Source organism: Bradyrhizobium liaoningense (genome assembly GCF_018130955.1).
Lineage (GTDB): Bacteria > Pseudomonadota > Alphaproteobacteria > Rhizobiales > Xanthobacteraceae > Bradyrhizobium > Bradyrhizobium liaoningense_C.
Window position 1 is genome coordinate 171,636 of the sequence record NZ_JAFCJM010000001.1, and the last position, 54,442, is coordinate 226,077.

General features: G+C 64.6%; 60 protein-coding genes (2 of these 60 only partly in view). 37 read left to right on the plus strand and 23 right to left on the minus strand.

Annotation, left to right across the window (positions count from 1 at the left end):
- Positions 1-304: the start of an HAD family hydrolase gene (locus JQ632_RS00785; RefSeq protein ID WP_212400514.1), read on the minus strand. The gene continues 383 nt to the left of window position 1, outside the view; only the first 304 of its 687 coding nucleotides appear in the window; the start codon lies at positions 302-304; its stop codon lies beyond the left edge, outside the window.
- Positions 305-450: 146 nt separating this feature from the next.
- Here JQ632_RS00785 and rpiA point away from each other — a divergent pair, with 146 nt between their 5' ends.
- From rpiA to JQ632_RS00820, 7 genes are all read left to right on the plus strand, one after another.
- Positions 451-1,164 (plus strand): ribose-5-phosphate isomerase RpiA, encoded by a 714-nt coding sequence (gene rpiA, locus JQ632_RS00790; RefSeq protein ID WP_212400315.1) that lies wholly within the window; start codon positions 451-453, stop codon positions 1,162-1,164.
- A 2-nt stretch (positions 1,165-1,166) separates the two neighbouring features.
- Positions 1,167-1,685 carry a DUF2059 domain-containing protein gene (locus tag JQ632_RS00795; protein WP_212400316.1) on the plus strand — a complete coding sequence of 173 codons (519 nt, stop codon included), beginning with the start codon at positions 1,167-1,169 and terminating at the stop codon, positions 1,683-1,685.
- Between the two features lie 60 nt (positions 1,686-1,745).
- On the plus strand, positions 1,746-3,134 hold the full coding sequence (gene gor, locus JQ632_RS00800; protein WP_212400317.1) for a glutathione-disulfide reductase: 1,389 nt from the start codon (positions 1,746-1,748) through the stop codon (positions 3,132-3,134).
- A gap of 272 nt (positions 3,135-3,406) precedes the next feature.
- The gene (locus JQ632_RS00805; protein WP_212400318.1) at positions 3,407-3,880 is read left to right on the plus strand and encodes a TerB family tellurite resistance protein; all 474 of its coding nucleotides are present in this window, start codon (positions 3,407-3,409) and stop codon (positions 3,878-3,880) included.
- Positions 3,877-4,239 (plus strand): hypothetical protein, encoded by a 363-nt coding sequence (locus tag JQ632_RS00810; protein WP_212400319.1) that lies wholly within the window; start codon positions 3,877-3,879, stop codon positions 4,237-4,239. Before JQ632_RS00805 ends, JQ632_RS00810 begins: the two co-directional genes overlap by 4 nt.
- Positions 4,236-4,880, plus strand: a complete 645-nt coding sequence (locus tag JQ632_RS00815) for a YjbE family putative metal transport protein (RefSeq protein ID WP_212400320.1) — start codon at positions 4,236-4,238, stop codon at positions 4,878-4,880. Before JQ632_RS00810 ends, JQ632_RS00815 begins: the two co-directional genes overlap by 4 nt.
- A 37-nt stretch (positions 4,881-4,917) precedes the next feature.
- Entirely contained in the window at positions 4,918-5,496 is a 579-nt protein-coding gene (locus tag JQ632_RS00820; protein WP_212400321.1) for a TIGR00645 family protein, read from the plus strand.
- A gap of 28 nt (positions 5,497-5,524) precedes the next feature.
- Here the strand turns inward: JQ632_RS00820 and JQ632_RS00825 are convergent, their stop codons facing one another.
- Together JQ632_RS00825 and JQ632_RS00830 are read right to left on the minus strand one after the other, a co-directional pair.
- A complete protein-coding gene (locus JQ632_RS00825; protein ID WP_212400322.1) occupies positions 5,525-6,472 on the minus strand; it encodes a helix-turn-helix domain-containing protein in 948 nt (315 codons plus the stop codon).
- A 49-nt stretch (positions 6,473-6,521) separates the two neighbouring features.
- Positions 6,522-7,052 carry a Spy/CpxP family protein refolding chaperone gene (locus JQ632_RS00830; RefSeq protein WP_212400323.1) on the minus strand — a complete coding sequence of 177 codons (531 nt, stop codon included), beginning with the start codon at positions 7,050-7,052 and terminating at the stop codon, positions 6,522-6,524.
- Positions 7,053-7,261: 209 nt separating this feature from the next.
- Between JQ632_RS00830 and JQ632_RS00835 the strand changes: the two genes are divergently transcribed.
- Complete coding sequence (locus tag JQ632_RS00835; protein WP_212400324.1) at positions 7,262-7,639, plus strand: hypothetical protein; 378 nt, start codon at positions 7,262-7,264, stop codon at positions 7,637-7,639.
- A gap of 55 nt (positions 7,640-7,694) precedes the next feature.
- The gene (locus JQ632_RS00840; protein ID WP_212400325.1) at positions 7,695-8,339 is read left to right on the plus strand and encodes a cation transporter; all 645 of its coding nucleotides are present in this window, start codon (positions 7,695-7,697) and stop codon (positions 8,337-8,339) included.
- Positions 8,340-8,347: 8 nt separating this feature from the next.
- On the opposite strand, the gene JQ632_RS00845 is transcribed toward JQ632_RS00840, so the two are convergent.
- The 7 genes from JQ632_RS00845 to JQ632_RS00875 all read right to left on the minus strand — a co-directional run bounded on the left by JQ632_RS00845 (position 8,348) and on the right by JQ632_RS00875 (position 13,472).
- The gene (locus tag JQ632_RS00845; protein ID WP_212400326.1) at positions 8,348-8,725 is read right to left on the minus strand and encodes a winged helix-turn-helix domain-containing protein; all 378 of its coding nucleotides are present in this window, start codon (positions 8,723-8,725) and stop codon (positions 8,348-8,350) included.
- Positions 8,726-8,814: 89 nt separating this feature from the next.
- A complete protein-coding gene (locus tag JQ632_RS00850) occupies positions 8,815-10,002 on the minus strand; it encodes an MFS transporter (RefSeq protein ID WP_212400327.1) in 1,188 nt (395 codons plus the stop codon).
- 81 nt (positions 10,003-10,083) lie between these two features.
- On the minus strand, positions 10,084-11,439 hold the full coding sequence (locus tag JQ632_RS00855) for an NAD(P)-binding domain-containing protein (RefSeq protein ID WP_212400328.1): 1,356 nt from the start codon (positions 11,437-11,439) through the stop codon (positions 10,084-10,086).
- A gap of 58 nt (positions 11,440-11,497) precedes the next feature.
- A complete protein-coding gene (locus tag JQ632_RS00860) occupies positions 11,498-11,821 on the minus strand; it encodes a helix-turn-helix transcriptional regulator (protein WP_212400329.1) in 324 nt (107 codons plus the stop codon).
- A 73-nt stretch (positions 11,822-11,894) separates the two neighbouring features.
- Positions 11,895-12,596 carry an MIP/aquaporin family protein gene (locus JQ632_RS00865; RefSeq protein WP_283817631.1) on the minus strand — a complete coding sequence of 234 codons (702 nt, stop codon included), beginning with the start codon at positions 12,594-12,596 and terminating at the stop codon, positions 11,895-11,897.
- A complete protein-coding gene (locus tag JQ632_RS00870) occupies positions 12,593-13,120 on the minus strand; it encodes an arsenate reductase ArsC (protein WP_212400330.1) in 528 nt (175 codons plus the stop codon). The genes JQ632_RS00865 and JQ632_RS00870 overlap by 4 nt, the downstream gene beginning before the upstream one ends.
- A complete protein-coding gene (locus tag JQ632_RS00875; RefSeq protein WP_212400331.1) occupies positions 13,101-13,472 on the minus strand; it encodes a helix-turn-helix transcriptional regulator in 372 nt (123 codons plus the stop codon). Before JQ632_RS00875 ends, JQ632_RS00870 begins: the two co-directional genes overlap by 20 nt.
- 174 nt (positions 13,473-13,646) lie before the next feature.
- On the opposite strand from JQ632_RS00875, the gene JQ632_RS00880 reads away from it, so the two are divergent.
- Together JQ632_RS00880 and JQ632_RS00885 are read left to right on the plus strand one after the other, a co-directional pair.
- Entirely contained in the window at positions 13,647-13,904 is a 258-nt protein-coding gene (locus tag JQ632_RS00880) for a hypothetical protein (RefSeq protein ID WP_212400332.1), read from the plus strand.
- Positions 13,905-14,034: 130 nt separating this feature from the next.
- Positions 14,035-14,328, plus strand: coding sequence for a hypothetical protein (locus tag JQ632_RS00885; RefSeq protein ID WP_409363460.1), 294 nt, complete (start codon positions 14,035-14,037; stop codon positions 14,326-14,328).
- A gap of 14 nt (positions 14,329-14,342) precedes the next feature.
- Here the strand turns inward: JQ632_RS00885 and JQ632_RS00890 are convergent, their stop codons facing one another.
- Entirely contained in the window at positions 14,343-15,239 is an 897-nt protein-coding gene (locus tag JQ632_RS00890; protein WP_212400333.1) for an alpha/beta fold hydrolase, read from the minus strand.
- Positions 15,240-15,419: 180 nt separating this feature from the next.
- Here JQ632_RS00890 and JQ632_RS00895 point away from each other — a divergent pair, with 180 nt between their 5' ends.
- The 3 genes from JQ632_RS00895 to JQ632_RS00905 are packed head-to-tail and all read left to right on the plus strand — an operon-like array spanning position 15,420 to position 18,928.
- Positions 15,420-16,808 (plus strand): class II 3-deoxy-7-phosphoheptulonate synthase, encoded by a 1,389-nt coding sequence (locus JQ632_RS00895; RefSeq protein WP_212400334.1) that lies wholly within the window; start codon positions 15,420-15,422, stop codon positions 16,806-16,808.
- A gap of 4 nt (positions 16,809-16,812) precedes the next feature.
- Positions 16,813-17,166: a diacylglycerol kinase gene (locus JQ632_RS00900; protein ID WP_212400335.1), complete on the plus strand. Its 354-nt coding sequence runs from the start codon at positions 16,813-16,815 to the stop codon at positions 17,164-17,166.
- Between the two features lie 4 nt (positions 17,167-17,170).
- Positions 17,171-18,928, plus strand: a complete 1,758-nt coding sequence (locus JQ632_RS00905) for an NAD+ synthase (RefSeq protein WP_212400336.1) — start codon at positions 17,171-17,173, stop codon at positions 18,926-18,928.
- Between the two features lie 24 nt (positions 18,929-18,952).
- Here the strand turns inward: JQ632_RS00905 and JQ632_RS00910 are convergent, their stop codons facing one another.
- The 5 genes from JQ632_RS00910 to JQ632_RS00930 form a co-directional block, all read right to left on the minus strand.
- Complete coding sequence (locus tag JQ632_RS00910; RefSeq protein ID WP_212400337.1) at positions 18,953-19,345, minus strand: cytochrome C oxidase subunit IV family protein; 393 nt, start codon at positions 19,343-19,345, stop codon at positions 18,953-18,955.
- A gap of 9 nt (positions 19,346-19,354) precedes the next feature.
- Positions 19,355-20,077 carry a heme-copper oxidase subunit III family protein gene (locus JQ632_RS00915; RefSeq protein WP_212400338.1) on the minus strand — a complete coding sequence of 241 codons (723 nt, stop codon included), beginning with the start codon at positions 20,075-20,077 and terminating at the stop codon, positions 19,355-19,357.
- A 15-nt stretch (positions 20,078-20,092) separates the two neighbouring features.
- Positions 20,093-20,800, minus strand: a complete 708-nt coding sequence (locus tag JQ632_RS00920; protein WP_212400339.1) for a cytochrome c oxidase subunit 3 — start codon at positions 20,798-20,800, stop codon at positions 20,093-20,095.
- Positions 20,797-22,572, minus strand: a complete 1,776-nt coding sequence (locus JQ632_RS00925; RefSeq protein WP_212400340.1) for a cbb3-type cytochrome c oxidase subunit I — start codon at positions 22,570-22,572, stop codon at positions 20,797-20,799. Before JQ632_RS00925 ends, JQ632_RS00920 begins: the two co-directional genes overlap by 4 nt.
- A gap of 79 nt (positions 22,573-22,651) precedes the next feature.
- Positions 22,652-23,485 carry a cytochrome c oxidase subunit II gene (locus tag JQ632_RS00930; RefSeq protein ID WP_212400341.1) on the minus strand — a complete coding sequence of 278 codons (834 nt, stop codon included), beginning with the start codon at positions 23,483-23,485 and terminating at the stop codon, positions 22,652-22,654.
- A gap of 531 nt (positions 23,486-24,016) precedes the next feature.
- Here JQ632_RS00930 and JQ632_RS00935 point away from each other — a divergent pair.
- Positions 24,017-24,922, plus strand: coding sequence for a DUF2189 domain-containing protein (locus tag JQ632_RS00935; protein WP_212400342.1), 906 nt, complete (start codon positions 24,017-24,019; stop codon positions 24,920-24,922).
- A 146-nt stretch (positions 24,923-25,068) separates the two neighbouring features.
- Here the strand turns inward: JQ632_RS00935 and JQ632_RS00940 are convergent, their stop codons facing one another.
- Complete coding sequence (locus JQ632_RS00940; protein ID WP_212400343.1) at positions 25,069-26,250, minus strand: DUF2865 domain-containing protein; 1,182 nt, start codon at positions 26,248-26,250, stop codon at positions 25,069-25,071.
- Positions 26,251-26,368: 118 nt separating this feature from the next.
- Positions 26,369-26,674 carry a hypothetical protein gene (locus tag JQ632_RS00945; RefSeq protein ID WP_212400344.1) on the minus strand — a complete coding sequence of 102 codons (306 nt, stop codon included), beginning with the start codon at positions 26,672-26,674 and terminating at the stop codon, positions 26,369-26,371.
- Between the two features lie 286 nt (positions 26,675-26,960).
- On the opposite strand from JQ632_RS00945, the gene cysS reads away from it, so the two are divergent.
- From cysS to JQ632_RS00965, 4 genes are all read left to right on the plus strand, one after another.
- Positions 26,961-28,349, plus strand: a complete 1,389-nt coding sequence (cysS, locus tag JQ632_RS00950) for a cysteine--tRNA ligase (protein WP_212400345.1) — start codon at positions 26,961-26,963, stop codon at positions 28,347-28,349.
- 115 nt (positions 28,350-28,464) lie between these two features.
- Positions 28,465-28,977 (plus strand): GNAT family N-acetyltransferase, encoded by a 513-nt coding sequence (locus JQ632_RS00955; RefSeq protein ID WP_212400517.1) that lies wholly within the window; start codon positions 28,465-28,467, stop codon positions 28,975-28,977.
- The gene (gene cimA / locus JQ632_RS00960; RefSeq protein ID WP_212400346.1) at positions 28,974-30,572 is read left to right on the plus strand and encodes a citramalate synthase; all 1,599 of its coding nucleotides are present in this window, start codon (positions 28,974-28,976) and stop codon (positions 30,570-30,572) included. Before JQ632_RS00955 ends, cimA begins: the two co-directional genes overlap by 4 nt.
- Before the next feature lie 179 nt (positions 30,573-30,751).
- Positions 30,752-31,786 carry an IS110 family transposase gene (locus JQ632_RS00965; RefSeq protein WP_212400347.1) on the plus strand — a complete coding sequence of 345 codons (1,035 nt, stop codon included), beginning with the start codon at positions 30,752-30,754 and terminating at the stop codon, positions 31,784-31,786.
- Positions 31,787-32,148: 362 nt separating this feature from the next.
- Here the strand turns inward: JQ632_RS00965 and JQ632_RS00970 are convergent, their stop codons facing one another.
- Positions 32,149-32,685, minus strand: coding sequence for a DUF3617 family protein (locus JQ632_RS00970; protein ID WP_212400349.1), 537 nt, complete (start codon positions 32,683-32,685; stop codon positions 32,149-32,151).
- Between the two features lie 35 nt (positions 32,686-32,720).
- Entirely contained in the window at positions 32,721-33,014 is a 294-nt protein-coding gene (locus tag JQ632_RS00975; protein ID WP_212400350.1) for a hypothetical protein, read from the minus strand.
- Positions 33,015-33,195: 181 nt separating this feature from the next.
- Between JQ632_RS00975 and JQ632_RS00980 the strand changes: the two genes are divergently transcribed.
- The 4 genes from JQ632_RS00980 (at position 33,196) to JQ632_RS00995 (ending at position 35,954) form a co-directional block, all read left to right on the plus strand.
- A complete protein-coding gene (locus JQ632_RS00980; protein WP_212400352.1) occupies positions 33,196-33,660 on the plus strand; it encodes a hypothetical protein in 465 nt (154 codons plus the stop codon).
- A 102-nt stretch (positions 33,661-33,762) separates the two neighbouring features.
- Positions 33,763-34,467 (plus strand): ribonuclease T2 family protein, encoded by a 705-nt coding sequence (locus tag JQ632_RS00985; RefSeq protein WP_212400354.1) that lies wholly within the window; start codon positions 33,763-33,765, stop codon positions 34,465-34,467.
- A gap of 157 nt (positions 34,468-34,624) precedes the next feature.
- Positions 34,625-35,485, plus strand: a complete 861-nt coding sequence (locus JQ632_RS00990) for a 23S rRNA (adenine(2030)-N(6))-methyltransferase RlmJ (protein ID WP_212400356.1) — start codon at positions 34,625-34,627, stop codon at positions 35,483-35,485.
- 253 nt (positions 35,486-35,738) lie between these two features.
- Complete coding sequence (locus JQ632_RS00995) at positions 35,739-35,954, plus strand: cold-shock protein (protein ID WP_027523068.1); 216 nt, start codon at positions 35,739-35,741, stop codon at positions 35,952-35,954.
- 72 nt (positions 35,955-36,026) lie between these two features.
- On the opposite strand, the gene JQ632_RS01000 is transcribed toward JQ632_RS00995, so the two are convergent.
- Positions 36,027-36,650, minus strand: coding sequence for an outer membrane protein (locus tag JQ632_RS01000; RefSeq protein WP_212400358.1), 624 nt, complete (start codon positions 36,648-36,650; stop codon positions 36,027-36,029).
- Positions 36,651-36,899: 249 nt separating this feature from the next.
- On the opposite strand from JQ632_RS01000, the gene uvrC reads away from it, so the two are divergent.
- From uvrC to JQ632_RS01035, 7 genes are all read left to right on the plus strand, one after another.
- Positions 36,900-38,975, plus strand: coding sequence for an excinuclease ABC subunit UvrC (gene uvrC / locus JQ632_RS01005; protein ID WP_212400360.1), 2,076 nt, complete (start codon positions 36,900-36,902; stop codon positions 38,973-38,975).
- 95 nt (positions 38,976-39,070) lie between these two features.
- Positions 39,071-39,688: a CDP-diacylglycerol--glycerol-3-phosphate 3-phosphatidyltransferase gene (pgsA, locus tag JQ632_RS01010; protein ID WP_212400361.1), complete on the plus strand. Its 618-nt coding sequence runs from the start codon at positions 39,071-39,073 to the stop codon at positions 39,686-39,688.
- Positions 39,685-39,936 (plus strand): molybdopterin converting factor subunit 1, encoded by a 252-nt coding sequence (moaD, locus tag JQ632_RS01015; RefSeq protein ID WP_212400363.1) that lies wholly within the window; start codon positions 39,685-39,687, stop codon positions 39,934-39,936. The genes pgsA and moaD overlap by 4 nt, the downstream gene beginning before the upstream one ends.
- Positions 39,937-39,942: 6 nt before the next feature.
- Positions 39,943-40,410 carry a molybdenum cofactor biosynthesis protein MoaE gene (locus tag JQ632_RS01020; RefSeq protein WP_212400365.1) on the plus strand — a complete coding sequence of 156 codons (468 nt, stop codon included), beginning with the start codon at positions 39,943-39,945 and terminating at the stop codon, positions 40,408-40,410.
- Entirely contained in the window at positions 40,410-41,369 is a 960-nt protein-coding gene (gene prmB / locus JQ632_RS01025) for a 50S ribosomal protein L3 N(5)-glutamine methyltransferase (protein WP_212400366.1), read from the plus strand. The genes JQ632_RS01020 and prmB overlap by 1 nt, the downstream gene beginning before the upstream one ends.
- 77 nt (positions 41,370-41,446) lie before the next feature.
- The gene (locus tag JQ632_RS01030; RefSeq protein WP_212400368.1) at positions 41,447-42,046 is read left to right on the plus strand and encodes a phage holin family protein; all 600 of its coding nucleotides are present in this window, start codon (positions 41,447-41,449) and stop codon (positions 42,044-42,046) included.
- On the plus strand, positions 42,046-43,176 hold the full coding sequence (locus JQ632_RS01035) for a YihY/virulence factor BrkB family protein (RefSeq protein ID WP_212400518.1): 1,131 nt from the start codon (positions 42,046-42,048) through the stop codon (positions 43,174-43,176). The genes JQ632_RS01030 and JQ632_RS01035 overlap by 1 nt, the downstream gene beginning before the upstream one ends.
- Positions 43,177-43,226: 50 nt before the next feature.
- Here JQ632_RS01035 and JQ632_RS01040 read toward each other — a convergent pair whose 3' ends face one another.
- Positions 43,227-44,069 (minus strand): class I SAM-dependent methyltransferase, encoded by an 843-nt coding sequence (locus JQ632_RS01040; protein WP_212400370.1) that lies wholly within the window; start codon positions 44,067-44,069, stop codon positions 43,227-43,229.
- Between the two features lie 119 nt (positions 44,070-44,188).
- On the opposite strand from JQ632_RS01040, the gene JQ632_RS01045 reads away from it, so the two are divergent.
- The 3 genes from JQ632_RS01045 (at position 44,189) to JQ632_RS01055 (ending at position 48,279) form a co-directional block, all read left to right on the plus strand.
- Positions 44,189-45,751 carry a winged helix-turn-helix domain-containing protein gene (locus JQ632_RS01045; protein WP_212400372.1) on the plus strand — a complete coding sequence of 521 codons (1,563 nt, stop codon included), beginning with the start codon at positions 44,189-44,191 and terminating at the stop codon, positions 45,749-45,751.
- 200 nt (positions 45,752-45,951) lie between these two features.
- Entirely contained in the window at positions 45,952-47,409 is a 1,458-nt protein-coding gene (locus tag JQ632_RS01050; protein ID WP_212400374.1) for an EAL domain-containing protein, read from the plus strand.
- A gap of 15 nt (positions 47,410-47,424) precedes the next feature.
- Positions 47,425-48,279, plus strand: coding sequence for a TIGR01459 family HAD-type hydrolase (locus tag JQ632_RS01055; RefSeq protein WP_212400376.1), 855 nt, complete (start codon positions 47,425-47,427; stop codon positions 48,277-48,279).
- Between the two features lie 206 nt (positions 48,280-48,485).
- Here the strand turns inward: JQ632_RS01055 and JQ632_RS01060 are convergent, their stop codons facing one another.
- Positions 48,486-48,881, minus strand: coding sequence for a response regulator (locus JQ632_RS01060; protein ID WP_027551917.1), 396 nt, complete (start codon positions 48,879-48,881; stop codon positions 48,486-48,488).
- A 227-nt stretch (positions 48,882-49,108) separates the two neighbouring features.
- On the opposite strand from JQ632_RS01060, the gene JQ632_RS01065 reads away from it, so the two are divergent.
- From JQ632_RS01065 to JQ632_RS01080, 4 genes are all read left to right on the plus strand, one after another.
- Positions 49,109-50,092 carry a bifunctional riboflavin kinase/FAD synthetase gene (locus JQ632_RS01065; RefSeq protein ID WP_212400377.1) on the plus strand — a complete coding sequence of 328 codons (984 nt, stop codon included), beginning with the start codon at positions 49,109-49,111 and terminating at the stop codon, positions 50,090-50,092.
- Between the two features lie 203 nt (positions 50,093-50,295).
- Positions 50,296-53,295, plus strand: a complete 3,000-nt coding sequence (gene ileS, locus JQ632_RS01070; protein WP_212400379.1) for an isoleucine--tRNA ligase — start codon at positions 50,296-50,298, stop codon at positions 53,293-53,295.
- 13 nt (positions 53,296-53,308) lie between these two features.
- Positions 53,309-53,803: a signal peptidase II gene (gene lspA, locus JQ632_RS01075; RefSeq protein WP_212400381.1), complete on the plus strand. Its 495-nt coding sequence runs from the start codon at positions 53,309-53,311 to the stop codon at positions 53,801-53,803.
- A 96-nt stretch (positions 53,804-53,899) separates the two neighbouring features.
- Positions 53,900-54,442, plus strand: partial view of a hypothetical protein gene (locus JQ632_RS01080; protein WP_212400519.1) — the 5' portion only. 198 nt of this gene lie beyond the right edge of the window; 543 of the gene's 741 nt are visible here — the first part of the coding sequence; the start codon lies at positions 53,900-53,902; its stop codon lies beyond the right edge, outside the window.

Consider the following 54,442-nt stretch of genomic DNA (forward strand, 5'->3'; position numbering starts at 1 on the left):
CGTCGAGCGCCGCCTCCAGCCCCTCGAACGGGCGCGATTCCACCGCGATGTGGTCGGCGTAATAGGCGATGAAATCCGCCGTCATGCGGTCCATGTCCTCAAGGCTCACCATCCGGCCCTCGGCTTCGAGTCCGCGCTCGATCAGCTTGCGCGCACCGGCGCCAATCATGGTGCGGGCTGACTGCATCGGCACCGGCGGCAGACCTTCGCGGTCGAGCACGTGATTGAGCGCGGCGATCAGGTCGGGGGCCGTATCGACGAGCGTGCCGTCGAGATCGAAGACGATGGTGTGGGGAGAGGTCATATGCATGCGCTACCGGTCCGGCGGCGCCGGCGCAAGCGGAGCAGCCATAAGATCCCCTTATAGCCCTGTTCCCGGGCGCAAAACGAGGCTAGACAGGCCACCGAAAAGGACCTGTTTCGGCGGGGTCCAAAAAAGGCAGGCGTGACGTGAACATGGATCAATTGAAACGGCAGGCGGCGGCACGCGCCCTGGAAGAGGTGCGCGACGGCATGCAGCTCGGCCTCGGCACGGGTTCAACCGCAAAACATTTCGTCGAGCTGCTCGGCGAGCGCGTGCGCGCCGGCCTCAAGGTCATCGGCGTGCCGACGTCGGAAGTCACCCGCATGGATGCGGAACGCTGCGGCGTACCGCTGACCACGCTCGACGACATCGACCATCTCGACCTGACCATCGACGGCGCCGATGAGATCGACCCCGCGCTCAACCTGATCAAGGGCGGCGGTGGGGCGCTCCTGCGGGAGAAGATCGTGGCGGCGGCCTCGGATCGCATGATCGTGATCGCCGACGACACCAAATGGGTCCCAACGCTCGGCCGCTTTCCGCTGCCGGTGGAAGTGATCCCGTTCGGGCTGGGCGCGACGCGGCGGGCGATCGAGAAGGCATTTGCAGATTGCGGCGTTTCCGGGCAAATGGCGGTCCGCAATGCCAGGGACGGCCACGTTTTCGTCACCGATGGTGGCCACTGGATCGTCGACGCCCATCTCGGCCGGATCGAGGACCCCGCGCGGCTCGCCAAAGCATTGAGCGCGATCCCCGGCGTGGTCGAGCATGGACTGTTCATTGACCTGGCCAGCTCTGCCGTTCTGGCGGGCGGCGAGGGAATCCGCGTGATTGAACGGCGAAAGCCGAAAGGAGACTAGGAATGAAGAGCGTTTTGAAGATGCTGCCCGTGGCCGGAATCGCCTTGGGACTGGTTTTTGGCGGCGTCCCGGCGGCGGCACAGCAGGCGGCGGCGCCCAAGGCCTCGCCTGCGGCGATCGCGGCTGCCAAGGAAATCCTGACCATGAAGAGCGCCGACAAGATGTATGCGAACGCCGTTCCCGGCACGGTCGAGCAGGTCAAGGGCAGGCTGATCGCGCAGAACCTCAACTACCAGAAGGACCTCAACGAGCTGGCACCGGTGGTGGCGCAGCAACTCGCCGGCCGCGAGAAGGAGATCGGCGAAGGCATGGCGCAGGCCTATGCCGGCCAGTTCACCGAGCAGGAGCTCAAGGATCTTTTGGCGTTCTACAAGTCTCCGCTGGGGCAGAAGCTGATCGCCGCCGAGCCGCGCGCGATCGAACAGGGCATGGCCTTCACGAATTCATGGGCGCAGAATTTCTCCGAGATCGTCGCGAGCGCTTTCCGCGCCGAGATGAAGAAGCGCGGCAAGGACATCTAGCAAGAGTCTGACAGGACCGGCCAACGACGGCCGGTCGAGCGAGAGAGGTCGAGGAATAGAATGGCTGAATTCGACGTCGACCTCTTCGTCATCGGCGGTGGCTCGGGCGGCGTCCGCGCCGCGCGCATCGCCGCCGGCTATGGCGCCCGTGTCGTGGTCGCGGAAGAATATCGCATGGGCGGCACCTGCGTGATCCGCGGCTGCGTGCCGAAAAAGCTGTTCGTGATCGGCTCGCATGTCCGTCACGAGATGGAGGACGCCGCCGGTTTCGGCTGGACCATTCCGCCTGCAACCTTCGACTGGCCGACGCTGATCGCCAACAAGGACAAGGAGATCGCGCGGCTCGAAGCGGCCTACACCGCCAATGTCGAAAAGTCCGGCGCGCGCATCGTCAAGAGCCGGGCGGTGCTTGAAGACGCCCACACCGTGCGCCTTCTCGAGAACGACAAGAAGATCACGGCAAAATACATCCTGATCGCCACGGGTGGCGCACCGAACCACGGTGCCGCAATCCCGGGCATCGAGCACGTCATCTCCTCCAACGAAGCCTTTCATCTCAAGAAGCTGCCGAAGCACATCGTGATTCAGGGCGGCGGCTACATCGCGCTGGAGTTCGCCGGCATCTTCGCTGGCTACGGCTCCGACGTGACCGTGATCTATCGTGGCGACAACATTTTGCGCGGTTTCGACGACGACGTCCGCGCCCATGTCCGCGGCGAGATGGAGAAGAACGGCATCACCATCCTCACGGGCTGCACGGTGAGCCATGTCGAGAAGCACGGCGAGGACTTCACCACGCATCTTTCGAACGGATCGAGCATTGCCTCCGACCAGGTGATGTTCGCGATCGGCCGCCACCCGGCGGTGGCCAATCTCGGCCTGGAGAAGGCCGGCGTCGCCATCAACCCGAAGAACGGCGGCATCGCGGTCGACGGCTTCTCGAAGAGCTCGGCCGACAGCATCTATGCCATCGGCGACGTCACCCACCGTCACAATCTCACTCCGGTCGCGATCCGCGAGGGCCACGCCTTCGCCGATACCGTGTTCGGCAAGCGCGAGGTGAGGGTGGACCACGCCGACATCCCGACCGCCGTGTTCTCGCAGCCCGAAGTCGGCACCGTCGGCCTGACCGAGACCGAGGCGCGCGCCAAATTCGACCGGGTCGATATCTACAAGGCAACGTTCCGCCCCATCAAGGCGACGATGTCCGGTCGCGATACGCGCGTTCTGATGAAGCTCGTCGTGGACGGCTCATCCGACAGGGTGCTCGGCTGTCACATCGTTGGCGATGCCGCCGCCGAGATCGTCCAGGCGGTCGCGATCGCCGTGAAGATGAAGGCGACCAAGGCCGATTTCGACGCCACCATCGCGCTGCATCCGACCGCGGCCGAAGAGCTCGTCACAATGCGAACGCCGACTGCGCGCCACGTGCGGCAGGCGGCGGAGTAGGGCGTCGCGGTTCCCGCGGCGGCTGGTCGCAGCCCGGCTTGCTTGAATCCGGCCGCCAGAACTTTATCTGTCATAGCAACAGAATCCGGGCCCCTCTGGCGAGGACGTCGAACCTGTTCGGCCAACCTCGCGATGTCGGATGACCTGTTCCGCGCCAAGTTGCGTGGGATTGGCTGTCCGAAGGGCTCCTGCAACGTGTCTTTGCAATGCCGTCCGGTCGTCCATCCCAAGTCTCCCAAGCGCGGTAAGTCGCAAGTTTGAGGAGCAACACGATGTCCGACCGAGACCTCGGCCCGATGCAGGGCGAGATCACCGAACCTTCCAGCCTTCACGAACAAGCCGCTGCGGCGCTGGTGATTGCCGGCGCGCTGGTGGCCGTGGCCGACCGCCGCGTCGCATCCGTCGAGCGCGACGAAGTGATCCGCTTCATCAGGGATCGCGCGCTTGCGCCGCATCTCGACGAACAGCGCCTCGAGGCGATGTTCGACGAGCTCGCCGAGCGGCTCGACCGGCCGGATTTTGCCAATGTCGTGATCGACACGTTGCGTCCGGTCTCCGATCTCGCCATCGCCCCGCACCTGATCGATCTTTCGGAACGTGTCGCGGCCGCCGATGACGACGTGCATCCGCACGAGGTGCAGGCGATCAAGCTCCTGCGCCTGCTCACATTGGTGCTGCCGCGTGCGAAACCAGTGACGGCGCGCGGCGTTTTCGACAAGCAGCCCGTCTCCGGAGATACGACATGACCTCAGTTTCCGACGACCATACGCAATCGCGCGCGAGCGCCGCCAGCGAACCCGCCGGCGGCGATCAGCGCCTTGACGCGCTCGTCGGACGGCTGCCGCCGCGTGTCAGCGGCACCGTGAACTATCTGCTCAAGCCGTCCAACCGCTGGGTCAGGATTCCTTCGGGCGCGCTGCTGGTTGCCGGCGGCGTGCTGTCGTTCCTCCCCGTGCTCGGCGTCTGGATGCTTCCCCTTGGCCTCGCGCTGCTGGCCGAAGACGTGCCGGCGCTGCGCGCATCGCGCTCGAAGGCGCTCGACTGGATCGAGCGTCGCAAGCCGGAATGGCTCGCGCCTTCGTCGCCTCCCAATGACAAGTCATGATCGAATTCCTCACCGCCGATGCGCTGACCGCGCTGCTTCAGGTCATTCTGATCGATCTCGTGCTCGCCGGCGATAATGCCGTCGTCATCGGCCTTGCCGCCGCGGGCCTTCCGGCCGACCAGCGCCGCCGTGCCATCATCGTCGGCATCGCGGCCGCGACGGTGCTGCGCATCGTCTTTGCGGGTGTCGCAACCCAGCTGCTCCAGGTGCTCGGCCTGCTGCTCGCCGGCGGCGTGCTGCTGCTCTGGGTGTGCTGGAAGATGTGGCGCGAGCTGCGCGAGCAGGCGGCTTCCGGCGGTGGGCTGGCTCTCGGCCATGCCGGTGGCGGTTCGTCGTCCTCGGTGGCAGCGCAGCGCAAGACATTCCGCCAGGCTGCGATACAGATCGTCGCCGCCGATGTCTCGATGTCGCTCGACAACGTGCTCGCGGTTGCGGGGGCTGCGCGCGAGCATCCCTTCATCTTGGCGTTCGGCCTGTTGCTGTCGGTCGCGCTGATGGGCGTCGCCGCCGATTTCCTCGGTCGTCTGCTGCAGAAGCAGCGATGGATCGCCTATGTCGGCCTCGCCATCATCCTCTATGTCGCCTGTGACATGATCTATCGCGGTTCGCTCGAGCTCGCACCGGTCATCGCGAGCCTGTAATCCCGCCTTCCTACTCGTCCGCAATCTGGAGTGATCAATGAAGCTCGAACCGCCAGCGAAACTGGCGCGCCCAAAACTCGGCCTGTTTCCGAGCCTGATCTTCGGCTCCCGCTGGTTGCAATTGCCGCTCTATGTCGGCCTGATCATCGCGCAGGCCGTCTATGTATTGCTGTTTACCAAGGAACTCTGGCATCTCACGGCGCACTGGTACGACGTCACCGAACAGCAGCTGATGCTGACCGTGCTGGGCCTGATCGACGTCGTCATGATTTCCAACCTCCTGGTGATGGTGATCGTCGGCGGCTACGAGACCTTCGTCTCACGCCTTAACCTGCGCGGCCATCCGGACGAGCCTGAATGGCTGAGCCACGTCAATGCCAGCGTGCTGAAGATCAAGCTCGCGATGGCGATCGTCGGCATCTCCTCGATCTCGCTGCTGCGCACCTTCATCGAGGCCGGCAATCTCGGCACGGCGCGCAGCAACTTCACCGAATCGGGCGTGATGTGGCAGGTGCTGATCCACCTGACCTTCATCGTCTCTGCGATCGGGATCGCCTGGGTCGATCGCCTCGGTGAGCGGCCGCAGCACAAGGACGGCGGGCACTCGTCCAAATGATGACGATTCAACCGAAACTCATTGCGCTTTAGCGCGAGCGGCTCTGCGTCAGCGTTTCCGAGGGCATCTCGCCGAACGTCGCCTTGTAGCCCTTGGCGAAGTCGCCCATGTGCCAGAAGCCGTTGGCCAGTGCTGCCGCCTTGACGCTGAGGCCGGCATTTGCCGTCAGCAGCAGCTTGCGCGTTGCCCACAGCCGCTTCAGGCGGAGATATTGATGCAGGCTCAAACCGTGCACCGCCTGCGTTGCCGTTTGCAGCGTGCGTACGGAAACGTCGAGCGCGGCTGCGAGATCGTCGCTGTAGAGCGGGACGCTGCCAAGCAGATCGACCTGCTCGTCGAGCCGCGCCACGAGCTCGCGGTGCTTGTCGAACGAGCCGGGCCGGGCGCGTCGCACGCTGTCCGGAACGAGGACGGTGTCGAGACCGCCGAGCAGCGTTTCCTGGATCGGACGATTGAGGGCTTCGAACTGCCTGACATCGCCGCAACCGGATGCCACGCAGAACATGTCCAGGAATGCGTGGCGCAGGCGCTGCATCGGCTCGGCTTTCATGCGGTAGAACGCAAGGCCCATGTCGAAATCCGCCCAGCCGCGATGGCGCATGTCGGAGTTGAAGCGCAGCATCAGATAGGTGTTCGGATGTTGCTCTCGCCCCTGCGTCGGGATCTTGCCGCGCGTGACCCCGATCATGGAATTGTCCATCTCGCAGCCGTTGACGATGGCGTGAAAGGCGATCGGAATGACCATGCCGATGCCGTGCGCGGCGCCCATGTTGGCGTCCACGCACCGGGCGAAGGAGCGCTGCATCACGAACAGCCCGTCCTGAAGCGGAAGGATGGCGCGCGAAAAGGAGAAGTTGCGCTCATCGAGCGGCGTGCTCTTGCCGCCGCCGAGCACGTCGTTGGGGCGAAACTCCTCGAAATCGTTGAAGCGTTCGATCGACAGGATTCGCGATGGCTTCAGCCAGCGGACGGGCATCTCGGGGTCCCAAAGGGGGGCGCGCGGTGGCGACAGGCCGCGCGCCGGACTATTTCTGATGGTGATGGTACTGCATCGGGGCAGCGCCTGTGTAACCGCGCAGCTCGGCGTATTGTGCAAGCTGCGTCGCATCGAGCACGGCGGACGTCAGCAGATGGTACTTCAGATGTGCCTCGCGAAGCTCGCCTTGCGTTTTGGCAATCGCAGCGGTGGCTGATCTCAGACTGTCCGGGCTTATCGTCTTGCTGGCGAACTGCTCATCGAGCGCGGTTTCCTCGTCGATGAGCTTGTTCCCAATCTGCGTTGTCTCGGACTTCATCGCCGCGAACATGTCCTGCATCTTGGAGCGCTGATCGGGTGTCAGCCTCAGTTGATCCGCCAACTCCAGCACATGCGAAGGACCCGGATAACCGTTGAGCTCCGCCGCCAGCGCCAGCCCCATTCCGCGCCCCGCGCGGAGATCGGCGATCTGCTGGTCCGACAGGGCTTTGACCTGCCGGGTCTGCATGCCTGCATACGGCGTCTCGGCCCGGCAAACACCAGGGATCAGCAGGACAATCGCGAGGAGGATCAATCTCATTTGCCGTCCCCATGTCGGATCTTCGGGAGAGTGAGTGTAGCCCATGCCATCGGCGCTGCGCTGCGCTGATCGGTCACGATCCCGTCATGAGACCGCGCGCGCCGGGGGATTTGAGGGCTTCCAAACAAAGACGACTGGACCTCGCATTCGACCTTGAATAGTCTCGTGTCGCTATATTTATGAAGATATAGCGAAGGGAGCGTTGGCAAATGGAAATCACGGTCAAGGCCCTCACCACATGCGAGGTGGCTCCCGACGGCGGCGCGATCTCGCTGGGTTTCGAGGATGTCACGGGCAATCCGGCCGCTGTGCAGGTCTCGCTCAACCAGGTCGGCGCGCTGATCATGACGCTGCCGGGTCTGCTGGAGAGGGCGCTCAAGGCGCGCTACGGCGACCAGAGCCTGCGCTACGCCTATCCGCTGGCCTCCTGGGTGCTGGAGCAGTCGACCGACACCGCCCAGCGCATCATCACGCTGGAGACCGAGGACGGCTTCAAGGTTCGTTTCTCGATTCCGGCCGCAGAGCAGAGCCTGCTCGCCGAGGCGCTGGTCCTGCCGGTGGTTGAGGCGAGGGGGCGTCCAAACTAGGCCGCGACCGGGAACGCATCTGGCTGTTCCAGCCGGTCACGGTTATCATGACCGCATGAACGACTGCTGTTGCGACCCGCCACCCCTCAAATTCGGCGGCGATGACAAGCGAAACGAAGCCTTTCGGCGCGTCCTCTGGACGGTGCTGCTGGTGAACGCTTCGATGTTCGCGGTCGAGATAGGTGCAGGACTTGCTGCCGGTTCGGCGTCTCTCCAGGCCGACTCTCTCGACTTTCTGGGAGATGCTGCCAACTACGCCATAAGCTTGCTGGTCGTGGGGATGGCGCTTCGTTATCGCGCTGGCGCGGCCCTGGCGAAGGGCGCCACGATGGTCGCCTTTGGAATGTGGGTTATGGGCACTGTCATTTGGCATGCGGTGCACGGAACGCTGCCGAGCGCGTTCACGATGGGGGGCGTCGGCGTTGCGGCCCTGGCGGCTAATGCTGCGTCTTTTGGACTGCTCTGGGCTTATCGAGATGGCGATGCCAACATGCGCTCGGCCTGGATATGCACGCGCAATGATGTCCTGGGGAACATTGCGGTATTGCTGGCGGCGATTGGCGTCTTCGAGACCGGGACAGGCTGGCCGGACGTTTTCGTAGCCGCGATCATGGCCGTACTGGCGATACAGGGTGCGTCGCTGGTGATCAGGCAGGCAGTTGGCGAGTTGCGCGCAGTTCGGCTCGCAACGGTGAAATAGCCGCTTGGTCAAGACGCCTTACGTGACCGCGCGATATCGGTCTTCAGCGCCATCAATTCCTTGCGGACCGCGCGCGCGGCGTCGCGCTCGATCTTGCGGTAGCGCGCGACGAGGCCGGCGCCGAACGGGGTCAGCAACGCGCCGCCGCCATTCTTGCCGCCGGCCTGCGGCTCGACCACCGGATGCCCGCAGATCCGGTTGATCTCGTCCACGAGATCCCAGGCGCGCTTGTAGGACATGTCCATGGCGCGCCCGGCGGCCGAGATCGAGCCATGCTCGCGGATCTGCTCCAGGAGCTGGATTTTTCCCGGTCCGATCCGGTCCTCGGCATCGAGGTCGATCCGGACGCTCAATTGGGGAAGCGGTTTGGCGTTCGCGCGCGGCATGACGGGTCTCGCGGATTGTCTCGCGGATTCTTGGCCGCGAGCTTGCCACTCTTGCCCAGAGCGAACAAGCAGAGCGGGCGGTTGTCCCGTCAGACGCCAGCCGGCGTCGGTTCCTTGGTTCGCGCCGCGCGTGACCATCGGAGCGTGAGCGGTCCCAGCGCAATGCCCATCGCAAGGATCACGAACGCCGACAGCCAGCCAAGCGCACTTTGCGGACCGCCTGCGAGATCGAGCGCGAGGCCCGTACCCCATGCGCCGGCGGCCGACAGACCAAATCCGACCGTCGAGTGCAGGGCGAGCGTGGCGCCGCGATGCTGCGGCGAGGCCGCGCCCGACATGCCGGCGGTAAGGGCGCCGGAATCGGCGGGCACGGTGAGGCCGTAGAGCAGCAACAGAACGGCCAGCACCCATCCCGGTGCCGTCGCATTCAGTCCGATCAGCAGGGCAATGCAGGCGGACGCGATCATCACGATGGTGATGGCGCGGTGTCGCCCGAAGCGGAGCGCGGCCTCGTTGCCGAGAATGCTCGCGGGCATCGAGATCACGGCGAAGACGAAGCTCACAAGCACTGGCGTCAGCCAGGATGGCGCGCCCTGATGCGCGATGACGAAGGTCCAGAAGCCGACCAGCCAGGTGCGGATGCCGTAGAGCTCGAAGCAATGCGCGCCGTAGCCCAGGATGTAGCCGAGCGCCTCGCGGTTGGCGAACACGGGCCGGAAGTCGAGCAGGCTTCCGGCTTTCGGCGGCGGCTTGCGCGCCTCCATCGAGAGGCAGGCGATTGCCATGGCGACGGGCCCGATCCCGGTGACGATGAAGGCCGCACGCCAGCCCCATCGATCCGCAATGACCTGGGCTACGAGGAAGGAGAGTCCGACGCCGAGCGAGAAGCTCGACGTGTAGAGCGTGACCGCACGCGAGGCATCGCCCACGGGCAGCCGGTCGGTCAGCGCTTTCAGGCCCGGCATGTAGGCGCCGGCGAATCCGAGGCCCGCCAGCGACCAGATCGCGGTTGCAGACCAGAAGCCGTCTGCGAACAGCCCGAACGCGATCGTTGCAAGGCCGCTCGCAATCGATCCGATCAGGAGAACGATGCGCGCATCGATACGGTCGGTCAGCGTGGTCAGCACCGGCACGGCCAGCATGTAGCCGAAGGCATAGCCACTCGCCATCAGCCCGCCTTCGGCGGCGCTCAGATGCCATTGTGGCATCAGATGCTGGGCGAGGTTTGCCGACAGCGTCACGTGCGGCAGCAGGTTGCCGACCTGTCCGAGGCACATGACGGCGATCAGCGACGGACCGTGCAGGTTACGAATGCTCTCTCTCCGTCAGCGATTTCTTTTGCCCGGCGGTAACATCGGTCACGAGCATCCGCAACCCGACGCACCCTTGCTCTTTGCCGTCTCGTCGGCTGCGCAGCACGCCGACGCGTCCACCTTGGCGGGACCGCCGCAACATCCTGCGGCGGTTGACGCAGACTCCACGCCGCCGCGCGTGCAGACGCCGGTCTCGGGAAGCTTCAGCTCGACGCGCGCTGCGGCCGCCTTGTCACCGGCGATGTCGGCCGCAATTGAGCGGACCTGCTCATATCCGGTCATCATCAGGAAGGTGGGCGCGCGGCCATAGCTCTTCATGCCCGCAACATAGAAATCCGGTTCATCGGGCGCCAGCTCGCGCGCACCATGCGGGCGCACGGTGCCGCAGCTATGGATGTTGGGATCGATCAACGGTGCGAGCGCGACCGGCGCTTCGATCGCAGGATCGAGTCGCAGGCGAAGCTCGCCAAGGAAGGAGAGGTCGGGCCGGAAACCGGTGGCGACCACCAATTCGTCCGCAACGACGTTTCGAGTATCGGCTGCGGCGATGCGCAGGCGGCCCTGGTCTTGCGAGATGCGGGTGACGCCAAAACTGGTCTCGACCTTGATCCTGCCGCCTTGCACCAGCCTGGCGAAGGCGGAACCGAGCTCGCCCCGCGCCGCAAGCTTGTCGTTTCGGCCGCCGCCGAACGCCTTGGCGGGGTTGGCGCCGCGCAGCAGCCAGATCGCCGTCGTGCCCGGTGCCTCCTCGGCAAGGCGGGCGAGGTCGATCAGGGTGCCGATCGCCGAGTGGCCGGCGCCGAGCACCGCGACCGTTTTGCCGGCGTAGCGTGCGCGTGCCGTGCCGAGCACGTCGGGCATCCCATAGGCGATCAGCGTCTGAAACGCCTGCTCGCCGATGGCGGGCAGGCCATTGGCGCCGGCCGGATTGGGCGAGAACCAGGTGCCGGAAGCATCGATCACCGCGTCGGCCTGCAGCATCTCGTCGCCCTTGCCGTTGCGGTAGCGGATCTCGAACGGCGCGCGCTCGCGACCCTTGCTCATGGCCTTGTCGAAGCCGAGCCGGCTGATCGCGGTGACGCGGGCCGAGGTGCGGATGACGTCGCGCAGCGCCGTCCTGGTCGCAAGTGGTTCAATGTAGTGCTCGATCAATTCGCCGCCGGTCGGGTAGTGGTCCGGATCGGGAGAATTCCAGCCGCTTGATGCGAGCAGGCGCCGGGCCGCTTTGTCGACATTGTATTCCCAGGGGGAGAAGAGCTGCACATGCTGCCAATGGCGCACCGCATGGGCGGCCTGAGGTCCCGCTTCAAGGACGATCGGGGTGAGGCCGCGCACCAGGAGATGGGCGGCGGCGGCAAGACCGACGGGGCCCGCACCGATGATCGCAACTGACTTTCTCATAAAACACTCCTTCTAGAAAGATAGAAATACGAGATGGACGGAATGACGTTCGAAATCCTCATGCGGCGCGCGTCGGCTTGGCCTGAGCTCCGCAGGCGTCCTCGGTGCAGCACTCCGCCACCAGGAAGGCGACGATGCCGCGCATCACCTCGTAGTTGGCGCGGCAGATCAGCGTTGTGGCCTGCCGTTCCTGCGCGATCAGGCCGACCGTGATCATAGTCTTGAGATGATGGGAGAGGGTGGAGGCGGCGAGCTCCAGCTTGGCCTGCAGCTTGCCGACGCTGATACCGCCATCGCCGGCACGTACCAGCGCGCGGTAGATGCGGAGTCGGGTCGGGTTGCCGAGGGCTTCGAGCCGGGCGGCGGCATCATCGATCTTCATGGGTTCAAGCTAGCCATCGACAGAACGCGTGTCAACGATATTTCCAGAAATATCGAAATAGTCATCCGGAGGCTTATTCGCCCGGCTGCAACGATGGCTTCTGCTCGACGGGCGCGTTGCGATAGAACCACGCCATCAGCGAGAGGCCGATCAGCGCGCCGACGCATTCGGCTGCGATGAAGCCGGGGAGGTCGACCGGGCGTATCCCCGAAAAGGTATTGGTGAACGAGCGCGCAATCGCGACCGCCGGATTGGCAAAGGAGGTCGAGGCGGTGAACCAGTAGGCGGCAGTGATGTAGAGGCCGACGAGCCACGGGATCGCGGCCTTGGCCGCGCGAACTCCGCCGAGGATCGTGACCACGAGTCCGAAGGCCGCCACGGCTTCCGCAAACCATTGCGCGCTTCCGGTGCGGACCTTCAACGACGCTGCAACGAGCGGCAGGTCGAACATCGCATGCGCGATCATGGTGCCGATAATGCCGCCGGCGATCTGCGCGGCGACGTAGAGCGCGAGCTCGCGCGCGGGTAGTTCGCCGCGAAGCGCAAAGACCAGCGAGACCGCCGGATTGAAATGCGCGCCGGAGATCGGGCCCAGCACAGTGATGAGCACAACCAGGATGGCGCCGGTCGGCAGCGTGTTGCCGAGCAGCGCGAGCGCAACGTCGCGGGTCAGCGTTTCCGCCATGATGCCGGAGCCGACGACGGTCGCAACCAGCATCGCCGTTCCCAGGGCTTCGGCTGCGAGGCGACGCGACAGATCGAAGCCCACGGTCAGCTCGCCCGGTCGTGCGGGTTGGTCGCGCCGCTCATGCGGCCGATCTCGCGCAGCTTCGATCCGAGCGTCATCTTGTCGATGCTCTCGAGCGGCAGGCTCGCGAAGGCGCCGATGCGGTTCTTCAGGTGACGGAGGGCTTCGATGAACGCCGTCTCCTTCTCGATCTCGGTGCCCTCGACCGCCGCGGGATCCTCGATGCCCCAATGTGCGCTCACCGGCTGGCCCGGCCAGATCGGGCAGGCTTCGCCGGCCGCGTTGTCGCAGACGGTGAAGATGAAATCCATTTTGGGCGCGCCCGGCTTCGCGAACTCCGTCCAGTTCTTCGAGCGCAGTCCGGCGGTCGGGTAGTCGAAGCGCTCCAGGATGCGGAGTGCGACGGGATTGACCGTGCCCTTGGGCTGGCTTCCGGCCGAGAAGGCGCGGAAGCGTCCCGCGCCGTCCTTGTTCAGGATCGTCTCAGCGAGGACGGAGCGCGCGGTGTTGCCGGTGCAGAGGAACAGGACGCTATACACGCGATCGGACACGGCGTTTCTCCTTTGCTGGCGGGCAACAGGGGGTGAGACTGTCGATGACGGGCGCGCAAACCTCCGGCCGCCCGCCGCAGCAATCCTTCAGCAGGAACAGCGTCATCTGCTGCAGGACGGCGAGGTCCGCCCGGTAGATGATGGAGCGGCTCTCGCGCCGTGAGCGCACGAGGCCCGCCCGGGCCAGCACCGCTAGATGCGCCGACATCGTGTTGTGCGGCACGGCGAGCGCAGCGGCGATCTCGCCCGCCGGCAGGCCGTCCGGTTCGTGCTTCACAAGCAGGCGGAAGCAATCGAGTCGGGTCGGCTGGGCCAGCGCCGCAAGCGCAAGGATGATCCGCTCGGATTCCATATGTCCAGACTTATCGACATATTGGAAGGAGTCAAGCCGGCCCGGAGGCGGGCGCGTTCATTAGAATTTTAGATAATTCCCTGACCTGCGGCCAACCCTCCGGACAAGTCGGCCGCGACCTTAAACCCGGCTTTTGCGGTCGCCGTGCATGCTTCTCGAAAGAAGGGCGTCGGCATGTCTGTTCTCAGGGAGATCGTGGTTGCTGTGGCGGGCGTGTATGCGCTCGTGTGCGTTTGCGACGCATTGTTCATTCCCGGTCGTTTCGACGAGGCCTATTTCGACCGCTCGTTCTACGCGTCGCGACCGACGGAGGTTCGCCTTGCCGGCTACACGCCGCCCGCGGTGCGCGTCCGCGACGTCTTCGCGCAATTCCCGCCCCAGACCTCAAGGCCCGCCCGACGCTATTCCTCTCTGACGACGATCGTTCGCTAACTGGCATTGAGCCGGCCGGGTTTCAGCCACACGCAGCGTTCGCTAAAGTTTTAGACAATCCGCTGACCAGCGGCCAACCCTCCGGACAAATGGCCCGCGGCTTTAAACCCGGAATTTGCGGCCGCTGGGCATGCTTCCCCAAAAGGCTGGGGGGCATTCAATGCCTGATTATCGGGAAGCCGCCATAGCTCTGGTGGCGATGTTGGGGCTGCTGTTCGTGTCCGACGCATTCTTCGGCGACGGCGATCCGCGCTTCGACAACGCGTTCTATGACAGTGCCTTCTATGCGCCGCGTTCGAAGGAATTTCGCTTTGCGAGCGATATTACGCCAGCGGCCCGTGTCGACGACATGTTTTCGCAGTTCTTTCCGAGCGAAGGCAAACGCAACAAGCGCTATTCGTCGTTGACGACGATCATCCGCTAGGCAAGTCCATCTCGCTACTCCCCCTGAATCCACTCCGCGACACCGCGCCAGAGCGTGTCGCGGTGCTCGGGGCGGAAGAAGCCGAAATGGCCGATCTTCTTCACGCCGACATCGGCGGGCCGCACCGACAGCACCTCGGGCTTGACCGCGGTGAAGCCGGAGCAGAGCAGCTCGACCGCGGAGCGCGTCGCCCAGGGATCATCGGTGAACGACAGCGCGCGCAGCTCGCCCTTGTACTTGGCGAAATTCGCGAGCGCCGGCAGCTTGGAATCGAACAGGTAGCGCGGATGGCTCACCCATTCGGCCCATTGCAGGAAGACGCCTCGCGGCAAATCCTCGCCGATGCCGAGCCAGCCCGGGGCATAGCCGAGCAGGCGGCTCATCGGCACGCCGACGAGATTCATCAGTGCGAAAACGCGGTAGTTCTCCGGTGGCGACATCAGTTTCCAGGTCGCGGCCTGCGAGGCCACGAACGCCGCGCGCGCGATCTCGCTGTTGTTCTCGATCAGTCCGAGCGCCTGGCCGCCGAAGGAGTGGCCGACATAGGCGAGCGGCAGCGTGTTGTACCGCTCGCGCATCCAGCGCACCGCGGCCGCAACGTCGAGCGCGGCCCAGTCCGACATCGAGGCCTTGAAGCCGATCAGCGATTTCGGTTGGTTGTAGCCGACCATCGCCTGCTGCCGCGAGCCGCCGATGCCGCGGTAGTCGTAGGTGAGCACGGCGCAGCCGCGATGGGCGAGGTAGGAGGCAAAACCGCGATAGACCTTGCGCGGCACGGCGGTGGCCGAGTTGATCAGCACGGCATGACGCTTGGTCCCGCGCGGCAGGAACAGGCTGCCGGCCAGCGCATAGCCGTCCGTGCCGGGGAAGGTAATATCGTCAACAAAAACGTCGTCGAGTGCCGCGTCCATGGGCAGCGGATATCCCAAACAAATGTCGCGGGTCCTAGCAAATGCGAATTTGGCTTTCCCCGCAAGGGTTTGGACCGGCAAACGGATTTACAACTGGCGGTCGGTTCACAGCCTGTGTATAAGGCGGCCCTCCGCAAGCTCTGGATCGAGTTGCGGTTTTTGCCCTACGGAGAGGATGCGATGTCCGAGCGGTGGACGCCCGAAAGCTGGCGCAGCAAGCCGGTGCTGCAGGTACCCGACTATCCCGACGCCAAGGCGTTGGCCGACGTCGAGGCGCAGCTTGCGACCTTCCCGCCGCTGGTGTTCGCGGGCGAGGCGCGCAACCTGAAGAAGGCCTTAGCGCGCGTGGCGGCCGGCGAGGCCTTCCTGCTCCAGGGCGGCGACTGCGCCGAGAGCTTTGCCGAGCACGGCGCCAACAACATCCGCGACTTCTTCCGCGTCCTGCTGCAGATGGCGGTCGTCTTGACCTATGCCGGCGCGGTGCCCGTGGTGAAGGTCGGCCGCATCGCCGGCCAGTTCGCAAAACCGCGCTCCTCGCCGACCGAGAAGGTTGATGGTGTCGAGCTGCCGAGCTATCGCGGCGACATCGTCAACGACATCGCCTTCACGCCGGAGGCGCGGGTGCCCGATCCGCAGCGCCAGTTGATGGCCTATCGGCAGTCGGCGGCGACGCTGAACCTGCTCCGCGCGTTTGCCACCGGCGGCTTTGCCAATCTCGGCAGCGTGCATCAGTGGATGCTCGGCTTCCTGAAGGACTCTCCGCAGTCCCGCCGCTACAAGGAATTGGCCGACCGCATCTCGGACGCGCTCAACTTCATGCGTGCCTGCGGCCTCGATCTCGAGAGCCACCCGGAACTGCGCGCCACCGACTTCTACACCAGCCACGAGGCGCTGCTGCTTGGCTACGAGCAGGCCATGACCCGCGTCGATTCCACGACCGGCGACTGGTACGCGACCTCGGGCCACATGATCTGGATCGGCGACCGCACCCGCCAGCTCGACCACGGCCATATCGAATATTTCCGTGGCATCAAGAATCCGATCGGTCTGAAGTGCGGCCCGTCGCTGAAGGCCGACGAGCTGTTGAAGCTGATCGACGTGCTCAACCCCGACAACGAGCCCGGCCGTCTCACGCTCATCGGCCGCTTCGGCGCCGACAAGGTCGGCGATCATCTGCCCGGCATGATCCGCGCCGTGCAGCGCGAGGGACGCGTGGTGGTCTGGTCCTGCGATCCTATGCACGGCAACACCATCACCTCCACGACCGGCTACAAGACGCGGCCGTTCGACCGCATCCTGTCCGAGGTGAAATCGTTCTTCGCGATCCATGCCGCCGAAGGCACCCATGCCGGCGGCGTGCATCTGGAGATGACCGGCCAGGACGTCACCGAATGTCTCGGCGGCGCGCGCGCCATCACGGACGAGGACCTCAACGATCGCTATCACACGGTCTGCGATCCCCGTCTCAACGCCGAGCAATCGATCGACATGGCTTTCCTGGTCGCCGAACTCCTGAAGCAGGAACGCGCCGGCAAGGCCAAGCCGATGCCGGTCGCAGCGGGCCTTTAAGACCTTGCTGCGGCTCTGGAAGGCCACGCTCAATTCCCGGAACGGTCTGGCCTTTGCGATCCGCTCGGAGCAGGCCATCCGCGAGGAGATCTTTGCGCTTCTCGTCTCGGTGCCGCTGGCGTGGTTGATCGGCGCGACCACGATGCGCGCGGTGGAGCTCGTCTGCGCGGTTGCGTTCGTGCTGGTGGTGGAGCTGCTCAACACGTCCGTGGAGAAGCTTGCCGATCGCCTTACCATGGAGCACGACAAGCAGATCGGACAGGTCAAGGACATGGGCTCGGCCGCCGTCGGCGTGGCGCTGTTGATGGCCGGCGCGTTCTGGATCTTTGCCCTCGTCGAGCGGCTGGGGATGATCTAGAGCCATGAGCGAACGCGCCTCAAATTTCTCGGTCGCTCTCGCTCAACTCAATCCGACTGTGGGCGACATCGCAGGCAATGCGGCAAAGGTGCGCGAGGCCCGCGCGCAGGCTATGCGCGACGGCGCCGATCTCGTGCTCTTCCCGGAATTGTTCATCTCCGGCTATCCGCCGGAAGACCTCGTGCTCAAGCCCGCCTTCCAGGCGGCCTGTCGCGCCGCGATCGAGGAGCTTGCGCGCGAGACCGCCGATGGTGGACCGGCGCTGTTGATCGGCACGCCCTGGGTCGAGGACGGAAAACTCTACAATGCCTGCGCGCTGCTCGACGGCGGCGGCATCGCCTCGCTGCGCTTCAAATGCAATCTGCCGAATTACGGCGTGTTCGACGAGAAGCGTCTGTTCGTCCGCGGGCCCGCGGCGGGCCCGGTGACCGTCCGTGGCGTGCGGATCGGCGTACCGATCTGCGAGGACATCTGGCTGGAAGAGTCTGAGGACTACGAGAACGTCGTCGAGACGCTGGCCGAGACCGGTGCCGAGATCATCCTGGTGCCCAACGCCTCGCCCTATGCACGCGACAAGGGCGACGTCCGCCTGTCGGTCGCAGTCGCACGCGTGACCGAGAGCGGCCTGCCGCTGGTCTATCTGAACCAGATCTGCGGCCAGGACGAGCTCGTGTTCGACGGCGCCTCGTTCGCGCTCAACGGCGATCTTACGCTCGCAGCGCAACTGCCGGCGTTTGCGGAGACCGTGACCACGCTGCGTTTCACCAAACACGGCGACGACTGGCGCTGTGCCGGTCCGATCGCGCAACTGCCCGAGGGCGACAAGGCGGACTATTCGGCCTGCGTGCTCGGCTTGCGCGACTATGTCGGCAAGAACGCTTTTCCGGGCGTGCTGCTCGGCATCTCCGGCGGCATCGACTCCGCGCTGTGTGCGGCCATCGCCGTCGACGCGCTCGGCGCCGATCAGGTCCATGGCGTGATGCTACCGTATCGCTACACCGCGCATAGTTCGATCGCCGATGCTGGCGAGCTCGCGGGCCATCTCGGGCTGCGCTACGAGGTGCTGCCGATCGCCGACGCCGTAAACGGTTTTGAGACCATCCTCTCCGACATCTTCAAGAACCTGCCGCCCGATATCACCGAGGAGAATCTCCAGGCCCGCACCCGCGGCACGCTCTTGATGGCGATCTCCAACAAGACCGGGCTGATGGTGGTCACGACCGGCAACAAGTCGGAGATGTCGGTCGGCTACGCCACGCTCTATGGCGACATGAATGGCGGCTTCAATCCGATCAAGGACATCTACAAGACCCAGGTGTTCCGGCTGGCGCGGTTGCGAAATACCTGGAAGCCGGACGGTGCGCTCGGGCCGTCAGGCGAGATCATTCCGCCCGACATCATCACGCGTCCGCCGACGGCGGAGCTGCGCGAGAACCAGACCGATCAGGATTCGCTGCCGCCCTATGACGTACTCGACGCGGTGCTCGAACGCCTGGTCGAGCGCGAGGAGCCGCTGGAGGCGATCGTCGTAGCCGGCTTCGACCGCGAGATGGTCGCGCGCATCGACCATCTCCTCAACATCGCCGAATACAAGCGCCGGCAGGCTGCGCCCGGCGTGAAGGTGACACGGAAGAATTTTGGCCGCGACCGCCGCTATCCCGTCACCAATCGCTTCCGCGACAGAGGCGGGCCTTTGCCCGAGCCCGACGAGACGCTGGTCTCGCGCGGCGGCCGCGCCTCGACCGACGCGTTCGAGGGCTGACCCGCGGCCCTTTGCGCGAAGGGCCTACGACGGGGCTGCGAAAAACAGCACCCGAAGGAAGTGCGTATATTCGGATTCCAGCACCATGATCGCGACGAATACCATCACCGCGATCGGCGGCAGCAGAATGGCATAGGCCAGCGCCAGCCGCTCCCACGCCATGTGCATAAAGACCGCGACGATCAGGCCGGCCTTCAAGATCATGAACAGCAGGATCAGCGACCATCTGAGATAGCCGTGCAGACCGAAATAGTCGACGAGGTAGGAGCCGGTACTGAGAACGAACAACCATCCCCAGACCACGAGATAGAGCTTGATCGGGTGCTGCTGCCCCACGGCGTGTGTGGCTGCTTTTGCGACTGCGTCATGCCCATGAGCGTGGATCTGCCCTTCCATATGTATCGCTGCGTTCGTCATGAGCTGACCTCACCAGAGATAGAAGAATGCAAAGATGAACACCCACACCAGATCGACGAAATGCCAGTAAAGGCCCATGATTTCGACGATCTCGTAGTAGCCTTTGCGGCTCGTGAAGAAGCCGCGCCTTTCGACGTCGAAGTCTCCGCGCCAGACCTTCCGCGCGATCGCGATCAGGAAGATCACGCCGATCGTCACGTGGGTGCCGTGGAAGCCGGTGATCATGAAGAAGCTCGAGCCGAACTGCGCCGCGCCCCACGGGTTGCCCCAGGGACGCACGCCCTCCATGATCAGCTTGGTCCATTCGAAGGCCTGCATGCCGACGAAGGTTGCGCCGAACGCCGCCGTGACCAGCATCAGGACCGCGGTTCTGACGCGATCGCGGCGGTAGCCGAAGTTGACGGCCATCGCCATCGTCCCGCTGCTGCTGATCAGGATGAAGGTCATGATGGCGATCAGGATCAGCGGGATGTGCCTGCCGCCGATATTAAGCGCGAACACTTCGCTGGGATTTGGCCACGGCACGGTCGTCGACATCCGCGCCGTCATGTAGGAGAGCAGGAAACAGCTGAAGATAAAGGTGTCGCTGAGGAGGAAGATCCACATCATGGCCTTGCCCCAGGACACGTTCTTGAAGGCGCGCTGATCGGACGCCCAGTCCGCGGCGATGCCTTGCCAGCCCGGAAGTCGCCCGGCGCCTTGCCCTGTATTCGTCAGTGCAGTCTCTGCCATCTGGTTTCGCCCTCCCTAGCGCAGCAACTGGCGACAGATATCGACGAAATCGTCCGTCCAGCCCGTCAGCAGGCCGAGCAGCACCAGCCAGACCAGCAGCAGGAAATGCCAGTAGATGGTGCAAAGCTCGACACTCAGACGCAGCTCGGCCGTCGCGGCATTGTTTCGCCACGCCCGTGCCGTGGTTCTGCCGAGCGCCACGAGTCCGCCGGTCAGATGCAGCCCGTGCACCGCGGTGATCATGTAGAAAAAGGAATTGGCCGGATTGGACGCCATGAAATAGCCCGCCGCGCCCAGCTGTTGCCATGCCAGGAGCTGGCCCGCGAGGAACGTAATTGCCGACGCTCCGCCGGCGAGCAGGCCGACGATGACGCCGTCGATGTCGCTTCGACGCGCGGCGACGTACGCCCATTGCAGCGCGGCGCTGCTCAAGACCAGCACGCCCGTGTTGAACCAGAGCACCTTCGGCACCGGCAGCGCCCGCCAGTCCACCACGGTCATGCGCATCGAATAGGCGCTGATGAAGAGCGTGAACAGCGAACCGGCGACGGCGAGAAACACGCCAAGCCCGACCTTCGCTGCCGGCCAGGTCATTGCGCCCGTGCCGTCGAAGTCCCCGATTGGACCTTCCTCCAGCCAGGGCTTGGCCGTCAGCCGTTGCTGCGAGAGCCACCATCCGACAATGACCGCGATCACCGCCAGGAACAGGATAATGGCACTCACGAAGCAGCTCCCTGAACGGCCCGCGTCGTGGGCGGCTGGTTCTGCGGAATGAAGTCCTCTGCGGCGCCTGGCACGCTGTAGTCATAGGCCCAGCGATAGACGATCGGGAGCTCCTTGCCCCAGTTGCCGTGCCCTGGCGGCGTCTCCGGCGTCTGCCACTCCAGCGATGTCGCACGCCAGGGATTGCCACCCGAGGGCTCGCCTTCGAACAGGCTCCAGACCAGATTGAACAAGAACACCATCTGGGCGAAGCCCACCGTCAAGGCCACCACGGTGATGAAGGCATTCAGCGAGTGGGCTGACGACGGGATGAACGCGGTATCGCCGAGCTCGAAGTAGCGGCGCGGAACGCCGAGCAGCCCGAGATAATGCATGGGGAAGAAGATCAGGTAGGCGCCGAGGAACGTGACCCAGAAGTGAAACTTGCCCAGAAGGCTGTTCAGCATTCGCCCCGTGACCTTCGGGTACCAATGATAGATCGCGCCCAGCACGACCATGATCGGCGCAACGCCCATCACCATGTGGAAATGCGCAACCACGAACATGGTGTCAGACAGGGGCACGTCGACGACGACGTTGCCGAGGAACAGGCCGGTGAGCCCACCGTTCACGAAGGTGATGATGAATCCGAGGGCGAACAGCATCGGCACGGTGAGATGGATGTCGCCACGCCACAGGGTCAGCACCCAGTTATAGACCTTGATGGCGGTCGGGATGGCGATGATGAGCGTCGTGGTGGCGAAGAAGTACCCGAAATAGGGGTACATGCCGCTCACATACATGTGGTGCGCCCACACGACGAAGCTGAGCGCGCCAATCGCGACGATCGCCCAGACCATCATGCGGTAGCCGAAGATGTTCTTTCGCGCATGCGTGCTGATGAGGTCGGAGACGATCCCGAAGGCGGGCAGGGCGACGATATAGACCTCGGGGTGGCCGAAGAACCAGAACAGATGCTGGAACAGGAGCGGGCTGCCGCCACCGTATTTGCTGAGCTGGCCCATCTCGACGAGGGAGGGCATGAAGAAGCTGGTTCCCAGGAGACGGTCGAGCAGCAACATCACCGAGCCGACGAACAGAGCAGGAAATGCCAGCAGCGCCATGATGGTCGCCGTGAAGATGCCCCACACGGTCAACGGTAGACGCATCAAGGTCATGCCGCGGGTGCGCGCCTGGAGCACGGTCACCACATAGTTCAGCCCGCCCATGGTGAAGCCGATGATGAACAGGATCAGCGAGGCCAGCATCAGAACAATGCCCCAATCCTGTCCAGGCGTGCCGGAGAGGATCGCCTGCGGCGGGTACAGCGTCCAGCCGGCGCCGGTGGGGCCGCCGGGCACGAAGAAGGTCGAAGCCAGCACCAGAACCGCGAGCAGGTAAACCCAGTAGCTCAGCATGTTCACATAGGGAAAGACCATGTCCCGCGCACCGACCATCAGCGGGATCAGGTAGTTGCCGAAGCCTCCGAGGAACAAGGCCGTCAGCAGGTAGATCACCATGATCATGCCGTGCATGGTGATGAACTGGAGGTACTGATTGGCGTCGATGAAGGAGAAGGTGCCTGGAAATCCCAGTTGTAGTCGCATCAGCCACGACAGCACGAGGGCCACGAGCCCGATGGCCGACGCCGTCAGCGAGTACTGAATGGCGATGATCTTGGCGTCCTGCGAAAAGACATAGTGCGTCCACCAGCTCTTCGGATGGTAGAGCTCGACATCGGGCACTTCGGCAGGCGGAATGTCTGTCGTCCTGTCATATGGAATATCGACCATAGAGTACCTCCTCGGTCGTTTCCTTCAGGGCGTGATGAGCTGGCTCACGCGCCCCATCTATCTTTGCAGCGGCGTTTCCCTATTTGCCGCCGGATTGGTACGTCGCCCTCACAACGGCGCTTCGGCCTGTCAGTTCAGCAAAGGTTTTCTGCTGCTCCAGCCAGGCGTGATAGTCGCTCTCCTCGTCGACGATCACCTTGGCCCGCATCTGGTAGTGAGCGGCCCCGCATAGTTCCGCGCAGAGAACGTCAAAGGTCCCGGTTCGGATCGGCCTGATCCAGAAATAGGTGACCATGCCTGGCACCATATCCATCTTGGCCCGGAACTCGGGCACATAGAAATCGTGCAGGACATCGACCGAGCGGAGCAAAACCTTGACCGGCCTTCCGATCGGAAGATGCAGGTCGCCGTTCTCGATCACGACGTCGTCCTGGCCATGCGGATCGTCGCGATTGATGCCCAGGGGATTTTCGGGACTGATGTTCCGGACATCGGACGTGCCCAGCCGGCCATCCTTCCCCGGCAAACGGAAGCTCCACTGCCATTGCTGGCCCATGACCTCGATTTCGGTCGCGTCTGCCGGCACCGTCACGAACTGGTGCCAGACGATCAGGCCGGGCGCCAACATGGCTGCGACGCCGATCCCGGTCCCGACGCTGAGCCACCATTCAAGCCGCTTGTTTTCGGGATTGTAGTCGGCCCGTCGTCCATCCCTGTGATGAAAGCGAAAGACGCAATAGGCCATGAACGCGATCACCGCGACGAAGACGAACCCGGTGATCCAGAAGGTGATGTTGATCGTGTGATCGATGTAGGTCCAGTTCGTGGCAATCGGCGTCCACCACCACGGGCTGTAGACGTGAAACAGCACCGAGCCGATCGCAACCAGGAGCAATATCAGTGCGACAACCATCCTGATCCATCCTTGCCGTTTCAGGCTGCGGATACGAATCCAGGGCGGAGCTCACGTCTGTCGCGATGGCCGGCTTTGCTACGCTGGCATGCTCGCCATCGCCGCGTCTTGCCTCGCCCATTCAACCGGTTGCGGTCCCAGAAGAGGCCGCAACCGCCGAACTCAGCGGATTTAGGGCGTCTCAACATTTAAAATGATACCCCGCGGACCCGCCGTCAATAGAGCTGTGGAAGCGAACGTCTCCGCGTTCGTCGGACGCGGACGATCTCTGCTGCTGTGCAACGCGCGCGCTCGACGAACGCAACGCACAAATCGACAAGCTCACAGTTCACCCAACCGTGAGCGCTGCTGCACGTCATGCGCGCTAAGCTGGCGAGGCAGGTCGCGGCGGGTTCCGTCCGGCCAGGCTCGTTTCGTTGAACCTGGGTTGCCGTACTCGACCCATCGCGTTTCTCGCTCGTCAGGCGGACACGCGTGGCTGGAAAGCGCGTGTTATTGAAACCGCGATTTTCACCACAGGAGGGTCCGTTCATGGCCACTCTGTACTCCCACGACATGATCAGGCGGCACGTCTTCGGCGAGGCGGCCTCCTATCCCATTCGCAAGATCAACTTGTCCGACCTGACCGAGGCCCTGCGCCTGGGTTGGGAGGATTTCCAGGCGATGCCGAGTCACGCGATCGTCGTCTGCGTGATTTATCCCGTTCTCGGTCTCGTCCTGTTCAGGATGGTTCTCGGCTATTCGGTGCTGCCGCTATTGTTTCCGCTGGCCGCCGGGTTTGCCTTGATAGGCCCCTTTGCCGCGATCGGTCTCTACGAACTCAGCCGTCGCCGCGAGCGCGGCGAGGAGGTCGATGCATGGGACGCGATCAAGGTGCTGCGCGCACCGTCGTTCGGCGCCATGCTCGAGCTCGGCTTGCTCCTGCTCGTGCTGTTCGGCGCCTGGATCGGTGTCGCAAACGCAATCTACGTCACGATCTTTGGTCACGCGGCGGCCGCAAGCATTCCTGACTTCGCAACGCGCGTGCTGACGACACCGGAAGGCTGGTCGCTCATCATCGTCGGTTGTGGTGTCGGCTTCCTGTTTGCGGTTGTGGCCCTGTGCATCAGCGTCGTGGCGTTTCCATTGATGCTCGACCGGCATGCGACTGCGATCGATGCGATCCGCACATCGCTGCGCGCGGTTGCGGCGAATCCGGTTGCGATGGCTGCGTGGGGCCTGATTGTCGCCGCACTGCTCGTGCTCGGCTCGCTGCCGCTCTTCGTCGGTCTCGCCGTCGTGCTGCCGGTGCTTGGTCATGCTACCTGGCATCTTTATCGCAGGGTGGTCGAGCCGAATCCGAATCCGCCTGACGAACCGCCGCCGCCGCCGCCGGGAAAGCGCTATGCAGCCGACTTCCCGGCCAATCTCTTCCCGTGGAGCCGCGAGCGCGAGTAGTAACTGCGAAGCGGCCGCGTCTAGTGTGGATACCGGTTCGCGGAAAGAAAACGCGTCAAAACAAGAATCCAGGGCCCGTGCCGATTCCATCGAAGCGGAAAGGGCTCTGGCGGCCTCCTCCGCGAGGCGTGACCGAGAGTAAGAGCCTACTTCTGCTGCTGCGGGATGAAGGTCGGCCCGACCGAGCGGATTGGCTTGTTCTCTGATGGGGCTGCTACGGGCGTATCCGCAGGCGGAGGCGTCGCCGGCGCATTCGTTGCGGTCGGCGGCGGGGTCGCGCCCTTCTTGGCGTTGGCAGGCGTACCCTTGGTGAGCTGCCGCTGCTGCATCTTCTTGGCGCTCTCCTCGGTGACGATGATGTCACCCTGCTGCTCGACGGCGGCCTTGTCGTCGGCCGATTTCAGCGCGTCCGCCCAGCTCTGACCCGCCGCCTTGCACGAGCAGGACGGATCGAACGCGTTGCGGAATTTGAAGGCGTTCGGCAGTGCCGTGTAGGGTTGGCCGCTCACCGAGACCGCCGCGTTCATATCCTCGCCGGGATTGCGATAGGCATAGAGGGCGGCTTCTGTCGCCGGGCACAGCGTCTTGCACGCCTTCTCGTCATCGGGGAAGCGCGCGGCCACGGTCGCGAACGAGACCGGGAAATAGGCGCCGTCGCAGGTGCGCACGCACACCGTGCGATAGGTGCCGGAGGGCGGGCCGAGATCGCCGAGCGGTGCGCCGGCGGGATTGGCGTTGTTGCCGCCGCCGAACAGATTGCTCAGGAAGTTGCCCGGTCCTTGCGACTGCGCGGCGTTGGCATATTGCGGGCCGCAATTGTTCTGCGCGAGCGCCAGCAGCACCGAGCGGCGCTGATTGTCGCGCTCGGGGCTGAAGCCGCCGGGACCGCCGGAGCGGAGCCGCTCGAGGTTGGTGGTGATCTGGTCGAGATTGGCGCGCATCTGCTGGATCTGGGTGTTGACCGGACCGCACTGCGCCGACTGCCCGCTGAACAGCGAGAAGAAGCCGGAGCTTTCGCAGCCCATGCGCTTGGCTTGCGCGGTGACGCGGTCGAGCTCGGCCTGCTGCCGGGCCGCCGAATCCTGGTAGCGGCGGATCTGCTCGTCCTTGGCGGGATCGCTGCTGCCGCCGCGATCAAGGGCCGCGAGCTGACCTTCCAGCCGCACACACATCGGATTGCCTGCCGGTGCGGCGCCGCCCGGCGGCGGTCCGGGAGGGCCGGCCTGCGCGAAGGCGGACGAGCCGAGCGCGAGCGTGCTGAGCAGCACGGCGCACGCAAGCATGGGACGAGTACGAGAGAGAGACAAAAATTCCGGCATATCCGCCATTCTAGCGATGTCACGGCCGCGTGGTCCGTGCGCGCCCTCCAATACCCGCTTCTTCGGATATCGTCACGTCGTTTCGGGGCGAAGGTATGGCCCTAAGGCCTGCCAGTTCCGAGAGAATTCAGCGCAGGCAGGTGATTGCGACATAGTCCTCGCAATGGCCATGGGAGCAGTTTGCGCCGGATTTGGGGACGGAGCCGGTAATTTCGTCGGGGTCGACCCGGCGGTAGGCCGAGGCCTGGGCGAAATCGCGCGATTGGCAATAGGCGCGGGCGGCATGCGCACCGCATTTGTCGCCCTTGGCCAGGCACTGGTCGACGCCATAGCCGTCCGCCTGGTTGGCGATGATGAAGACGCGGGTCTCGGCCGACGCGGCGGAGGCCGCAACGAGGAAGGCGCAGAAGACGGGCGCGAGGAGGGATCGCATGGTGCACCGTGAATGTGAGGAACCGCCCGCAGACGAATAAACTCAAAAGGTTAAGGATGATTAACCCTGATGGCGGGCGGGCCGCATTTGGGCAGAGAAAGCGGCTTTTTCGCGGCTCACTTGACGGCGAGGCCCTCTCTGGCCCATATGTTCCCGCATGAACGGTCTCCTCGCCATTTGCGCCATTTGCCGCGAGATTACGAGCTAGCGATTCGCTGGCTGGAGCCGTCTTTTCTCAGAACATTGAGAGCACTGGACGCCCGGCCAACAGCCGATGGGTATCCATATGGAATTGCGTCTCTACGATACGTTGACGAAGGAAAAGCAGCCGTTCCGGCCGCTCGATCCGAAAAACGTCCGCATGTATGTCTGCGGACCGACGGTCTATGACTTCGCCCATATCGGCAATGCGCGGCCGGTGATCGTGTTCGACGTGCTGTTTCGGCTGCTCCGCCATCTCTATGGCGAAGCGCACGTCAAATATGTCCGCAACATCACCGACGTCGACGACAAGATCAACGACCGCGCCGCGCGGGACTATCCCGGCCTGCCCCTGAACGAGGCGATCCGCAAGGTCACGGAGGAGACCGGCCGGCAGTTTCATGCCGACGTCGATGCGCTCGGTGCGCTTCGGCCGAGCGTCGAGCCGCGCGCGACCGAGCATATCGGCGAGATGCGCGAGATCATCGAACGGCTCGTCGCCGGCGGCTTTGCCTATGTCGCCGAGGACCATGTGCTGTTCTCGCCGCAGGCGATGAACGCGGCGAATACTGTGCTGCCGCGCTATGGCGCGCTCTCCAACCGCTCGCTGGACGAGATGATCGCCGGCGCGCGCGTCGACGTTGCGCCGTACAAGCGCGACAACACCGATTTCGTGCTGTGGAAGCCGTCAAAGCCGGGCGAGCCCTCATGGCCGTCGCCGGCCGGCATCGAGGCCGAGGGCCGTCCCGGCTGGCACATCGAATGCTCGGCCATGGCCTGGAAGCATCTCGGCGAGCATTTTGACATCCACGGTGGCGGCATCGATCTCGTGTTTCCGCATCATGAGAACGAGGTCGCGCAGAGCTGCTGCGCGTTCCACACGTCCCGCATGGCGAACGTCTGGATGCACAACGGCTTCCTCCAGGTGGAAAGCGAGAAGATGTCGAAGAGCCTCGGCAACTTCGTCACCATTCGCGACCTGCTGGCGGACTGGCCGGGCGAGGTGCTGCGCCTCAACATGCTGAAGACGCACTACCGCTCGCCGATCGATTGGACGCTGAAATCGCTCGAGGAGAGCTCGAAGACGCTGGACGACTGGTATCGCGTCGCGGCCGACGTGCCGGCCGGCCAGCCGGCCGTGTCCGTGATCGAGCCGCTGCTCGACGACCTCAACACGCCGCAGATGATCGCGGCGCTGCATGGCCTGCGCAACGACTCCGGCTCGGGCGGCGGTTTTGCGGGCTCGCTCCGGCTGCTCGGCTTCCTCTCCGAGAGCGCTGCCGAATGGGATGGACGCAAGCGGCAGGCGAGCGGTGTCGATGCGGGCGAGGTCGAACGCCTGATCGCCGAGCGGACGGCGGCCCGTGCGCGCAAGGACTTCGGGGAGTCCGATCGCATCCGCGATCAGCTCGCTTCCATGGGCGTTGTGATCAAGGACTCCAAGGCCGGTACGACCTGGGAGATTGCGCGATGAAGCGACCCGACACGCCGTTTCCCAGGCACTGGCTCTACTACATCGCCCTCAAGATCCTGCTTCTCGCCGGCGCGCTTGCGCTGGCGCTGAGGCTGTATGGCATGTGGTGACGATGATGGGACAGAGTCTGCCAAAACCTGCGATGCGGCCGTTCCTGCCCGCCGATGTGCCCGTGCTCGCCGCGATTTTTGCCGCGGCCATCGAGGAGCTGACCGGTGACGACTACAGCGAGGCGCAGCAGGAAGCCTGGATGATGGCGGCCGAGGACGAGGAGGCCTTCGGCAAGAAGCTCGCCGGCGCGCTGACGCTGATCGCGACCTTGCAGAACTCGCCCGTCGGCTTTGCCTCGCTGCGCGGCAAGGACCATATCGACATGCTCTACGTGCATCCAAGCGTGGCCGGGCAGGGCGTCGCCACGATGCTGGTCGATGCGCTGGAGAAGCTTGCAGGTAGCCGCGGCGCAACCAGCCTGACGGTCGATGCCAGCGACACCGCGCAGGGCTTTTTCGCCAAGCGCGGCTATGTCGCCCAACAGCGCAACAGCGTCACCATCAACGACGAATGGCTCGCCAACACCACCATGAAGAAGACGCTCGGTGCCTCGCCCGCGTCGGGAGCGCCGCAATGAGCAAAGAGCGCCTTTATCTGTTCGACACCACGCTGCGCGACGGCGCGCAGACCAATGGTGTCGACTTCACGCTTGCGGACAAGCAGGTGATCGCTTCGATGCTCGATGAGCTCGGCATCGACTATGTCGAGGGCGGCTATCCCGGCGCCAATCCGCTGGACTCCGAATTCTTCGCAAGCAAGCCGAAGCTCGATCACGCGCGCTTCACCGCCTTCGGCATGACGCGGCGGGCGGGGCGCTCGGTGTCCAACGATCCCGGCGTTGCCGCGCTGCTGGAGGCGAAGGCCGACGCGATCTGCTTCGTGGCAAAGTCCTCCGCCTACCAGGTGCGCGTGGCGCTGGAGACGACGAAGGAAGAAAATCTCGCCTCGATCCGCGACAGCGTCGCTGCGGCCAAGGCCGCGGGGCGCGAGGTGATGCTCGACTGCGAGCATTTTTTCGACGGCTACAAGGAAGACCAAGCCTTCGCGCTGGCTTGTGCCAGGACGGCGTATGATGCCGGCGCGCGCTGGGTGGTGCTGTGCGACACCAATGGCGGCACCATGCCGCATGAGGTCGAGACCATCGTCACCGACGTGTTGAAGCACATCCCGGGCGACCATGTCGGCATCCACGCCCATAACGACACCGAGCAGGCGGTGGCAAACTCGCTTGCCGCGGTGCGCGCCGGCGTGCGGCAGATCCAGGGCACGCTCAACGGCCTTGGCGAGCGCTGCGGCAACGCCAACCTCTGCTCGCTGATCCCGACTCTCAAGCTGAAGACAGAGTTTTCCGACGCCTTCGAGATCGGCGTCACCTCGGAAAAGCTCGCGAGCCTCGTCAAGGTCTCGCGCACGCTCGACGACATGCTCAACCGTGCGCCGAACCGGCACGCAGCCTATGTCGGCGAGAGCGCCTTCGTCACCAAGACCGGCATCCACGCCTCCGCCGTGCTCAAGGACCCCCAAACCTATGAGCACATCCTGCCGGAGCTCGTCGGCAACCATCGCAAGGTGCTGGTCTCCGACCAGGCCGGCCGCTCCAACGTCATCGCCGAGCTCGACCGCGCCGGCATTCCCTACGAGAAGAACGACCCGAAACTGACGCGGCTGGTCGAGGAATTGAAGGAGCGCGAGGCGGCCGGCTTTGCCTATGAATCCGCCAACGCCTCGTTCGATCTCTTGGCGCGCCGCACGCTCGGAAAAGTGCCTGAATATTTCAAGGTCGAGCAATTCGACGTCAATGTCGAGCAGCGTTACAACGCGCTCGGCGAGCGCGTCACCGTGGCACTTGCGGTTGTGAAGGTCGACGTCGACGGCGAGCGGCTGATCTCGGCGGCCGAGGGCAACGGCCCGGTCAACGCGCTCGACGTTGCCTTGCGCAAGGACCTCGGCAAGTACCAGAAGTACATCGAAGGCCTGAAGCTGATCGACTACCGCGTGCGTATCCTCAATGGCGGCACCGGCGCGGTCACGCGCGTGCTGATCGAGAGTGAGGACGAGAACGGCGACAATTGGACCACGGTCGGCGTGTCCCCGAACATCATCGACGCCTCGTTCCAGGCGCTGATGGATTCGGTGATCTACAAGCTCGTGAAGTCGGGCGCGCCGGCGTAGGCAAAGAAGTAGATGGGGTAACGGGCCCCCTCGGCCTTCCAACCAAGCCGCGCTAGCTACGGCGCGATTTGGTGGCGCGCGTCGCGCGGCTTGGCTGGAAGGCTGGCGGTCGTCCCTCACATTGATGGTGTAACGGAGTCGAGGCTTGGCCTCGCTCCAAGCATCGAGGAGAGACGACCATGGACCATTATGCCGGAATCGACGTGTCATTGGAATGCTCCAGCGTGTGCGTTGTCGATGCGAACGGCAAGATCGTTCGGGAGGTCAAGGTGGCCAGCGAACCGGAGGCGCTGATCGACCGGTTCCGTTCGCTCGGGTTCGATCTCGCCAGGATCGGCCTCGAGGCAGGGCCGCTGTCGCAGTGGCTCTACGCAGCGATGAAGCAGGCTGGCCTTGGGGTTGAGCTTCTGGAGACGCGCCACGTACGAGATGCCTTCAAGGCGATGCCGGTGAAGTCGGACCGCAACGACGCCCGCAACATCGCGCAGTTGATGCGGCTCGGCTGGTTCCGGCCGGTGCATTGCAAGTCGATGAGTGCGCAGGAGATCCGCGCGATGCTGACGGCGCGCAAGCTGATCCAGGCCAAGCTTCAGGACATCGAGAACAGCTTGCGCGGGATCTTGCGTGGCTTCGGGTTGAAGGTTGGCAAGACGACGAAGCGCGGCTTTGCGGCGCGGATCAGCGAGCTGGTGGCCGGCCATCCGGCCCTTGAGACGATCGCCACGGCGACGCTCGCGGTTCACATGGTGCTGCTGCGCGAGTTCAACGGCCTTGAGAAGCGGGTGCGGACAATGTCACTTTTGGAGACCAAGGCCAAGCTGCTGATGTCGACCCCGGCCGTGGGGCCGGTCATCTCGCTGACCTATGCCAGCGCTATCGATGATCCCGCCCGCTTCACCTCGTCGAAGCGGGCGGGGCCGCTCTTCGGGTTGACGCCGAAGAAGCACCAGTCAGGCGAGACCGACTATTCCGGTCGCATCAGCAAGAACGGCGACGCTTCCGTGCGCGAGGCGCTCTATGAGGCCGCCCACATCATCCTAACCAAGCCGATCAAGGGCTGTGCGCAGCTCAAGAGCTGGGCGATGCGGATCGCCAGGCGCGCCGGCATAAACAAGGCCAAGGTGGCACTGGCGCGCAAGCTCGCCGTGATCATGCTGCGCATGCTCAAGGACAACGTCCCCTTCAACCCGGCTGCCAAGGTCGCGGCAGTCTAAACAGGAGCGAACAGGTTTTCGGGTGGGGCACGGCACCAGCCTTCCCGAAGCGAAGTCCCTTCGCCGGGACGATGGATCAGGTCAGGTCGTCATCCGGGTTGTCGACGCATCCCACGATGCGATCACGCTTCCGTAGATTGGCCGGCCTGCTCCTCTAGAACCCCATCAGGCGACGGCCACCGCGCCGATCCCGTACAGAAGCAAGTACCCGGCGAGAGGATGACGCAAAAAGGGATTGACTAACCAAGGCCCGTTACAGAAGCCCGGATGGAGCGCAGCGCAATCCGGGATCTCGTCGAGCGCTCGGCTGTTCCCGGATTTCGCTTCGCTCCATCCGGGCTACGACTGCATCGTCGCGTCAACTACTTCGGCAGCAGGTTCTTCAACTTGTCAGCGTCGCGGATGTTCATCTTGAAGCCGCCGGGCATCACGATGTCGCCGGGCTTCTGGTCCGGCTTGCAGGCGCCAAGCCATTTGGCCTCGATCGTGGTGGTGGAATCGCGGCCCGCGGCGCCCGCCGGCCCGCCCTGCACATGCGCCGTGCTCTTCACCGTGTAGGCCGCGTTGAAATCGCCGGTGATGTCGGCATGCGTGGTCGTGGTCATGCCGGCGACGTTGCAGACGGAATCGCTGACATAGCCGGTCGCGGTCTTCTGGATGTCCTGCTTGGAGCAGACCTGCTTGGTCACCGGGGAGACGTTGTTGTTCATCTCCTTGTCGACGGTCTCGTCGGTGCAGTGCTGCATGGTCATTTCCGGCATCGGCGAGCCGGCCCTGACCATCTTCATCTCCCACAGACCGGCCTTGCGCACGGGCATGTCGACGGCTTGCGCGGCTGTCGCCGCAGCAACCACCAGCAGCAAGGCGGCACCGGTCAGGACAAGAGGCTGTCGCGTCATGCGCCAAGCTCCGGCATTCGAACGTCAGTTGCGGATCAATAGAGCGTGCGGATCGGCCGGTCGGCGGCGCCATAGGGCACCCAGCGGCAGGAGAAGGAGATGTAGCCGCCGTCATAGGGCTGCACGGCGAGGAACTTCACGACCTTGCCATAGCGCGCGCAGTGATCGACCGCGACCTGCCGGGCATCGACCTGGGTCGCCATCGAATAGGCGATGATGCCGCCCGTGTCGTTGCCCTTGAAGGGCGGCACCGGAAGGATATCGGCGCGCGCGGCCCCGCCCGCCAGAACACCCAGGGCAATTAGGCCCGCAACCGCAATGATTCGCATTCCCGTCACTCCATCTCGTTGGGCCCAGTTTACGGTGCCCGGACGACGGAGAAAAGAACGCAAGGCCCCGAGATGCCACATCGCGTCCAACTCGTCGCCAAGTGTTGCCGCGCTGCACTTGACCTGTCCCGGCTCTCGCGGCACGGTCCGATGCTTGCAAACCAAGCCTTCCGGATTACCCATGCGCGCCCTCACCCTTCCCAGATCATTCCGCCTTGCAGCGGTGCTCGGCCTCCTGTGCGGCGCGCTTTCGCTTGGCGAGGCCAGGGCGGCCAATCCGCTGGAGATGAACTTCTGGCTGAGCGGACCGCGCTATGACGGCCGCGTCACCGATTGCGACAAGGCGCTGCCGACGATCTCGACCCAGTTCTGGGAGAAGGAAAGCTCGTTCTGGAATTCCTCGTTGAAGATCACCGGCTTCGCCGGCGTTCGCGAGATCGCCTTCCGGCCCTGGCAGTCCGACAACATCCCGCGCCGCTACTGCACCGGCCAGGCCATGCTCAATGACGGCAAGGTGCGCACGGTGCACTTCTCGATCATCGAGGACGGCGGCTTTGCAGGCTTCGGCCAAGGCGTCGAATGGTGCGTGGTCGGCCTCGACCGCAACTGGGCCTACAACCCGGCCTGCCGGGCCGCGAAACCCTGATTCGGCGGATTTGCCCCGTCTCCGGCGCGCTTCAATTTTGTTCTTGAAATGTTCTCATCGCCTGCTAGGCTCCCGCGCACAGTCTAGTTGAGGGGCGTCGTCATGTTTCATTCCCGATTGCATTCGCTCTCCTGCTTCCTGATCTCGCTGCTCCTGTCCGCAGGCCTGCTTACAAGCCTGTCCGTGCTCGCCGATCCAGCGATGGCCCAGGACAAGCGGCAGAACGCGCCCGGCGAGTTCGATTTCTATGTGCTGTCGCTGTCCTGGTCGCCCTCGTTCTGCGAGGAAGCCGCCGAGCGCGGCGGCCGCTCCCAGATCCAGTGCAGCGGGCGGCCCTACGCCTTCGTCGTGCACGGGCTGTGGCCGCAATATGAGAACGGCTTTCCGGAATACTGCCAGCGGCCGGCGCCGCGGCTGAACCGCAACATCGTCTCCTCGATGCTCGATCTGATGCCAGCGCCGGGGCTGATCTTCAACGAATGGGACAAGCACGGCACCTGCTCCGGCCTGTCGGAGCGGAACTACTTCGAGGCGATCCGCAAGGCGCGCGCGACGGTGAAGATTCCGGCCGAATTTCTCGACCTGTCGCAGGCCAAGACGGTCGCGCCTGGCGATGTCGAGGAGGCCTTCATCAAAGCCAATCCGGGCCTGAGCAGTGCGGCGGTCTCCGTGACCTGCAACCGCACGCGATTGTCCGAAGTCCGCATCTGCATGAGCAAGGACCTGCAATTCCGCGCCTGCGAGGAGCTCGACCGCCGCGCCTGCCGCCGCGACCAGGTAACGATGCCGCCGATCCGGGGCGGGTAGATTTGGTTGTCTTCCCGTCATTCCGGGATGGTGCATAAGCACCAGACCCGGAATCTCGAGATTATCTGGTGCGCAATTGCGCACCATGGTTCGATGCTTTGCATCGCCCCGGAATGACAGCAGTTACTTTCATCGCGTGATGTCGTAACTGTCCGCAATGAACTATCGCCACGCCTTCCACGCCGGCAATTTCGCCGATGTCATCAAGCACATCGTGCTCGCGCGCATCCTGACCTATCTGCAGGACAAGCCGGCCGCGTTCCGCGTCATCGATACCCATGCCGGGGCCGGTCTCTACGATCTCGAAAGCGAGGAAGCAGAGCGCAGCGGCGAGTGGCTGAGCGGAATCGCGCGCATCATGCAGGCGCGGTTCTCGAACGAGACGGTCGAACTGACCAAACCCTATCTCGACATCGTCCGCGCCTTCAACGAGCGCGGCGCGCTCAAGACCTATCCGGGATCGCCGCTGATCGCGCGCGGCTTGCTGCGGCCGCAGGATCGTCTCGTCGCCTGCGAGATCGAGCCCAACGCCCGCAAGGCCCTGATCGCCGCGCTGCGCCGCGACACCCAGGCCCGCGTCGTCGACCTCGACGGCTGGATGGCGCTGACTGCGTTCGTGCCGCCGAAAGAGCGGCGCGGCCTCGTGCTGATCGACCCGCCCTTCGAGGCGAAGGACGAGTTCGAACGGCTCGGCGACGGCTTTTGCGAAGCCTTCGCCAAATGGCCGACCGGCATCTACATGATCTGGTATCCGGTGAAGAACCGGCGCGGCGCCGAAACCCTTGCGCAGACCGTGGCGCAGGCTGCAGCCGCAGCAAAGCCGCCCGGCAAGTGCCTGCGGCTCGAGTTCAGCGTAGCACCGCAAACACCAGGTGCGCCGCTCACCTCTACCGGGTTGTTGCTGGTCAACGCACCCTACACGTTGCAGAACGAGCTGAAGACAATCCTTCCTGAGCTCGAGAAGCCGCTCGGACAGGGTGGCGCAGCACGCTTCAGGCTCGATGTGCCGAAGCCGTAAGGCCCAGCCATATTTGGGAAAAAGATGCAGGACCGGTAGTCAATCTGCAAAGAACCGTATTATGCTGTGTCTCGTGACTGGCTTTGCGTTCCGCTTCCGCGAATGGTTGCGGCGGAGTGAAGGCCGAACAAGGATCCAGGTGGACTGACGGTCCGCCCAAGGATGGCCAGGCTCTTGGGCTCGTGAATGTCCGGTCGCGCCGCGACGCAGGACTGCGTCACGGCGGAGGAGCAATGCGGGGGAGGAGTACCCGATGGCCATGACGGGGACGGTCAAGTTCTTCAACGGCGAGCGCGGCTACGGCTTCATCAAGCCGGACGACGGCGGTCGCGATGTGTTCGTTCACATCACCGCAGTCGAGCGGGCCGGACTGAAGGACCTCACCGAAGGACAGCGCATCACGTTCGAGGTCGAGCCGGACAAGAAGGGAAAGGGACCCAAGGCGGTAAACCTGGTCATCCTATCCTAGACGCCCGACGCGAAAAAAAATCCCGGCCGCGAGCGGCCGGGAGGCTAAAGGTCCGGTATTTTCTTCTAACTATCAGAAGCGATAGTTCACGCCTGCACGCACGATGCTGGCGCTATAGCCGTTTGACACCCCTGTGATCGCGAACTGACTGGTCGACAAGTCGATGTAGAGATATTCGAGCTTGGCGCTCCAGTTTTGCGTCAGGCCGACCTCGGCACCGGCGCCGACGGTCCAGCCGGCGGTGGTGTGGGATTCCGTCAGGCCAAACGTCTGTCCGCGCAGCTCGCCGAAGGCGAGACCGGCGGTGCCGTAGAACAGGATGTTGTTGAGCGCATAGCCGGCGCGTCCGCGCACGGTGCCGAACCACGGATTGGAAAACTTCCACGGCGCAAACGTGTCGTCGGCGCCCGATGCCTGAATGTCGCCTTCGATGCCGAACACCCAGGGTCCGTTCTGGAAATTGTAGCCGGCCTGCACGCCACCGACGAAGCCGGAGGGATTGGTGGGATTGTTGCTCACCGAGCCCCACGCGTAGCCGAGGTTGCCGCCGATATAGGGACCGGCCCAGCTATAGGCGTTGAGCGGCTGGTTGACGGTATAGGGCGCGCGCTGTCCGTAGTTGAGATCCGCGGCATCGGCCGAAGCCGTCCAGCCGGCGGCCACGACCGCCGCGGCGCCCACAACGAACCTCTTCATCGCACTCTCCAACGCAACAGCCGCATCCCGGTCGCGGCGCGCGCAGAAAGCGCAGCCGAAACGCAGGGTTACGGAACCCAGAACTTTTCGCGTAGGATTTATCGAGAGTTTTAAGTTAAAGGCTTGTTAAGCGCGGTTACCGCGCGCTTAACAGTCTTAAGGAAGCGTTACCGGGAACTGCGCGCCGTCAGGCGCATGCCGTGATCACCGGAACTTCAAATCGGCACCCCCAGCGCCTAGATTCGTCCTATGGATCACGATTCGACCGACAATCCGGTCCCGACGCGTGCGGGCAAATCCCGCCATCGCGCGGCGCTCGATGCCCCTCCCGAGGGGCTGTCGCCGCCAGACGTCGATCCCGCGGCCGCAACCGGCGAGGACGACGACGAAGCACGGCTGCCTGACATCCTGGAGGAGAGCGGCGCAGTCGGCGAAGGGCCGCTCGCAACCGGCCACGAGGCGATCGAGCGCGCGGTGCGGCTCGCGCCGACCTCGGCCGGCGTCTATCGCATGCTGAATGCGAACAACGACGTGCTCTATGTCGGCAAGGCCAAGAACGTCAAAAAGCGCCTCTCCAACTACGCGCGCCTCAACGCGCCGCAGCCGGCGCGCATTTTGCGCATGATCGCTGCAACGGTGTCCGTCGAGATCGTCTCGACCACGACGGAAACCGAGGCGCTGCTGTTAGAGGCCAACCTCATCAAGCAGCTCAAGCCGCGCTTCAACGTGCAACTGCGCGACGACAAGTCGTTTCCCTACATTCTGATCACCGGCGACCATTGGGCGCCGCAGATCCTGAAACACCGCGGCGCGCAATCGCGGCCCGGCCGCTATTTCGGTCCGTTCGCCTCCGCCGGCGCCGTCAACCGCACCATCACGGCGCTGCAACGCGCGTTCCTGATCCGCTCCTGCACCGATTCGTTCTTCGAGAGCCGCACGCGGCCCTGCCTTCTGCACCAGATCCGCCGCTGCGCCGGCCCCTGCACCCGCGAGATCGATTTTCCGGGCTATGCGACGCTGGTGCGCGAGGCGACCGACTTCCTCTCCGGCAAGAGCCATGCGGTGAAGCAGGAGCTGGCCGGCGAGATGGAGAAAGCGTCAGGCGAGCTCGAATTCGAGACCGCCGCGCTCTACCGCGACCGTCTCGCCGCACTCTCGGCGATCCAGTCGCAGCAGGGCATCAATCCGCGCACCGTCGAGGAGGCGGATGTGTTCGCCATCCATCAGGAAGGCGGGTTCTCCTGTGTGGAAGTCTTCTTCTTCCGCACCGGACAGAACTGGGGCAACCGCGCCTATTTCCCGCGCGCGGAGAAGACGTTCACACCCGAAGAGGTGCTGGGCTCGTTCCTCGCGCAGTTCTACGACGACAAGCCGCCGCCGAAGATGGTGCTGCTCTCGCATGAGATCGAGGAGAGCGAGCTGCTCGCCAATGCGCTGTCGATCAAGGCTCGCCAGAAGGTGGAAGTCTCCTCGCCCAAGCGTGGCGAGAAGAAGGAGCTCGTCACCCACGCGCTGACCAATGCGCGCGAGGCGCTGGGGCGCAAGCTTGCGGACACCGCCACGCAGGGCCGCCTGCTCGAGGCGATGGCGAGCACACTTGCCCTGCCCCATCCGCCGAAGCGGATCGAGGTCTACGACAACAGCCACATCCAAGGCACCAACGCCGTCGGCGCCATGATCGTCGCCGGCCCCGACGGGTTTGTGAAAAACCAGTACCGCAAGTTCAACATCAAGTCCGAAGGGCTCACGCCCGGCGATGACTATGCGATGATGCGCGAGGTGCTGGAGCGGCGCTTCAAGCGCCTCGTCAGTCCGCCCGAGGATGCCGCCGGCAAGGCCAAGGATACAGCGAAGGACGACGACTTCCCGCAATGGCCCGACCTCGTCATCATCGACGGCGGCCGCGGCCAGCTCAACGCCGCCAAGGAAATCTTCGACGGCCTCGGCCTGACCCAGGTGTCGCTGATGGGGGTCGCCAAGGGACCGGAGCGCGACGCCGGCCGCGAGACCCTGTTCATCCCGGGCCGGGAGGCGATCAAGCTCGAGCCGCGTGACCCCGTGCTCTACTTCATCCAGCGCTTGAGGGACGAAGCCCACCGCTTCGTCATCGGCTCGCACCGTAAACTCCGCAAGAAGGACATCCGCGAGGCCGGTTTGCAGGAAATCCCGGGTATCGGCCCGTCACGCAAACGTGCCTTGCTGCATCATTTCGGAACCCTGAAGGAGATCGAGCGCGCCTCGATTGCCGATCTCGGCAAGGTTCCGGGGGTGAGCGCCGAAAGCGCTCGCAAGATTTTCGAGTATTTCCATCCCCAGCCGGGGTGAATTAAAGGGGACCAGCGGTCATATGGTCGTCGTGCCAGCACCTCATTGAGGCCGGGACGGTTGACCTTCATGCCGCAGCGGTATTGGTAGAACGAATGAACATCGCCACGACACGGGGGACCGCCAAGAGCTCGATGTCCCTTCCAAACATCCTGACCTATGGCCGGATCGCCGCGATCCCGGTGGTGGTCGGATGTATCTATGCCCAGTCGATTCTGGACGGACCGCTCTGGCTGCGCTGGGTGGCGGTCGCCATCTTCATCGCGGCGGGGGTGACGGATTACCTCGACGGCTATTATGCCCGGATCTGGAATCAGCAATCGGCATTCGGCCGGATGCTCGACCCGATCGCCGACAAGCTGCTGGTTGCCTCCTGCCTCTTGATGCTCGCCGCCGACGGCATCATCCACGGCTGGGCGCTCTGGGCCGCCATCGTCATCCTGTGCCGCGAGATCCTGGTGTCGGGCCTGCGGGAATATCTGGCGGCGCTCCGTGTCAGCGTGCCCGTGACAAAGCTCGCCAAGTGGAAGACGACGGCACAGCTCGTCGCGATCGGCTTCCTGCTCGCCGGCCCGGCCGGCGACGAGGTGGTGCCCGTGGTCACGCTGATCGGATTGCTGCTGCTGTGGGCATCGGCGCTGCTGACGATCTACACCGGCTACGATTATTTCCGCGCCGGTATCCATCACCTCATCAAGGAGGATGAGGAATGAAGGTGAAATATTTCGCCTGGGTGCGCGAGCGCGTCGGCAAGGCGGAAGAGACGATCGAGCCGCCTGCGGGCGTCCGCACCGTGGAAGAGCTGATCGCCTGGCTGTCCGGCCGGAGCGAGGCCTATGCCTATGCGTTCGAGAAGCCGAAGGTGATCCGCGCCGCGATCGACCACGCCCATGTGAAGCCGGACGCGACCATTGCCGGCGCCCGCGAGATCGCGTTCTTCCCGCCGATGACCGGCGGCTGACGTCGCATGACCGGCCCCGTCACCATCCGCATCCAGCAAGACGACTTCGACGTGGCGCGCGAGATCGCGGCGCTGTCGCATGGCCGCACCGATATCGGCGCGGTCGTCAGCTTTTCCGGCATCTGCCGCGGCGACGAGGACGAGGGCAAGATCGCAGCGCTGACGCTCGAACATTACCCTGGAATGGCCGAGGAAGAGATCCGCCGTCATGTCGACGAGGCGCTCTCGCGCTGGCCGCTGAACGGCGTCACCGTCATTCACCGCGTCGGGCGTATCGAGCCGGGCCAGAACATCGTGCTGGTGGTGGCGGCCTCACAGCACCGCCAGGCGGCGTTCCAGGCCGCGGAGTTCTTGATGGATTATCTCAAGACCAGCGCGCCGTTCTGGAAGAAGGAAGAGAGCGCGACCGGCACCGGCTGGGTCGAGGCCCATGCCCGCGACGATCAGGCTGCCGCGCGCTGGACCAAATCCTGATGGCAAAAGCATCCCAAAAGCCTGCGCGCCGTGGCGCCGCGCCCAAGCTTGCGAAGGTCGCCGCCGGCGAGCTCGTGACGCTGTTCGATTTCGTACGCTATGCGGTGAGCCGCTTCGTCGAGGCAAAACTTGCGTTCGCGCACGGCACGACCGATCCGGTGGCGGAGGCGGCCTTCCTGGTCTGCGAAGCGCTGCACCTTCATCCCGACCAGTTCGAGATGTTTGCCAATGCGCGCGTCACCGCGGCGGAGGGCAAAACCATCATCGCGCTGATCCACCAGCGCGTCACCACCCGCAAACCGGCCGCCTATCTCGTCAACAAGATCTACATGCGCGGCCTGCCCTTCTATGTCGACGAGCGGGTGATCGTGCCGCGCTCGTTCATCGGGGAGCTTCTGGAGTCGCATTTCGGCGGCGACGGCGAAGCCGGCTCGCTGATCGACGACGCCGGCGGCGTCGAGCGCGTGCTCGACCTCTGCACAGGCTCCGGCTGCCTCGCCATCCTCGCCGCGCATCATTTCCCGAACGCGCTGGTCGACGCGGTCGACATCTCCAAGGGCGCAATCGACGTCGCCACCCGCAATGTGGGAGATTACGGGCTGGAGGATCGCATCGCGCTCCATCGCGGCGACCTGTTTGCGCCGCTGGGTGACGCGCGCTACGACCTGATGATCTCCAACCCGCCCTATGTCGATGCCGAGGGCATGGCCGCACTGCCGCCGGAGTGCCGGGCCGAGCCAAAACTCGCCTTCGACGGCGGCGTCGACGGATTGGACGTGGTGCGCCGCATCCTGCGCGACGCGCCCGATCACCTGACGCCGGGAGGTGGGTTGTTGTGCGAGATCGGCCGCGGCCGCGAGCGGATCGACGAAGCGTTTCCGGAACTGCCGCTGCTCTGGCTCGACACCGAAGACAGCGAAGGCGAGGTGTTCTGGATCGCGGCAGCCGATCTCGGCTGATCCCGCGCGCGTGCGGAACAAGTCAAACCGCGCCACGTTCATCCCCGAAGAATTTCCTTCAGTCGGAGGATGTCCGCATGCTTGCGCCATCGGGCGAATTGCTGCGCGCCGGCGTGGCACTCAAGATCAATCACCTCAAGCGCGCCGCGAAATCCTATCTGCGTGACCGCGCCGGCCAGGCCAGCGGCCGGGTGACGTCCTACGCGGTGGCCGCGGGGCTCTTCGCGGTTGCAGGCGTGTTCGTCATCGCCGCCTTTTTCGTCGGGCTGATGGCGCTGTTCCGTTGGGTCGAGTTCACCTACGGGATGTTCTGGGCCTTCGGCGCCGTCGGCGCGGTGCTGCTGGTGCTGGCTGCGATCTTGGCCGGATTGGCCGTGGCCCAGATGAACCGTCGCCCCAAGACCATCGTCCCACTTGCCAGCCGCCTGCGGGTCGCGATCGCGACGCCCCGCATTCCACGGGGCACGGTCAAGGAGGCGGTAAAGGAGGTTGCGACCACGATTCCCCTTGTGCCACTCGCACCCGGCGAGAATGGCCATCGCAACGGAGCCGGCAGCAGAACCTCGCGGGCGCGCGGTAACCGGCCGGTGCAGCTTGGCTTGATGCTCGCAGCCGTCGGCCTCTTGGGATTGACCGCGGTGCGCCGGCGGCGCCACAGCCACGAATTGGACGCATGATGGCACTGCGGCGCTTGGGCGATCTCGATAGCTGGCTCCTGGTCGCCGCCACAACAATTTTCGTGCTGACGGCCGAATGCTACTTCCAGGACTTCAAGACGTCGCGATCCGGCTCCGTCGCAGCGCGCCGTAACGATGAGGGAAACTCGCCCGAGACCAATCCCGTGCGCGCACTCGCGCAACCCGGGCATGGTCGCCGCTCCACGAGCCCGCTCCATATTCCCTGGGCCGGCTGGAAGGACATCCTCTGGCGCACCTATCAGCGCATCGATGAGGACCGCCTGCTCGCGACCGCGGGCGGCGTTGTGTTTTTCGGGCTGCTCGCGGTCTTTCCCGCCGTCACTGCGCTTGTTTCTTCCTATGGCCTGTTCGCAGATCCCTCGACGATATCAGCCAACCTCCAGACGCTTGCCTTGATGCTGCCGGACGGCGCGTTCCAGATCGTCGAAGACCAGGTCGCGCGCGTGGTCGCCAAGGGCAACACCGAGCTTGGTGTCACCTTCCTGTTCGGCCTCCTGCTTGCGATCTGGAGCGCCAATGCCGGCGTCAAATCCATCGTCGACGCGCTCAACGTCGCCTATGAGGAGCGCGAGAAGCGCAGCTTCGTCCGCCTCAATTTGGTGTCGCTGGCCTTCACGATCGGCGGGATCGCGGCGCTGCTGCTGATGGTGGGCGCCGTGGTCGCCTTCCCGCTTGCGCTGAACCATCTGGGGCTGGAGCCCGAGAGCAAGCTGATCGTCGCGCTGGCGCGATGGCCGCTGCTGTTCGCCATTTTGCTGGCGGCGCTTGCCATCCTGTACCGCTTCGCACCAAGCCGCGACGCGCCGCGCTGGCAGTGGCTCAGCGTCGGCGCATTGACGGCCACCACCCTCTGGATCGCGGGCTCGGCGCTGTTGTCCTGGTATCTATCGGAGTTCGCAAATTACAACGCCACCTACGGCTCGCTCGGTGCCGCGATCGGGTTGATGATGTGGATGTGGATGTCCGCGACCGCGGTCATGTTCGGAGCCGAACTGAACTCCGAGCTCGAGCGGCAGACCTTGCGCGATACGACGAAGGGACCACCCAAGCCGCTCGGCAGCCGCGAAGCGGTTTCGGCCGATACGGTCGGCGCGGCGGCACCATCCTAGCGGCGAGGTCAGGCCGGATTGCTCCGACCTGCCCCGATCTCAGCTGCGGTTCAGCGCTTGATGATGACGGCTTCGAGATATTCGCTGTGAACCACGACCGTGCCGTCGTCGGCATGGTTGAACTCGCCGACCAGCGCCAGCAGGTCGCGCTTGAGCGCCGCCTGGCCGTTGGCATCGAGCGCAGCGAAGGCTTTCAGCATCGGACCGTAAAAGCCCTTGAACACGTCGAGCCAATGGTCGGGCGAGCGGTAGCGGAACACGAACATCCGCGGCTCGGCCGAGATCTCCGACGCAGTGCGGCCGAACATCTCTTCGAGCCGGGCCTTGGTGCCCCACAGGGCCGGCGACTTCACGCCGGCCGGCGGCGGCAGGTGCTTGCCGAGCGTCTTGAAGAGCTGGCCGATAAAGCCCTGTGGCGTCCAGTTGGCGAGCCCGATCTTGCCGCCCGGCCTGCAGACGCGCGCGAGCTCCGATGCCGCCTTGTCCTGGTCCGGCGTGAACATCACGCCAAAGGTCGACACCACGACGTCGAAGCTGGCATCGGCGAACGGCAGTGCTTCGGCGTCCGCCTCGCGGAATTCGATCCTGAGGTGCTCGGCCACCGCCCGCTCGCGGCCACGCTCGAGCAGCGCCGGCACATAATCAGTGGAGGTCACGTCGCACCAGCGGCGGGCCGCGGCCAGCGTCACATTGCCGTTGCCGGCGGCAACGTCCAGCACCTTGCTGCCGGCACGCAGATCAAGCGCCTCGCACAGCTGTTCGCCGACGATCTGCAAGGTGGTGCCCACGACGGCATAGTCGCCGGACGACCAGGCGCCGTGCTGGCGCTGCTTGACGGCGGAAAGGTCGGGTTGCGCCGGGATCGGTTGATTGAGAACGGCGGATGTCGACATGGGCAATCTCCCTGGGTTGGAATGCCGGGACGATAGGGCGCACGCCGTTCGCTGGCTTTGAGACGACCGTTATTTTACGTTGAGAGCGCCTTGATTTTTATCCGGGAGCCAAACCGAGCGTGGCGTTCCAGTTCGAGGAGTTTTCGCTGGATTCCGAGCGCCGCGAATTGCGACGCGCAGGCACCCTTATCGCGCTCGAGCCGCAGGTTTTCGATCTCCTGACCTACCTCGTGCGCAACCGCGACCGCGTGGTGACGCGGGACAATCTGCTCGATGCGATCTGGAACGGCCGCGTCGTCTCGGAATCGACGCTGGCAAGCCGCATCAATGCGGCACGGCGCGCGATCAACGACACCGGCGAGGAGCAGCGGCTGATCCGCACCGCGGCCCGCAAGGGCGTCCGCTTTGTCGGCGACGTCGTCGAAACGCCCGCTGCGGGCCAGCAGGCGCCGCCGCTCAAGCCGCGCGAGGAGACGTCGGCCGGCCTGCCCCTGCCCGATCGTCCCGCCATTGCTGTGCTGCCCTTCACCAATCTCAGCGGCGAGACCGAGCAGGACTACTTCTCCGACGGCATCAGCGAGGACATCATCACTGCGCTGTCGAAACTGCGCTGGTTCTTCGTCATCGCCCGCAACTCCTCCTTCATCTACAAGGGCCGCGCCGTGCACCTGCGCCAAGTCGCCGACGAGCTCGGCGTCCGCTACGTCGTCGAGGGCAGCGTGCGCAAGGGCGGCGACCGCGTGCGTATCACCGCGCAGCTCAACGACGTCGCGACCGGCAGCCATCTCTGGGCCGAGCGCTACGACCGCGAGCTCGCCGACGTCTTTGCGGTGCAGGACGAGATCACGGAAGCGATCGTCGCCGCGATCGAGCCGCAGCTCTACGCGGCGGAGAATTTTCGCGCCCAGCGCAAGCCGCCGGGCAGCCTGGATGCCTGGGACCTCGTGATGCGCGCGCTGTCGCATTACTGGCGGGTGACGCGACAGGACCATGTCGTCGCGCAGGCCCTGCTCGAAAAGGCCATCGCGCTCGACCCCGATTACGGCAAGGCGCTCGGGCTGCTCGGCACCAGCTACATGTTCACCGCCCATATGGGCTGGATGGAGATGGCCACCGCATTGCCGCTCGCAGAACGCGCCGCGACGGCCGCGATCCACGCCGATGGCGAGGATCCCTGGGCCCACAACGCGCTCGGCCATGTCCATCTGTTCGCGCGGCGGTTCGAGGACGCGCTCGCCGAGTTCGAGACCGCGCTGCGGCTCAACCCGAATTTTGCGCTCGCACAGGGCTACTATGGCCTTGCGCTCAGCTATTGCGGCCGCTGGCAGGATGCCGACGAGGCGGCGCGTCGCGCCATCCGCCTCAGTCCGCGCGATCCCTACGCGCCGGTCTATTTCGGCATCGCCGCCTATGCCCGCTTCCTCGGCGAGGACTATGAGGAGGCGATCCGGCTGGCGCATGAGGCCTTGCGACAGCGCAGCGACTTCGTCGGCGCGCACCGGGTGCTGACGGCAGCGGCCGGCATGGCAGGCAAGAGCGAGCTCGCCCACGCCGCGTTGCAGGAACTGCGGCGCGCCCAGCCCAACATTTCGCTCGCCTGGATCGCCGAGTTCATGCCGATCCGGTTGGTTGCCGATCGCGAGCGCTATTTGGAAGGTTTTCGCCGCGCCGGACTCTCGTAGTGTTCCTTGTTTGAGCATGATCTTTTCGGAAAACCGCTGCACACTTTTCCGGATCATGCCCGGCGCGACGCTGCTATCCCCTCGAATCAACATTGATGTTAAGCTCGCCCCGCTTGGGGAAACGTGAGACGTGACCGTGCCTGAACGGGCCCGTGTTTTCCCGGGTCGGGCAGTCAGCACTTGAGGGCGCAGCGCGCGGCATGATTCGCATTTCGACGATCTTCATCGCCATCTGCATGGTGCTGGTTGCCGCCTCGCTCGGCCTGGCGCTCTATTCGGTCGCCGGGATCAGCGGAACGGAATCCGCGATCGTGGCGCTGACCGCGCTGACCTTCCTGATCCTCTACAATGCGGTTTCGATGCGCTTGCGCGACCGCAGCGACGTCGGCGGCCAGATCGCCGACCTGTCGCGCGGCACCGCCGACCTCGCCCGCCAGGTCGCCGAATTCGGCCGCCGCCTGGCCGCGGTCGAGGGACGCGTGGCGTCGGCCAATTCGACCAATGCCGACCGGGTCCAGTCCGTGGTCGGCGAGATCAACGAGCTCGGCGGCCTCGTCAAGCAGCTCGCCGCCACCGTCTCAGCGCATGAGGATCTGCTCACGGCGACCGGCGCGCCCCAGGCGGCTGCCGCGCCGCTCCCCGAGCCCGTGGCGGACGCTCCCAAGGAACCGGCCACAATCGCCGCAGCGAAGCCGGCCGTTCCGCCACCGGTGCCGGGAGCGGCGGCGGCTGCTTCCGTCGTCGACCCCCCCGGGGCCCGCAACCAGACCCAGATGCTGGCGACCTTGCGCAATGCCGTCGACGAGAACCGCATCGACATCTTCCTGCAGCCGATGGTGACGTTGCCGCAGCGCAAGGTACGCTTTTACGAGGCGGTCACCCGCCTGCGCGACGAGCGCGATCAACTCATCGCCGCCGAGGAATTCATTTCGGTCGCGGAAGCCTCCGGCCTGATCGGCCGCATCGACAACATGGTGATGCTGCGTTGCGTCCAGGTGCTGCGCCGCCTGATGGTGCGCAACAAGGATGTCGGCGTATTCTGCAACGTCGCCGCCTCCACGCTCGGCAATTCCACCACCTTCTCGCAATGCCTCGACTTCCTCGAAGCCAACCGGGCGCTGGCGCCGTCGCTGGTGCTCGAGTTCAAGCAGTCGACGTTCCGCAATCTCGGCCCGGCGGAGACGGAGAATCTCGCCGCGCTGGCCCAGCGCGGCTTCCGCTTCTCGATCGACCATGTCACCGACCTGCGGATCGAACCGCGCGAGCTTGCCGACCGCGGCGTGCGCTTCATCAAGGTGCCGGCGGCGCTGCTGCTCGATCCCCGGCAAGCCTCGACCTCGGACATCCATCCTTCCGACCTCTCCGACCTGCTCGGCCGGTTCGGCATCGACCTGATCGCCGAGCGGATCGAGGGCGAGCGCGCCGTGGTCGACCTGCTCGACTATGACGTACGGTTCGGCCAGGGTTTCCTGTTCGCGCCGCCCCGGCCATTGCGGCCCGAGGGGGCATCTGCTACCGCCGGGGCCCTGCCGAACCAAGCGCAGGAACCCAAAGGGTCAGATCAGGGATCAAATGGCTCCGGCATATCCAGTTCAGGCGAGACGGCAGCCGCGGCGCATCGCGCCACCGGCAACGCAGCGCTCGCGCGCCGCATCTGATTGGCCGAGCGCATCATGACCACGCTGCATTTCGTCGAGCGCCTGCGCGAGCTCACGAGCGGCGTGGACGTCGTGCTCAGCGACATCTGGGGCGTCGTGCATAACGGGCTCGAATCCTTTCCCGAGGCCTGCGAGGCGCTGCACACCTACCGCAGCCAGGGCGGCACGGTGATCCTGATCACCAACGCGCCGCGTCCGGCGGATTCGGTACAGCGGCAGTTGCGCAAGCTCGGCGTCGCCGACGAGACCTATGACGCGATCGTCTCGTCGGGCGACCTGACGCGGCTCTATGTCGCCGACCATCCCGGCCGCAAAATGTTCTGGCTCGGACCCGAGCGCGACAACTCGATCTATCGCGGCCTCAATGCGCAGCTCGCGCCGCTGGAAGAGGCCGACTACATCGTCTGCACCGGCCTCTATGACGACGAGACCGAGTCCGCGGAAGACTATCGCGGCATGATGCTCAAGGCGCGCGAGCGCAAGCTGACCCTGGTCTGCGCCAATCCCGACATCGTGGTCGAGCGCGGCGACCGGCTGATCTACTGCGCCGGCGCCATCGCCGAGCTCTATCGCGAGCTTGGCGGCGAGGTGATCTTCTACGGCAAGCCGCACCGGCCGATCTATGAGCGCGCGATGCTGCTTGCCGGCGAGCGGCAGGGCCATACGATCGACCGCAAGAAGGTGCTCGCGATCGGCGATTCCGTCCGCACCGATCTCACCGGCGCGCGCGAATTCGGCATCGACTGCCTGTTCGTAACCCGCGGCATCCATTCCGAGGAATTCGAAGGCCTCGACCAGCTCGACCCGGCCTCGGTGATGGAGCTGTTTGGCCATCCGCCGAAGGCGCTGATCCGCGAATTGAAGTGGTGACGGCGTAGCCGCGTGACGTCGCGGCCTGGACTTGCCAAGCGATAGACGCCGTCATGGCCGGGCACGGCCGTCCGAAGGACGGCGTCGCTGCCGCTGGCCTACGCCCCGGCCATCCACGCCTTTCTTCTTCCATCCAAGAACGTGGATGCCCGGGACAAGCCCGGGCATGACGATCCTGATGGAGTATTGTTAGCCGGCCAAGCGTCTTACGCGCTCGCCATATCCGGGAAGACCGCCTCGATCTTGGTCTTCAGCGTCGCCGCGTTGAACGGCTTGACGATGTAATTGTTCACGCCGGCCTTCTTTGCCGCGATCACGTTCTCGGTCTTGGATTCCGCCGTGATCATGATGAAGGGCGTGGTGGCGAGATTGGGATCGGCCCGCACTTCGCGCAAGAGGTCGTAGCCCGTCATCGGCTCCATGTTCCAATCGGAAATCACGAGCCCGTACTTCTTGCCGCGCATCTTGTTCAGCGCCGCCGAACCATCGCTGGCATCATCGATATTATCGAAGCCAAGCTGCTTCAGCAGATTCCGAATGATACGGATCATGGTGCTGTAGTCATCAACGACCAGAACCGGCATCGACAAATCAACCGCCATCTCGACTCCCCCAACGCAACCAGGAAAATATTAACGATCGAACTGCAGGGCCCAGCGCCCCACGGTTCCAAGTCCAACGACTAGCACCAAGGCGTTAAACAGCGCGTTAACTGGCCCGGCCGGGAAAGGATGGAAATCCTCGGCAATCTGGTCGCATCTCCCGCTTGACTTCGCCCAGCGCGTCACGCCACGGTCCGGCCCGACCCGCCGGCTTGAGAATTCCCCTGATGGCTCCGCATTTTACCGTTATCCGTGACCAGACGCCGGCCTCCGAAATCCCGAAGGGTGCGGTCGTCGCGATGGGAAATTTCGACGGCGTCCATCTCGGCCACCGCGCAGTGATCGCGGCCGCCCTGGAGATGGGCCGGGTCCATAACTGCCCGGCCTTCGCGCTGACCTTCGAGCCGCATCCGCGCCGATTCTTCAGCCCGACCACACCGCAATTCCGTCTCACCGACGAGCGCGCCAAGCTGCGGCTTTTGGCCGGTACCGGCCTTTCCGGCGCCGTGGTCATGACCTTCGACAAGGGCCGCGCCGGGACCTCGGCGCAAGATTTCATTCACCATGACCTGATCGGACGGCTGGGGGTGAGCGGGATCGCGGTCGGCTACGACTTCCATTTCGGCAAGGGGCGGGTCGGCTCTCCAAGCCTTCTTGTCAATGAAGCGCCGCGGCTCGGCATCGAGGTCGACGTGCAGCCGCATGTCGATATCGATGAGCGGCCGGTCTCCTCCAGCGCGATCCGGATGGCGCTCGCCGAGGGGCAGCTCGACGAGGCCACCGCCATGCTCAGCGCGCCCTGGTTCGTGACCGGCGAGGTCATCCACGGCGAGAAGCGCGGCCGCGATCTCGGCTATCCCACCGCCAATATCCGCCTCGATGCCAATTGCGGGCTCAAGCATGGCATCTATGCCGTACGGGTCGGCCGCGGCCAGGGACAGGATCAGGTGCGCCTCGACGGCGTGGCGAGTTTTGGCCGCCGCCCGACCTTCGACAACGGTGCGCCGCTCCTGGAAATCTTCCTGTTCGACTTCAAGGGCGACCTTTACGGCCAGGCGCTCGACTGCGCCTTTATCGGCTTCATCCGCGAGGAGCTGAAATTCGATGGTATCGACGCGCTGATCCGCCAGATGGACCAGGATTCGGCCCAGGCGAGGCGCCTTTTGGCCGCCGCCCCGGACGCCTTTCCCAAGCTCGGGGCAATCGACTGAAGGGCCGCCGGCGGGCCCCTGCCCTTTGCGAAATCCCGGGCCCCCTGCTAAGGAGAGTCCATGTTTGCGCGGCGCATCATAGGGATTAGCGGCCCGGCTTCCGTCTGAGCCTTCTGGCTCGGCGCAAGACCGGGATTTGTCGTTTTTCACCCCGCGATTCCAGTCGCCATCTGTCCCCGCGCCCTTCCGAGCCAGTCATCTTCATGTCCGATAAGCCGCAAAAGTCTGACGCCAAAGACTATTCCAAAACCCTGTTCCTGCCGCAGACCGAGTTCCCGATGCGGGCCGGCCTGCCGCAGCGCGAGCCCGAGATCCTCAAGCGCTGGTACGAGATCGGCCTCTACGAGAAGCTGCGCGAGACCGCGAAGGGCCGCGAAAAATTCGTGCTCCATGACGGTCCGCCCTATGCCAACGGCAATATCCACATCGGCACGGCGCTGAACAAGATCCTCAAGGATCTCGTCACCAAGAGCCAGCAGATGCTCGGTTTCGATTCCAACTACGTGCCGGGCTGGGACTGCCACGGCCTGCCGATCGAGTGGAAGGTCGAGGAGGAGAACTATCGCAAGAAGGGTAAGCAGAAGCCCGACTTCCGCGACAGCGCTGCGATGGTCGCCTTCCGCCGCGAATGCCGCGCCTATGCCACGCACTGGCTCAACATCCAGCGCGAGGAGTTCAAGCGCTTGGGCGTGATCGGCGATTGGGCCCATCCCTACGCCACCATGACCTATCCGGCGGAAGCCCAGATCGCGCGCGAGCTGATGAAGTTCGCCGCCAACGGCACGCTCTATCGCGGCTCCAAGCCGGTGATGTGGAGCGTGGTCGAGAAGACCGCGCTCGCCGAGGCCGAGGTCGAATACGAGGACTACACCTCCGACATGGTGTGGGTGAAATTCCCGGTCACCTCGCCCGCCCACGGCGCGCTCGCCTCCGCAAGCGTCGTGATCTGGACCACCACGCCTTGGACGCTGCCCGGCAACCGCGCGATCTCGTTCTCGCCGAAGATCGCCTATGGCCTCTTTAAGGTGACGGATGCGCCCGCAGATAACTGGGCGAAGACCGGCGACATGCTGATCCTGGCCGACGCGCTTGCCGCAGACGTGTTCAAGCAGGCGCGTGTGACGGCGTACGAGAAGGTCCGCGACATCCCCGGCGACACCATGGACGCGATCGAGTGCGCCCATCCGCTGAAGGGGCTCGGCGGCGGCTACGGCTTCACCGTGCCGCTGCTGCCCGGCGACCACGTCACCGACGACACCGGCACCGGCTTCGTGCACACCGCGCCCAGCCACGGCCGCGAGGATTTTGACGTCTGGATGGCGAATACGCGCGAACTGGACGGACGCGGCATCAACAGCGCGATCCCCTACACCGTCGACGAGAACGGCGCCTACACGGACCACGCCCCGGGCTTTGCCGGCAAGCGCGTTATCAACGACAAGGGCGAGAAGGGCGATGCCAACGACGCCGTGATCAAGGCGCTGGTCGACGCCGGCATGCTGCTCGCGCGCGGCCGGCTGAAGCACCAGTATCCGCACTCCTGGCGGTCGAAGAAGCCGGTGATCTTCCGCAACACGCCGCAATGGTTCATCGCGATGGACAAGGATATCGCGGCAGACGGCAAGACGAAGTCCGGCGACACGCTGCGCGCCCGCGCGCTGCATGCGATCTCGGTGACGCAGTGGGTGCCGCCGTCGGGGCAGAACCGCATCAACGGCATGATCGAGGCGCGCCCCGACTGGGTGATCTCGCGTCAGCGCGCCTGGGGCGTGCCGATCGCGGTGTTCGTGCGCGAGAAGGGCGACGGCTCGGCCGAGATTCTCCAGGACGAGGCCGTCAACAATCGCATCGGCGAGGCCTTCGCGGAGGAAGGCGCCGACGCCTGGTACATGGAGGGCGCACGTGAGCGCTTCCTCGGCTCGCGCGCCAACGAAGACTGGCAGAAGGTCGACGACATCCTCGACGTCTGGTTCGACTCCGGTTCGACGCACGCCTTCGTGCTTGACGACCCCGTGCACTTCCCAGGGCTGTCAGGCATCAAGCGCAAGGTCGACGGTGGCAAGGACACCGTGATGTATCTGGAAGGCTCGGACCAGCATCGCGGCTGGTTCCACTCCTCGCTGCTGGAGAGCTGCGGCACGCGCGGACGCGCGCCCTACGACATCGTGCTGACCCACGGCTTCACCCAGGCCGAGGACGGCCGCAAGATGTCGAAGTCGCTCGGCAACACCATCGAGCCGCAGGCCGTCATCAAGGAATCCGGCGCCGACATCCTCCGGCTCTGGGTCGCGTCCTGCGACTACACTGACGACCAGCGCATCGGCCCGGAGATCCTGAAGAACACGGTCGAGACCTATCGCAAGCTGCGCAACACCGTGCGCTGGATGCTCGGCACGCTGCATCACTACAAGAGCGCCGATGCGGTTGCGCCTGCCGAGATGCCCGAGCTCGAGCGGCTGATGCTGCACGAGCTGTCGGTCCGCGCCGACACCATCCGCAAGGCCTACGAGACTTTCGACTACAAGACCGTGGTGGCAACGCTGTCCGCGTTCCTCAACAGCGAGCTCTCCGCGTTCTACTTCGACATCCGCAAGGACACGCTTTATTGCGATCCGCCGTCGTCGGTGGCGCGCAAGGCGGCGCTGACCACGATCAACCTGTTGTGCGACGCCATCCTGAAATGGCTCGCGCCGGTGCTGAGCTTCACCGCGGAGGAAGCCTGGCGGATGTATCGTCCGGATGCCGAGCCCTCGGTGCATCTCACGCTGTTCCCGGTCGGGCTGGACAAATTCCGCAACGACGAGCTGGCCGCAAAGTGGGAGACGGTCCGCGACGTCCGCCGCGTCGTCACCGGTGCGCTCGAGCTCGCGCGCGCCGCCAAGACCATCGGCTCGTCGCTTGAAGCGTCTCCGATCATCTACGTGGCCGATCGCGCGATGCTGGGCACGCTGTTCGACGTCGACCTCGCCGAGGTCTGCATCACCTCGAGCTACGAAGTGCGCGAGGGCGAGGCGCCTGCGGCTGCGTTCCGGCTCGATGCCGTGCCAGGTGTCGCCGTCGTCGTCGAGAAGGCGGTCGGCACCAAATGCGCCCGCTCCTGGAAGATCCTGCCCACGGTCGGCGAAGACCGCGACTATCCCGACGTCACCCCGCGCGACGCCAAGGCGCTGCGCGAGTGGAAGGCGCTGGGGGTGGGCGTCTGAGGTCGTCTCGGCCATGACCCCCCTCCGCGCCGGCATCATCGCGGCCGTGGTCACGGTCGTTCTCGACCAGGCCTCAAAGCTCTGGCTGCTGAATGTGTTCGACATCGCCCGGCACGGCGCGGTCAAGGTGACGCCGTTCTTCGACCTGGTGCTGGCCTGGAATATCGGCATCAGTTTTGGCTGGCTGCAGAACGACAGCCAGGCCGCGCAGTTTGCCCTGATGGCCGTGAAGGTCGTCGCCGTGGTGGCGCTGGCGGTCTGGATGGCCCGTTCGCACACCCTCCTCGCAACAGTCGCGCTGGGCCTGATCATCGGCGGCGCCATCGGTAACAGCATCGATCGCCTGGCCTATGGCGCGGTGGTCGATTTCGCCCTGTTCCACATCGATATCGGCGAAAAAACCTATAATTGGTATGTATTTAACCTCGCGGACGTGGCGATCGTTGTGGGCGTAGCAGCCCTATTGTATGATTCCTTCCTGGGGGTACCCGCCGCAAAAGCGCCCTGATCCCGGCCGATACGGGCCGGAAGGTGGAACTTTGCGTGCAAGGCTTAAAGCCGTGCCTGGCGCGGCGATCTGCAACACGATGGAATAGGTAAAGTGATGCGCAGCTCCGAGACCAGCGGCTCGATGGTTCGAGACCCCAAGGGGTCCTTGAAGACCCTCCTGGGCGCTCTGAAGCTCGCTGCGGTCGCGCTCGGCGTTGGTCTCGTGATGTCGGCAGGCCCCGTGCGGGCCGGCGACGACGATGACGACGACATGACCTTCGAAGAGAAGCTCATCGACAATCTGATGTCCGGCATCGGCGCCAAGAGCATGGAAAAGCCCGGCGTCGAGTATCGCGAACGTTCTCCGCTGGTGGTGCCGCGGAAGCTGGACCTGCCGCCGCCAGCGGCTGAACAAGCCACGGTCGCCCCGAACTGGCCGAAGGACCCCGACGAAAAACGGCGCAAGGAAGCGGCAGCGCAACGGAAGAAGGCCAACGCCGGCAAGAAGGTGGAGGAGCCTTGGCAGGCTGCCCAACCGCTCTCGCCCAGTGAGCTCAACAAGGGCAGGACGACCACGGCCTCCACCGGGACCCATGATCCGCTCCCGCCTGGCGCCAATACCAACAGCCCGACGATGAGCCCGAAGGAACTCGGTTAC

Excerpts from the sequence above, each read along its gene's own strand:
- JQ632_RS00930 (WP_212400341.1), bottom strand. The coding sequence starts at position 23,485 with ATGGTTGTCGCACTGATATTGCTCCTGGTTGCGATCGGCTCGGTGCTG.
- JQ632_RS00855 (WP_212400328.1), bottom strand. The coding sequence starts at position 11,439 with ATGAGAAAGTCAGTTGCGATCATCGGTGCGGGCCCCGTCGGTCTTGCC.
- JQ632_RS00875 (WP_212400331.1), bottom strand. The coding sequence starts at position 13,472 with ATGGAATCCGAGCGGATCATCCTTGCGCTTGCGGCGCTGGCCCAGCCG.
- JQ632_RS00825 (WP_212400322.1), bottom strand. The coding sequence starts at position 6,472 with ATGCCCGTCCGCTGGCTGAAGCCATCGCGAATCCTGTCGATCGAACGC.
- JQ632_RS00975 (WP_212400350.1), bottom strand. The coding sequence starts at position 33,014 with ATGCGAATCATTGCGGTTGCGGGCCTAATTGCCCTGGGTGTTCTGGCG.
- JQ632_RS00990 (WP_212400356.1), top strand. The coding sequence starts at position 34,625 with ATGAACTATCGCCACGCCTTCCACGCCGGCAATTTCGCCGATGTCATC.
- JQ632_RS00955 (WP_212400517.1), top strand. The coding sequence starts at position 28,465 with ATGGGACAGAGTCTGCCAAAACCTGCGATGCGGCCGTTCCTGCCCGCC.
- JQ632_RS01040 (WP_212400370.1), bottom strand. The coding sequence starts at position 44,069 with ATGTCGACATCCGCCGTTCTCAATCAACCGATCCCGGCGCAACCCGAC.
- JQ632_RS00835 (WP_212400324.1), top strand. The coding sequence starts at position 7,262 with ATGGAAATCACGGTCAAGGCCCTCACCACATGCGAGGTGGCTCCCGAC.
- JQ632_RS01020 (WP_212400365.1), top strand. The coding sequence starts at position 39,943 with ATGACCGGCCCCGTCACCATCCGCATCCAGCAAGACGACTTCGACGTG.
- uvrC (WP_212400360.1), top strand. The coding sequence starts at position 36,900 with ATGGATCACGATTCGACCGACAATCCGGTCCCGACGCGTGCGGGCAAA.
- JQ632_RS01060 (WP_027551917.1), bottom strand. The coding sequence starts at position 48,881 with ATGGCGGTTGATTTGTCGATGCCGGTTCTGGTCGTTGATGACTACAGC.
- JQ632_RS00985 (WP_212400354.1), top strand. The coding sequence starts at position 33,763 with ATGTTTCATTCCCGATTGCATTCGCTCTCCTGCTTCCTGATCTCGCTG.
- JQ632_RS01055 (WP_212400376.1), top strand. The coding sequence starts at position 47,425 with ATGACCACGCTGCATTTCGTCGAGCGCCTGCGCGAGCTCACGAGCGGC.
- JQ632_RS00795 (WP_212400316.1), top strand. The coding sequence starts at position 1,167 with ATGAAGAGCGTTTTGAAGATGCTGCCCGTGGCCGGAATCGCCTTGGGA.
- JQ632_RS00910 (WP_212400337.1), bottom strand. The coding sequence starts at position 19,345 with ATGACGAACGCAGCGATACATATGGAAGGGCAGATCCACGCTCATGGG.
- JQ632_RS00815 (WP_212400320.1), top strand. The coding sequence starts at position 4,236 with ATGATCGAATTCCTCACCGCCGATGCGCTGACCGCGCTGCTTCAGGTC.
- JQ632_RS00890 (WP_212400333.1), bottom strand. The coding sequence starts at position 15,239 with ATGGACGCGGCACTCGACGACGTTTTTGTTGACGATATTACCTTCCCC.
- JQ632_RS01000 (WP_212400358.1), bottom strand. The coding sequence starts at position 36,650 with ATGAAGAGGTTCGTTGTGGGCGCCGCGGCGGTCGTGGCCGCCGGCTGG.
- pgsA (WP_212400361.1), top strand. The coding sequence starts at position 39,071 with ATGAACATCGCCACGACACGGGGGACCGCCAAGAGCTCGATGTCCCTT.
- gor (WP_212400317.1), top strand. The coding sequence starts at position 1,746 with ATGGCTGAATTCGACGTCGACCTCTTCGTCATCGGCGGTGGCTCGGGC.
- JQ632_RS00820 (WP_212400321.1), top strand. The coding sequence starts at position 4,918 with ATGAAGCTCGAACCGCCAGCGAAACTGGCGCGCCCAAAACTCGGCCTG.
- JQ632_RS00980 (WP_212400352.1), top strand. The coding sequence starts at position 33,196 with ATGCGCGCCCTCACCCTTCCCAGATCATTCCGCCTTGCAGCGGTGCTC.
- JQ632_RS00905 (WP_212400336.1), top strand. The coding sequence starts at position 17,171 with ATGAGCGAACGCGCCTCAAATTTCTCGGTCGCTCTCGCTCAACTCAAT.
- JQ632_RS00925 (WP_212400340.1), bottom strand. The coding sequence starts at position 22,572 with ATGGTCGATATTCCATATGACAGGACGACAGACATTCCGCCTGCCGAA.
- JQ632_RS00880 (WP_212400332.1), top strand. The coding sequence starts at position 13,647 with ATGTCTGTTCTCAGGGAGATCGTGGTTGCTGTGGCGGGCGTGTATGCG.
- JQ632_RS00885 (WP_409363460.1), top strand. The coding sequence starts at position 14,035 with ATGCTTCCCCAAAAGGCTGGGGGGCATTCAATGCCTGATTATCGGGAA.
- JQ632_RS00845 (WP_212400326.1), bottom strand. The coding sequence starts at position 8,725 with ATGCCGCGCGCGAACGCCAAACCGCTTCCCCAATTGAGCGTCCGGATC.
- JQ632_RS00995 (WP_027523068.1), top strand. The coding sequence starts at position 35,739 with ATGGCCATGACGGGGACGGTCAAGTTCTTCAACGGCGAGCGCGGCTAC.
- JQ632_RS01030 (WP_212400368.1), top strand. The coding sequence starts at position 41,447 with ATGCTTGCGCCATCGGGCGAATTGCTGCGCGCCGGCGTGGCACTCAAG.
- cimA (WP_212400346.1), top strand. The coding sequence starts at position 28,974 with ATGAGCAAAGAGCGCCTTTATCTGTTCGACACCACGCTGCGCGACGGC.
- JQ632_RS00935 (WP_212400342.1), top strand. The coding sequence starts at position 24,017 with ATGGCCACTCTGTACTCCCACGACATGATCAGGCGGCACGTCTTCGGC.
- JQ632_RS00830 (WP_212400323.1), bottom strand. The coding sequence starts at position 7,052 with ATGAGATTGATCCTCCTCGCGATTGTCCTGCTGATCCCTGGTGTTTGC.
- JQ632_RS00965 (WP_212400347.1), top strand. The coding sequence starts at position 30,752 with ATGGACCATTATGCCGGAATCGACGTGTCATTGGAATGCTCCAGCGTG.
- JQ632_RS00945 (WP_212400344.1), bottom strand. The coding sequence starts at position 26,674 with ATGCGATCCCTCCTCGCGCCCGTCTTCTGCGCCTTCCTCGTTGCGGCC.
- JQ632_RS00850 (WP_212400327.1), bottom strand. The coding sequence starts at position 10,002 with ATGTGCCTCGGACAGGTCGGCAACCTGCTGCCGCACGTGACGCTGTCG.
- JQ632_RS00810 (WP_212400319.1), top strand. The coding sequence starts at position 3,877 with ATGACCTCAGTTTCCGACGACCATACGCAATCGCGCGCGAGCGCCGCC.
- lspA (WP_212400381.1), top strand. The coding sequence starts at position 53,309 with ATGACCCCCCTCCGCGCCGGCATCATCGCGGCCGTGGTCACGGTCGTT.
- JQ632_RS00970 (WP_212400349.1), bottom strand. The coding sequence starts at position 32,685 with ATGACGCGACAGCCTCTTGTCCTGACCGGTGCCGCCTTGCTGCTGGTG.
- JQ632_RS00940 (WP_212400343.1), bottom strand. The coding sequence starts at position 26,250 with ATGGCGGATATGCCGGAATTTTTGTCTCTCTCTCGTACTCGTCCCATG.
- moaD (WP_212400363.1), top strand. The coding sequence starts at position 39,685 with ATGAAGGTGAAATATTTCGCCTGGGTGCGCGAGCGCGTCGGCAAGGCG.
- cysS (WP_212400345.1), top strand. The coding sequence starts at position 26,961 with ATGGAATTGCGTCTCTACGATACGTTGACGAAGGAAAAGCAGCCGTTC.
- JQ632_RS00805 (WP_212400318.1), top strand. The coding sequence starts at position 3,407 with ATGTCCGACCGAGACCTCGGCCCGATGCAGGGCGAGATCACCGAACCT.
- ileS (WP_212400379.1), top strand. The coding sequence starts at position 50,296 with ATGTCCGATAAGCCGCAAAAGTCTGACGCCAAAGACTATTCCAAAACC.
- JQ632_RS01065 (WP_212400377.1), top strand. The coding sequence starts at position 49,109 with ATGGCTCCGCATTTTACCGTTATCCGTGACCAGACGCCGGCCTCCGAA.
- JQ632_RS01035 (WP_212400518.1), top strand. The coding sequence starts at position 42,046 with ATGGCACTGCGGCGCTTGGGCGATCTCGATAGCTGGCTCCTGGTCGCC.
- JQ632_RS00915 (WP_212400338.1), bottom strand. The coding sequence starts at position 20,077 with ATGGCAGAGACTGCACTGACGAATACAGGGCAAGGCGCCGGGCGACTT.
- JQ632_RS00895 (WP_212400334.1), top strand. The coding sequence starts at position 15,420 with ATGTCCGAGCGGTGGACGCCCGAAAGCTGGCGCAGCAAGCCGGTGCTG.
- JQ632_RS01050 (WP_212400374.1), top strand. The coding sequence starts at position 45,952 with ATGATTCGCATTTCGACGATCTTCATCGCCATCTGCATGGTGCTGGTT.
- JQ632_RS00840 (WP_212400325.1), top strand. The coding sequence starts at position 7,695 with ATGAACGACTGCTGTTGCGACCCGCCACCCCTCAAATTCGGCGGCGAT.
- prmB (WP_212400366.1), top strand. The coding sequence starts at position 40,410 with ATGGCAAAAGCATCCCAAAAGCCTGCGCGCCGTGGCGCCGCGCCCAAG.
- JQ632_RS00860 (WP_212400329.1), bottom strand. The coding sequence starts at position 11,821 with ATGAAGATCGATGATGCCGCCGCCCGGCTCGAAGCCCTCGGCAACCCG.